Consider the following 56,506-nt stretch of genomic DNA (forward strand, 5'->3'; position numbering starts at 1 on the left):
TAATCTACGCTTTACTTCTTCAGGAGTTAATGCCGTAAATACTTTTAATGCATTTTTTGCATCTTTACTCATCTGCGATAAAGAGATTACTTTTACATCTTGTATGTGAAATTTCATTGGTGCTACTTCAAATGTTTGATTTACAGATTGAATCTGTTCTAACTTAAAAGTACCCCACCCTGTTTCTTTCACTTTTTGTCCTACTTTTTTCAGCTCACGCCCACCATATTCTTTTGTTTCAGGAATAGATTCTTTCTTCTTCGGTTCAACTTTCTTTTCTTCTTGATGGAAGCAACCACTTAACATAAGAAGAAAACTACATAAAACAAAAATATTTTTCCATGCTTTCATCATATAATTTCTCCTAACACTATCATTCATTAATCTAAATTAGTCCTTTGCTTTGTAGACTATAGAAACAATGAGAAGTCCACAAAACGAACTTGTCAGTCCAGATACTATTATACCCCCTATTTGAAAAATATGAAAATAGGGATCTACGAATGCGTAAACGATAAATACTAGAGCTGCGAAAATGATTGCCGAAACCCAATACTTCCTTTTTTCTGAAGCTATCATAATATCTTTCCCTGTTTCATCTTTATACTTCCATAGTACGTATAATAGTAATAAGAAACCAACACATGTACTCCCGTGTTGCATATATTTATACACCGGGATACTATGTAATCCTCTTTGTAACAATGGTATCTTCGTAACAAAATAGCCTGTATTATGAGTAAATGCATCCCAAACGACATGCGTGAGCATACCAAATAAAGCAGAATAGCAAAATACAAAGAAATCCTTCCATGTATGAAGCCCCCACCTCTCATCTACTGCATATGCAAAATAGCCAGCAAACGGTTTAGGTAAATGTGTTATAAACGGCTTTTTTAAAATGTAATGATACATATATGCGAACAGAAATACAAGTGGTAAATTCAAATATAAGAATCCAAGCCATGTATGCCCAATAACACCATACGGTCTAAAGTGTAAAAAATATTCAAAATCAGGCGCCATACTGCCTAATATAAGAGCCGTTACTGAAATATATTGAGAACGCTTTTTCACAAAAGGAAGAATTGCTGCTGGATGCGCAAATGTAAACGGCATGTTTTAACTCCTTTTCATATCTTCAATAGAATACCATCTATCATAACGAGAGAATTGATCTTGATGCAATATTTATTTTCACATTGGAATATGATAGTTTACATGTTATAATCCACATAAAATATTCAGAAAATAAGGAGAGGTTCACGTGTCATTAACACTTGCCTTTTTTCTCATTCTGCTTATCTTCTTTGTACTTACATACATCGGCTTTTTTCTGTGGAAGCACTTAAAAATTATAAAATATATGCCTGCTCTCGTTGGTTTTATAAGCGTTCTTTTTATTTTCATATGGAAGAGAATGACTTTAGGCTGGGAAGGTCTTGGCTTTGGCGCACTTCAATATACAATACTATTTGCAAGCTGTCTTACCCTTGTATTTGCTGCTTTTTTAGAATCAAAATCCGTTATGAATTGAGGTTTATATATTGATTGACGTACCCTTTTTAAAAAATGTCACATTAAAAAAAGAAAATATCCCTAGTTTTTCCGCATATCCTTACTGTCTACCCGCTATCCGAACTTTACAATCACTTGCCTTCCATCCAAATGTAACATTCATTATTGGAGAAAACGGAACGGGAAAATCAACATTACTCGAAGCAATCGCAATCGCTTTAGGATTTAATGCAGAAGGTGGAACGAAGAATTTCCACTTTAGCACAAACGATTCACATTCATCTTTATATGAATACCTTCGAATTTCTAAAAGTTTCAATACACCAAACGACGGTTTCTTTCTTCGTGCTGAATCATTTTATAACGTTGCTTCTTATATTGATGAGATGGATGCTGATCTAGAAGCACGCGGGAATCCAGTTATTGACTCATATGGTGGTATCTCACTACACAAACAATCACACGGCGAATCATTCTTTTCCTTATTTATGAACCGTTTTTCAGGACAAGGTTTATACATTTTAGATGAGCCTGAGGCCGCTCTATCACCAATGAGGCAACTTTCCATGCTTATTCGAATGCACGAACTAGCGGAACAAGGTTCACAATTTGTTATCGCGACGCACTCTCCTATTTTAATGGCTTATCCTGAATCCACTATATATTCTTTAACACAAGAAGGGATTCATGAATCCACATTAGAAGAAACAGAGCATTACCAAACGACAAAACTTTTCTTTGAAAATCGTGATCGATTATTTCATCATTTATTTGATTCTTAATAAAAAAGAAGCAGCGATTGCTGCTTCTTTTTTATAGTGCTTCTATAAATAATGCTACCCCAATACCGCCACCGACGCATAGAGAGGCAATTCCTTTTTCTAAACCGCGTCTCTTCAATTCATGAATTAAACTTACAGTAATACGAGCTCCTGTACAACCGATTGGATGTCCAAGTCCTACACCGCTACCGTTTACATTCACTTTTTCACGGTCTAAACCTAATTCTTTCTCTACAGCTAGGTATTGAGCCGCGAAAGCTTCATTAATTTCCAGTAAATCAGCATCTTCTAATGACCAATCTACTTTTTCTAACCCTTTACGAATTGCTGGTGCTGGTCCAATACCCATAATTTTCGGATCTACTCCAGCTACTGAATATCCAACAATTCTAGCTAACGGTTGTAAGCCTTTTTCTTTCGCTTTTTCTTCGCTCATTAATACTAGAACCGCACTTCCATCATTAAGGCCAGATGCATTCCCTGCCGTTACAGATCCATCTTTACGGAAAGCTGGTTTTAATCCTGCTAATTTTTCCGCTGTAATATCTGCACGTGGATGTTCATCCTTCGAAAATACTATTTCTTTTCTACGTTCTTTTATCGTAATAGGAACAATTTGCTCGTCAAAATATCCAGACTCGATTGCTTGCAGTGCCAATGTATGACTACGAAGCGCAACTTCATCTTGTTCCTCTCTTGTAATTTCATATTGGTCAACTAAATTTTCAGCCGTTTCACCCATCATAATATGGTGAATCGGATCTTCTAGTACTTCCCACACCGTATCACGAATTTCTCCGTGCTGTAGACGTTGTCCCCAGCGGTGCTGTTTTAATGCATAAGGGCTTGAGCTCATTGCTTCTACTCCACCTGCAATTACAACATCACTTACACCTAATTGAATTTGCATTGCAGCTGACATAATTGCTTGCATACCTGAAGAACATTGACGTTGGATTGTATAACCCGTAACTGTGTCAGGAAATCCTGCCGCTAATGCAGCTGTTCTTGCAGTATTTGCTTCATCAGTTCTTTGAATACAATGACCTAAAATTACTTCATCAACTTCGTGTGGTTCTACCCCGCCTCGTTTTACAGCTTCCTGAAGTACAGGAACCGCTAATTCTACTGGCGTTACATTTTTTAGCGCTCCTCCAAAAGTTCCAATTGGCGAACGAACTGCAGCTGTAATAACAACATTATGCATTTTGCACTTGCCCCTCTCTTATGTACCCTAGTCAGTTTTTAGGTGAAATTCCATAAGATGTATGTCTACATCTATCATACTATAAACATACTAAAAAATCAAAATATTTAATATAATAAAAATAGAAGGAATTAACCTTCTATTCTGTTAATGCATATAGAAATTTTTGTAAAATTTTCTCTGTCGTTTCATTCAATTTTGGTAACTTATCTACCGGAAAATATTGAAGCTTCAATCCCTCATGATCAAGCCTTAATTCTCCACTCACATGATGCCCCTGATACAGATGAATAACATTAAAAATTTCATCCCCATTAGGATAACGGAAATATACTTCCTTTCCTGATAAGACACCTAGAAATTGCATGATTTTTGCAGTTAATCCCGTCTCCTCGAATAATTCTCGGCGAGCAGTTTCTTCCGTCGTTTCTCCTAGTTCCATCGCGCCGCCAGGTACACCCCAATCATATGTATCTGACCGATATTGAAGCAATACTTCTTGATTATCATTTAGTATAATTATTGCTGATCCAACAAGAATAAGTGGTCTTGTCCCAACGACTTTGCGTAACTCTTCAATATACCCCAATATGTAAACTCTCCTTTCCTCACCCTTCCTTATCATAACAAAATTTTTCTCCTTTTGTTGATGTAATTTCAAAGAAAAAAAAGGAAGCTTTCGCTTCCTTTTTTCCAATTTTATTTCTTAAAACTTTCATATTTTACAGCTTCAAAAGCTTCTTCAATTTCATCATTACGATAATGAACGTATGTAAAACGCCCTAATTCTACTAATCTTGCTATTTCTTGTAACGCTTTATGTTGCTCATATGTTTCCTCCAGCTTAATATGTACATAAAACTTCATTAATGGATGTTCATATAAAGGTTCTCCCACCTCTACATATACATCTTCAACCCCTTGTACAACTCTTACATAACTCGCAAATTGATAAAGTGCTTCTCTGTCTGAAACGATTTTTAATGTATACATATATTCTCCCCCTTTTCTTTACTATATCAAAAAGATGACCACACCATGTTATAGAACTATGAAATTTTTTCGACTTGTAATAAACAAGGCTTTTATCCATACATAGGGTCTTTTCCCAACATATATTATAGAAAGAATTTTTTCAGTTGAGGTGTTCCTTATGGATCCATACGTCAATATATGTATTTGCATTACTCCAGGCGCCGATATTTCTGATGACCGTATCGCAAAAGATTTAGCAGTTGCAGAATCAATTTGGCACCCCATTACATTTCAAATTAAAGACGTAATTATTTTAAATGAACTTTTTCGTTTTTCTGATCGTGAAATTAGTTATAAAAATTCTATTCAAAGTCAGGAAAAATTAGCATCCTTTTTCCAAACATGTGTAAATGAAGCTCCTGAATGTGACCTTTACATTTGTTATATTGGCAGTGATTATTTCAAAGAAACAGCCGTAATTGCCTGCGCGTACTCTTTAGCCAAACAACAGCAACTTACTGGTTATATCGTTTTAACAAATTCGGCTGCTCCCATGAAAAATATATATACGCTCGCTCACGAAGTCGGTCATATTTTATTTACAAGACGTGTTCACGGAAAACTTACTCACGCAGATCCTCATTCCCTAACTGGCTCGGAGCACCATCCTTCTCCAACAAATCTTATGTACCCTATCGTACCTCGTCCTGAAAACGTCCATATTCATTCCTTATTAACGAACGAACAAAAAGAGCTCTCTTTACAAAGTTCTTTATTACAAAGAAAAAAACAGTAACTGTCATGTTACTGTTTAAAACAATTTATTCCAATTAATAAACGATATACCGGCTGCAAAGGATACACTATACACCTAAAACGAATCCCTCTAAAAATCAAAATATAGTATTTCTTTGGAAATAATTTTTTGTATATCCAGAGCAGCCGCTTTTTTTGAAATACTAGTTTACACTTTTTCTCTCTTCAATTTTTAAAGACCATCTCATTAACCCATATATACTTCCATACATAAGTAATATCTTTGCAATTCCCCAAAATACATTTTTTTCTTCTAATCCTTTAAATATAAACATAATCCCTAAAGGAACAATTAGCACCAAAACACCCATCCAACCAAGGACATACACTTCTCCAACGAAAAGTAATAAAAAGATACTTGCTGCTAATATATATGTTTGCATTGTCGATAATTGCAAAATAGGTGTACCGTACCATTTATCAACAAACATCAATAATACTAATAATAAAATGGGAACCATTACTATTATGTAAATAATCCCGAACTCTACAAATTTATTTTTAAAAGAAGACATTCTAAACGCAACAATGGTTCCAATAATCGTAATGATTAAGACGATAGGATAGCCAATTAACTGTATATTCGTTAGTGTAAATTGCTGATTCGGATTATTAAATAAAATATGAGTTAATATCCAATACCCGCCAATACCAATTATCATCGCAAGAATACTCTTTATACTCCCACCTTTATCCTTCTCCATCTCTTTCGCCAATTCTTCCGCATACTCTTTTGGTGAATCACCGAATATATCCGTTACCGTCTTTCCCTCTTTCTCGCCTTCTATTAAATGAAGTTCTGCATCTTCTAGAAAAGCGTCCACATCTTCTTCTTTCATTCCTTTTGTTATTAAATACACTTTCGTATCGATTAAAAACTTTTCTCCTTCTTTAGAAATCTGCATGATAACCCCTCCCTTATTTAACCGTTTCTCTTCTATTCGTCTTCATCATAATTTCAAGGAAAATTAAAATAAACAAACTTCCGTATAAACATATAATTTGAAATAACATTGGCACGAGATCTTCTGATGTAAATGTTTTAAACAGTAACATAATCGAAAGTGGAATAATTAAATATAAGTTTTTAAACCATCCTTCAAAATACATATTTATCCCTATTGTGATAATAAAAATACCTCCAACTAATATATAACTTTGCATTTCGGTGAATGTGAGCATTTTTGTAGGATATATCACATCTAATATCGTAACAACTCCTATTAAAAACATTGGCGCGATCATAACTAAAACCCACATAGAAAACCACGTTTTTGTAAAACTTGTTACGAAGGTCATTTTACGAAGTAGAAAATTAGGACCTATAGCAACTAAAATCAATGACAAACTATACCCAACGCACTGAATAAGTGAGATCTGTAATAATCCGTTATTCACTATTAGGATAGAAGCAATAATCCAAAACGATACGATATTCATTACTGTAAAACCAATTTGTCTCCACGTTTCCTGTCTATCCTTTTCCATTACTTTTACAAGTTCATTTGCATATTCTTTCGGTGAGCTTCCGAAAATATCTTCTACACTTTTCCCATCACTCTCACCCTCAATTAAATGGAGTTCCGCATCTTCTATAAAATTTTCAATATCGCTTTCTTTCACACTCTTTGCCGCTAAAAATAATCTCATTTCTAATAAAAAATTTCGTGCTTCACTTGATAACATTATTTTTTTCTCCCCTTCCCCTCAAGTAGACGCTCTACACTACTTTGCATCGCTTCCCAGCGATCCATAAATTCATTAAGTGCTTCCTCGCCTTTTTCTGTTAATGTATAATATTTTCGCTTTGGGCCAGATGGAGATTCCTTCATTACACTTGTTATTAATCCTTCCTTTTGCATTCGTATTAATAACGGATAAATACTTCCCTCACTCGCCATTGTAAAGCCATACTTCGCTAGCTTTTCACTCATTTCATAACCGTATATTTCACCTTCAGAAATAATAGCAAGTAAGCATCCTTCTAAAATCCCTTTCAGCATTTGACTTGTCGACATAACTCAAATCCTCCCACTATCTTGCTTTACAAAATAGTATAGCAGGAACTATTTTGCAAAACAAGATAGCTAACAATATTTTTCCAAATCTTTGCAGGATTTTTATTATCAACTCTCTAAATAGAGCAATATGAGAACTTTATTACGAAGGGATGTTTTTCACCATGGTTACAAATCGAGTTGTCTTTTTAACAGGTGCTGCAAGCGGTATTGGTTATGAAATGGGAAACGCTTTTGCAAAAGAAGGTGCAAAAGTTGTGATTACCGATCGTCTTGAAGAACGTGCAAAAGAAGCTGCTGAACAATTACAAAAAGAAGGCTATCAAGCTATCGGTTTAAAATGTGATGTTACATCTGAAGAAGAAATTACCGCTGCAATTTCTCAAACAGTTAATCATTTCGGTTCATTACATATATTAATTAACAACGCAGGAATGCAGCACGTTTCACCAATTGAAGATTTTCCAACCGAAAAGTTCGAACTACTTATTAAAATTATGCAAATCGCTCCTTTTATCGCAATTAAGCATGCCTTCCCGATCATGAAAAAACAAAAGTATGGCCGAATTATTAATGTCGCTTCCATTAATGGCCTCGTTGGATTTGCTGGGAAATCTGCCTATAATAGCGCCAAACATGGCGTAATTGGATTAACAAAAGTTGCCGCTTTAGAAGGCGCTACTCACGGAATTACCGTTAATGCACTTTGTCCTGGTTATGTCGATACCCCTCTTGTACGTAATCAACTACAAGATTTAGCTACTACACGAAATGTTCCACTTGAAAATGTTTTAGAGGATGTCATTTATCCACTTGTACCACAAAAGCGCCTATTACAAGTACAAGAAATCTCTGATTATGCTATGTTTTTAGCGAGTGAAAAAGCAAGAGGTATAACTGGTCAAGCAGTTGTTATCGATGGTGGCTATACTGCTCAATAAAAATAAAGTTTGCTCACGAAGAGCAAACTTTATTTTACTTTCTATCGCGAGGACCTTCCTACTTTAGTAATTGTTTAGGAAGTTTCTCGATTGCAACAATTACCCCATCTAATTTACTTTCAATACGATGGAGTAAATATAATGTTACAACAATCGGAAACCCTACATTACCTATCATCCTGATCCACTCTTCCATCTTTTCCGCCTCCTTCCATTATATAAATAAGAGAAAAGAAAACATTTAGGCATAAAGTGAAACTTTAATCAGTGGGGGTTTTCTTCATCCCCCACTGATTATTAGTTGAACCAATCGGGCTTTTACGGGCAGTTGACCCCCACCTAACTTCTTTGCTTCCGCTGAATTTTGAGGTGGGGGTCTTACTGCCCGTTAATGCGGGATTAAAAAAACAAGCTATTATGTATTAGCTTGTCTTTCAAATAACGATGCAATTTCCCGTTTATAATCTCTGTGTATGATGCCTTTTTCAGTAATAATACCTGTAATTAATTCATTCGGTGTTACGTCAAATGCAGGATTATAAACATCAGTACCAATTGGCGCCACTTGTTTTCCAAAAATTTTCGTAACTTCGGTTTCATCTCTTTCTTCAATAACAATTTCTGTACCTGTTTGTTTCGTAATATCAAACGTAGATAACGGAGCTGCAACGTAAAATGGAATATCGAAATACTTTGCTAATATAGCTAAATTCATTGTTCCGATTTTATTTGCTGTATCTCCATTTGCAACAATCCGGTCCGCTCCTACAATAATCGCGTTTATTTCTTTCGTTTGAATAGCATGCGCTGCCGTATTATCTGTAATAAGTGTTACATCAATATTTGCCTGTTTTAATTCCCAGGTCGTTAAACGCCCTCCTTGTAAAACCGGTCTCGTTTCACACGCATACGCATGTAAACGTACACCTTTTTCTTTCCCAATATAAAACGGTGCTAATGCAGTACCATATCTAGCAGTTGCAATACTTCCAGCGTTACAAATTGTTAAAATGTTATCACCGTCTTTAAAGCATGTTAATGCATGTTCTCCAATACTCCGGCATACCGCTTCATCTTCTTGCTGAATGAGAAGCGCTTCTTCTTCTAATTTTTTTTGTGCTTCTTTTATTGTAGTAATTTCTCGAATGGATTCTCTCATACGATCGATTGCCCAAAATAAATTGACTGCTGTCGGGCGTGACGTTCCTAAATAATTACAATCTCTATTAAACTTCTTTTGAAATTCTTCCTTATGTACAGTATTATATTTTTTTGATGCAAGCGCCAAGCCAAATGCAGCTACAATTCCAATTGCAGGTGCTCCTCGTACTTCTAGCATGACAATACTTTTCCATACCTCTTCAATCGTCGTTAATGTTTTGTATTCTGTACTATGCGGCAACTTTGTTTGATTTAATACTGCAATGGCATCACCTTTCCAACTGACAGATCTCGGAACAGTAACAATTGTACTCATGCTTTTATCCCTCCAAAAACTGTCTGTTGAAATAATGTTCGGAACAGTTGAATATCAGCACTCTTAGATTCATATTTTATTAGTTCTTTACCTAAGGATAACGCTTGTTTCTTAGCTTGAATTCTCGTTTCTTTATTTGCTATTCCATCTAAATCAGCTACATGCGCTAAGCCAATTGTTCTACGGATAAGCTCACATCCGGCAAATCCAACGGCATCCGTAAAAATATTTTGCAAAATAATTGGCAACCATTGTTTCTCTTTCGTATATGCTTCTACACCTTCTCCAATCCATAACTTCGTAAAAGCTTCTACAAAATAACTCCATGTTTTCTCAATATGGAAAAATAGCACACTTCTTTTTTCCTCTTCACGGGATAGTGCATTTAATAATAAATTTGCAATAAATTGGCCAAGATCAAATCCAAATGGACCATATGTTGCAAATTCGGGATCGATTACTTTCGTTTCAGCAGGTGATGAAAAAATACTACCAGTATGTAAATCACCATGAATAAGCGCTTCTTTTCTTGTTAAGAACTTATATTTATACTGTGCTACTTTTAATTTTAAATTTTTGTCACTCCACAGTTCATCCACCGCTAGTTGTAACTCTGGTTCATAATCATTCGTATCATAATGACTAAACGGATCTGTAAACACTAAATCTTCTGTAATTTTGCAAAGGTCTGGGTTTACAAATGCACCTTCTAGTACCCTTTTCTCTTCTGACTCTAACCCGAAATCTGAAGTATAAAACAAAACATGTGCTAGAAAACGACCAATATGTTGGGATAAAAGCGGGTACTCCTCTCCATCTATTAATCCTTTTCTTGTAATTGTTAGCCTTGATAAGTCTTCTATGACCGTTACTGCTAACTCTTCATCATGACTGTACACTACCGGCACATATTCCGGCACATACTTCGCAAAAATTTGTAATGCTTTACTTTCAATCGTCGCTCTTTTTATAGACAGTGGCCAGCTCTCACCAACTACTTTCGCATATGGCAGTGCTTGTTTGATTATAATAGACTTCTCTCCATCATCTAATTTGAACACGTAATTTAAATTTCCATCTCCAATTTCATGACAAACTACATTTGCTTTCTTTTCAAAATAACCATGTTCTTTCGCATATTGTATAGCTGTCGTTTCAGTTAATGAATAATATCCCATCGTCTTCTCCCCCTTTTTTAATTCAGAGGTTTTTCTGACGTAGAAAAACCTCTTTCCACAAAGAAAGAGGTTTGAAGTTTATCTTCTCCCCTCTTATCTGCCAGAAAGGTTTACTTTCTGCTGGAATTAGCACCGTGCCTTTTGGCGTAAATAAACGCCCCATTTCACAATGGTATTACGGTCGGTTGCTGGGCTTCATCGGGCCAAATCCCTCCACCTGCTCTTGATAAGAGTTGTATAATTTTTCGAATTTTTAACTTTATGTTGAAGACTATACCAAGAATAAAAATCACTTGTCAACATTTTATTTGTATAATTCTGGACGACGATCTGCAAAAACTGGAATTCCTTTGCGTACTTCTTTAATTTTCTCAAAATGAAGCTCTCCAAATAAAATTGATTCTTCTTCATTCGCTTCTACAACAACTTCGCCCCAAGGATCGACAATTAAAGAATGACCGGCAAACTCATTATTCGGATCCTTTCCTGCCCTATTACATGCAACAACATAACACTGATTTTCAACTGCTCTTGCTTGCAGTAACAAACGCCAATGCGCTAAACGAACCAATGGCCATTCTGCTACAACAAATAAAACTTTTGCACCTTTAGCAGTATGAATGCGCATCCACTCTGGAAAACGAATATCATAACAAATTGTGCCGGCGCACTCTACATCATCTAGCCTAAATTCACCTGTACTATTTCCAGCGATTAAATATTTATGTTCATCCATAAGCTGAAATAAGTGCACTTTACTATATTCATTGACTAGTTCTCCTTCCTTGTTTACCACATACATTGTATTTGTAACACCTTGCTCTGTTTGCTTCGCTATAGAACCACCGACAATATGTACACCATATTGCTTCGACCATTCTTTCAGCTTTTCTTTCGTTTGCAATCCATCCCTATCTGCAATTTCAGTAAGCCTCGTTAAATCATATCCCGTTGTCCATAGTTCTGGTAAGACAATCACATCTGGTCTTTCCTTCATCGCTTCGCTTATTTTATTTTTAGCATTCTCAATATTTTTTTCTACATCTCCAAAGACAATATCCATTTGAATACATGCGACTTTCATTTTGTCAGCCCCATTCTTAATTTTTTCTTTACAAAATACTGGAAAGATTATATCATTTGTCACTAGAATTGTAACAACTTTCAAAAGAGGTGGAAAGTATGAAATTATTTCAACCTTCTGAGATAGTAACATCATTGCCTACACAATTTTTTGCTTCACTTGTTGCAAAAGTTAACAAAGTCGTTGCAGCTGGTCATGATGTTATTAATCTAGGTCAAGGTAATCCAGATCAACCAACACCGCAGCATATCGTAAAAGCCTTACAAGATGCTGCTGAAAAGACCATTCATCATAAATATCCGCCATTTCGCGGACACGAAAGTTTAAAAGAAGCCGTGGCAACATTCTATCAACGCGAATATGATGTAGTAGTAAATCCGAAAACTGAAGTTGCTATTTTGTTTGGTGGAAAAGCTGGATTAGTAGAATTACCACTTTGTTTTACAAACCCTGGTGATACTATTCTCGTTCCAGATCCAGGCTATCCAGATTATTTATCAGGAGTTGCTTTAGCAAAAGCACAATTTGTAACAATGCCGCTTATTGCAGAAAATAATTTTTTACCAGATTATACAAAAATTGATGCCACTACCGCTAAGCGTGCAAAGTTAATGTTTTTAAACTATCCAAATAATCCTACTGGTGCTACTGCATCAAAAGATTTCTTTGATGAAACCATTCATTTTGCTAATAAACATAATATATTAGTCGTTCATGATTTTGCTTACGGTGCTATTGGATTCGATGGTCAAAAACCTGTTAGTTTCTTGCAAGCAGACGGTGCTAAAAATACAGGTATTGAAATTTACACTCTATCGAAAACTTTCAATATGGCTGGATGGCGCATCGCTTTTGCTGTGGGGAATGAAAGTGTGATTGAGACAATTAACTTATTACAAGATCATATGTATGTTAGTATTTTTGGTGCAGTTCAAGATGCTGCCCGCGAAGCACTATTAAGTTCACAGTCTTGCGTAATAGACCTTGTAAATAGTTACGAATCTCGAAGAAACGCTCTTGTTTCAGCTTGTCACTCAATAGGTTGGAATGTAGATATTCCAACAGGCTCATTCTTTGCATGGCTTCCTGTTCCGAAAGGATATACATCTGAGCAATTTTCTGATATTTTACTAGAAAAAGCACACGTTGCAGTTGCTCCTGGTGTTGGATTTGGTGAACATGGCGAAGGATATGTCCGTGTTGGTCTCTTGCATACAGAAGATAGATTACGAGAAGCCATTAATCGAATTGATAAATTAAATTTTTTCAAAAAGTAATTGACAACATGAAAAATATCTGACAAAATTCAGTTATCTTAAAAATTTAAACATTTCTAAATACTTCTTATCAAGAGCAGGTGGAGGGACGAGCCCGACGAAACCCGGCAACCGATCTACAATTGTAGACACGGTGCTAATTCTCGCAGCATTATGCTGACAGATAAGGAGCTGGTTGTAAAAAAACCTCTCCTTAGCTGAGAGGTTTTTTTATTTAACTAGGAGGTTTTAACAATGAGCGGAATTATAGCAACGTATTTAATCCATGATGATTCACATAACTTAGAAAAAAAAGCCGAGCAAATTGCACTCGGTTTAACAATTGGCTCTTGGACTCATTTGCCACACTTATTGCAAGAACAATTAAAACAGCATAAAGGCAACGTCATTCATGTTGAGGAACTAGCTGAACAAGAACATACCAATTCGTATTTACGTAAAAAAGTTAAACGCGGGATTATTAAAATTGAATATCCGTTATTAAACTTTAGTCCGGACTTACCAGCAATTTTAACAACTACATTCGGAAAGCTATCACTTGATGGCGAAGTGAAATTAATCGACTTAACATTTTCAGACGAGTTAAAACAATATTTCCCTGGTCCAAAATTCGGGATAGATGGTATTCGAAATCTTTTACAAGTGCATGAGCGTCCCCTTTTAATGAGTATTTTTAAAGGAATGATTGGACGAAATATTGGGTATTTAAAAACGCAATTACGCGATCAAGCAATTGGTGGTGTAGATATAGTAAAAGATGATGAAATATTATTTGAGAATACATTAACACCACTTACGAAACGCATTGTATCTGGAAAAGAAGTTTTAGAATCCGTATATGAAACATACGGACATAAAACGTTATATGCCGTAAATTTAACAGGACGAACTTTTGATTTAAAAGAAAATGCGAAACGCGCAGTGCAAGCTGGGGCAGATATTCTATTATTTAATGTATTTGCTTACGGACTAGATGTACTACAATCACTTGCAGAAGATGATGAAATCCCAGTTCCTATTATGGCACACCCTGCTGTAAGTGGTGCTTATTCAGCATCCAAGTTATATGGAGTTTCCTCTCCATTATTACTAGGAAAGCTACTACGTTATGCTGGGGCTGACTTTTCATTATTCCCATCTCCATACGGAAGTGTTGCACTAGAAAAAGAGGAGGCTCTTGCCATCTCAAAACATTTAACTGAAGACGATGCATTTTTCAAGAAGAGTTTTTCTGTTCCGTCTGCTGGTATTCACCCTGGTTTCGTTCCCTTTATCTTGCGAGATTTCGGTAAAGATGTTGTTATTAATGCTGGCGGCGGGATACATGGACATCCGAGTGGGGCGCAAGGGGGCGGTAAAGCTTTCCGTAATGCAATTAATGCTACTTTGCAAAATACACCACTCCATGAAGTAGATGACATAAATTTGCATAGCGCACTACAAATATGGGGAAATCCCTCTCATGGGGTGAAATTATGAGTATTCAAGTATTTTGTGATTTCGATGGCACGATTACAAATAATGATAACATTATGTCCATTATGGAAAAATTCGCACCACCAGAAGCCGAAGAAGTAAAGAATAGAATTTTATCACAAGAGCTGTCTATTCAAGAAGGTGTTTCTCAATTATTTCAATTAATACCTACTAGTCTACACGATGATATGATTCAATTTTTAATAAAAACTGCTGAAATCCGTAGTGGTTTTCATGAATTTATACAATTTGTAAATAAAAATAACATTTCTTTTTACGTTATATCAGGTGGAATGGATTTCTTCGTCTATCCACTCTTACAAGGAATCATTCCAAAAGAGCAAATTTACTGTAATGAAACAGACTTTTCAAGTGAATTCATTACAGTTAAGTGGCCGCATCCTTGTGATCATCATTGTCAAAATCATTGTGGATTATGCAAATCATCTTTAATCCGTAAATTAAGTGATACGAATGACTTCCATATTGTGATTGGAGATTCAATTACTGATTTACAAGCTGCGAAACAAGCAGATAAAGTATTTGCTCGCGACTTCCTTATTACAAAGTGTGAAGAGAATTATATTGCTTATACACCGTTTGAAACATTTCACGATGTTCAAACCCAATTAAAACATTTGTTGGAGGTGAAATCATGAAACAACTTTTTCGTCAATGGTATGACTTAAGCGAGATAAAAAAAGAATTAACAACACGAAATTGGTTTCCAGCAACGAGTGGTAATATTTCTATAAAGGTTAGTCATGAGCCACTTACTTTTCTTATTACAGCAAGTGGTAAAGATAAAACAAAAACTACTCCAGATGATTTTCTATTAGTAGATCATCTAGGGCTTCCCGTATTAGAGACTGAATTACGCCCTTCAGCAGAAACAATATTGCATACACATATTTATAACAATACGAATGCTGGGTGCGTACTTCATGTTCATACAACTGATAATAACGTCATCACAAATTTATATAGTGATGCAGTCACCCTTCAAAATCAAGAAATTATTAAAGCTCTCGATATTTGGGAAGAAGGTGCAACAATTCACATTCCTATTATCGAAAACCATGCCCATATCCCAACGCTTGGAGAAAACTTCCGAAAGCATATACAAGGCGATTCGGGAGCAGTATTAATCCGTAACCACGGTATTACCGTATGGGGCCGAGATAGCTTTGATGCAAAGAAAAGATTAGAAGCTTATGAGTTTTTATTCCAATTTCATATAAAACTATTATCAATTCAAGGAGGCGTTTCTAATGGCGCAAATTCGTATTCATGAAGTAAATACTCGCATCGCAAATGAAGTGGAAGTATCTAAATTTCTACAAGAGGAAGGCGTTTTATATGAGAAATGGAATATTTCTAAGCTTCCTACTCATTTAAATGAAAATTATTCGTTAACAGATGAAAACAAGGCTGAAATATTAGCTGTGTTTTCAAAAGAAATCGCTGATGTTTCAGCGCGCCGAGGTTATAAAGCACATGATGTAATTTCACTTTCAAATAGCACACCTAACCTTGAAGAATTATTAATTAATTTCCAAAAAGAACACCATCATACTGATGATGAAGTTCGCTTTATTGTTAGTGGTCATGGCATCTTTGCTATTGAAGGAAAAGATGGGAAATTCTTTGACGTTGAACTTGAGCCAGGCGATCTCATATCTGTTCCTGAAAATGCAAGACATTATTTTACCTTGCAAGATGATCGTCAAGTTGTAGCTATTCGTATTTTTGTTACAACTGAAGGCTGGGTTCCAATTTATTAAGGTAGTTAGTTGAATAAAAGGACTTGGATCCCCTTTTCCAACCTTTTATTCACTCTACATATATACATCCTCCTATGGAACAGGCTTATTTCAAAAAATGAAATAAGCCTGATTTTTTATTTTCTCAAACATATGAGTCCTTCTATTCCAAAACAATCTCCCCTTCTATTTTTTAAGCAAATTTTTTAACACTTTTTGAACATTTATTGAACTTTTTTTGAATTTTTTCTGAAAATTCTGTTTTGTGTATGATATACTACAATTAAATAAAAAGGAAAAGAATATCGCAAACAGAGGGGGATAATCATGAGTTTACTTATCGCACTTATACTAGGGGTTACGTGTGGAGCACTTCCTGTTATTCTAGGAGCTATTATGGAAGAGTTAGAAGTTGGTGTTTTAGGTTTTGTCGCATCTTGTGTAAGCGCTTTATTTTTCGGCTTATTCGGTGCTATTCCTGTTTCAATTCTGTGTGCATTTTATATAGTACGCCATGCTCGTGCAAAACAATTCGGTCCTAATCACATCGCGCAAGTTATTCCATTCCCAATCGAACGATGCCGCAGAGCTTCTAGCTTATAATTATAAAAATTATATATACCTAAATAAATAAAAGTCCTCAAATGAGGACTTTTATTTATTTTCTTCTAGAAATTGAAACAATTCTTGTAAGTGCAAGGCGTCTTCACTATAGCTAACAGATACGTGACATATACCGTCAATCTCTGCTTGCATATAAAGATCAACCCCATCTCGATCATATTTCAATGCCAAATAAAACTCCATTTCTTCTAACATCTTTTTTGAAGTTCGAATAACATAATGCCCCTTCTCATCTCTTCCATATTCGAATTCCGGCCCAAAATCATATTTTTGTTTAAAAGCTTCTTTTTGTTTTTCACTAATTTGTATACAAGTTGCTCGTTGTACAGTATCAATCATCTCATCAAATCTTTGTAGATCCATCTCATTTACCCCTTTATGTATTTTTTATATAACACTTGTGTTCCGCTATTCTCTTCCCCATCTTTTATTAACTCTTCATACAATTGCTTCGCCAAACTTAAACCTGGTACTGGTAATTGCAATTTTTCAGCCTCATCTAAAGCTATCTTCATATCTTTCATAAAGTGCTTTACATAAAACCCTGGTTCAAAATCTCCCTTTAACATTCGAGGAGCTAAGTTACTCAATGACCAACTACCTGCTGCTCCCGTTGAAATACTCTCTAATACTTTATCCGGATCTAGTCCAGCTTTTTTTGCATAAGCAACAGCTTCACATACTCCAATCATGTTAGAAGCAATCGCAATTTGATTGCACATTTTTGTATGTTGTCCACTTCCAGCTGGTCCTTGCAACTGAATGTTTGTTCCTAGTTTTTCAAATAACGGTAAACATTTTTCATATATTTCTTTTTCACCACCGACCATAATTGCGAGCCTTGCTTCTTTCGCACCAACGTCTCCTCCAGATACAGGCGCATCTAACGTATATACATTCTTACTTTTACCGGTTTCATTAATACGTTTTGCCAATGTTGGTGTAGATGTCGTGAAATCAATTGCTATCGTACCTTCATTTGCATTCTCCAAAATTCCATCTATCCCAAAGTACACTTCTTCTACATCATGTGGATATCCAACCATAGTCATTACAACATCAACTTGCTTCACTAACTCTTTCGGTGTATCACACCAATTTGCACCATCTTGCACTAAAGAGTCTGTCTTCGTTTTCGTTCTATTATATACATATACTTGATAGCCGTCTTGCATTAAATGACGCACCATACTTTTTCCCATTACACCAATACCGATGAAACCTATTGATACATTTTTACGTTCCATTTTCTCATCCCCTTTGTTCTAATAAATCACTTACCATCTTTCGAAACTCATTATTAAAATCATCATCTATACTATTTTTCACATTTGAAAATAATATAACAAAAGTGCCTTTTTCTTTATTAAAATTATTGAAAGTGTTCCAACCAGATAGTACACCATGATTATGAAAATAATCTGGATATATGTAAAAACTATATGCATATTTTCGTTCTGTTGAAGGTGAAAACATCGCTTGTCTACTTTGTTCAGAAAGAAGTTTCCCATTTATAATCGCTTCGTCTAACTTCTTCATATCGCCAACTGTCGTATACATCTCACCGCATCCGTATAACCACTCCATTAACAATTTTTGTGCAGGTTCAAGTACATTCTCTTTCTTTACATATCCTTTAGTAAAATGCTGATCTCCCTGAGCCATATTTCCCATACCAGATTCATGCATTTCTGCTTTAGTAAATATATTTTCTTTTATGTAATCTCCTACAGGTTTTTTTGATATGCTTTCTATAATATAGGCAAGCACCATATAATTATAATCTGTATATCTCCAACCTGTGCCTGGTGGAAATTCTAATTTTTGACTTCCAATCCAATTTACTAAATTTATACGAGAAGCTGCATTCACTTTCCCTTTTCCGCTTTCTGGTAAACCTGATGTGTGTGTTAACAAATGATATAAGGTGATATTTTTATTTACCGGAAAAGAGGGAATATATTTATTTACATTATCTTGAATATTTAACTTTCCTTGTTCCTGCAGCTGTAAAATAGATGTGGCCACGACTGTTTTCGTAATAGAACCGACACGATATTTTGTTTGAGGCGTATTTTCTATCTTATTTTGAACATCAGCATATCCATACCCTTTATTCAATATAACATGCTCTTTATCTGTTACTAAAACTGTTCCATTAAATTGCTTTCCTATTAAATATTGATCTAACTTTTGAGATATACTAGCATAATCAATTTGTTGTTCTTCTTTTTCTTCTATATTCTCTTGTACTTCTGATTCAATAGTAGGATTCACCTTAGTTGTTAATACAGTGCTTTCCTTTATATTGGGATTACAGAGAAAATAGTATACTCCACCACAAACTACAGCAGACAGCGAAGCCATCGTCATTATTTTTTTTATCATGTTGTTCGTCCAAAATCCCCCCCACATTCTATTATCAAACAATAAAAAAAAATCGCAACAATTTGTTGCGAAAAATCACTTTTTTTCTTTTCTATATACACACACTTGATTTTTCCCATTTTTTTTCGCTTCATATAATGCAATATCCGCTCGTTGCATTAATTCTTCTCTTGTAATCCCTTGTTCATATAACGCGACTCCAAAACTCGCTGTTAATTTCGAAATTCCGGAGAAATGCTTTGTTTCAATGAAAAATCGTAATGATTCCGCAACCTGAAATGCTTCTTTTTCTACTGTATTAGTTACTAATATGATAAATTCTTCTCCTCCCCACCTTGCAAATACATGTTGCTGCTCCACTTTAGATTTCATAAGCTCTGCAAGCTGAATTAATGCTAAGTCACCAAAATCATGGCCATACGTGTCATTTACTGTTTTAAAATTATCTATGTCAAATAAAATAAGTGCTATTTTTTCATCGTTACGCATTGCATTATCCCATTCTGCCTCTAGTATTTGTTGGAACTTCAAACGATTATAAATCTCTGTTAACGAATCTATCATAGCAAGCCTTTCTTGTTCTTGATAAATTTCATCTAATTCTGTAATCTCTGTACACTTCACAATAAATCTTGATAAGTCTTCTGGCAGTGGTGTCGCACGCAATAAAAAAGTTGACACTTCCCCTTCATAATTGGACATCTTAATTCTTCTATCATATGATAATGTATCATCTAACCATGTTATATCATGGGTTGTTGAATAGTATCCGTTTTCTCTAATAAAATGTTCAGCAAATACTAAATGTTGCTCACGATAGGCAAATAAATTTTCATATCCGAAAAACTCTAAAAAATTTGTATTACAATCAACAATCTCATCGTCTTCTACTATAAATAATAGATCATTTTGAAAATCAAACATCGTTTGAAGTAGTTCTTGTTGCAAACTTACTTGCCGCACTAAAGAAAGCTGATACAAACTCTTATTCACTTCCTCTAACACCATTTGTGGGGTCACAGGGGCTATCACAATATTACGTATTCCTAACGTAAGCACCTCTGCAAACTCGCTTGTTATCTGTTGATCCCAAATGACAATAAATGTACTCTGTGGATTATACATATTCTTTATATATTTTATTTGAGAAAAATCTGTTACATACATAATTACAATATGTGGTTTAGTCCTCTGATACAATAATTCTCCTTCTTCAAAACTATTTGCTATAAACATACATTTTGGATGAATATTTTCTATCGTTTGTTGATGTGTGCATCCATTTTCTATATAAAGGACATTTAACTGAAGATCTTGTAATACATTTTGGAAAACCGTATTCTCTAATAAAAAATGTAGTATGTTCATCACTAGTCTTCACTCACTTCATATATCTTGTTCTACTGCATTCCTCACAAACATTTTATAAAAAGACTGTTCTCTAAATACTTTAATGAGTGAGGGATACATATTAACAAGCTAATTGAGAATGCTCTCTTCGCTTTTTCTCTATAAATTCCTTTTTTAGTGTATGATTATAGGAATTGTATCGTTTGTATGAATGCCCTAGCTTCCTCTTTAAAACTTGACAATTAAAATAAAGATATTATATTCTTAAATTCGACAACTTACAAAATGTAAGTAGAATATATTACATGTATTTTTTTATAATTTGATATGTTACTTGGAGGATATATAATGACAAACGACAACTTTTTTAATGTTCTATACGAACGCACATCTACACGTGCATTCAACCCAGAGAAAGAAATTTCATCTACAGAGTTACACGAGATTTTAAAGGGAGCTGCTCAAGCACCTTCTGCTTGGAACTTGCAGCACTGGAAATTCCTTGTATTCCAAGGTGAAGATGTACAGAAACGATTGCATCCAATTGCTTATAACCAGCAACAAATACTTGATGCTTCTGCTGTAGTCGCTATTTTAGGTGATTTAGAAGCTTATAAAAACGTTGAACCAGTTTATGGTCCAATTGTAGAACAAGGATTTATGAAAGAAGAAGCAAAAGAGCGCTTAGCTAAAAATATTGAGTCTGCATATGCTCGTGAGCAATTCCCAAGAGATGCAGCCTTTTCAAATGCATCTTTAGCAGCAATGCAACTTATGCTTGCGGCTAAAGCAACTGGCTGGGATACTTGTGCTATTGGTGGTTTCAACCCACAAGCACTTACAGAAGAATTCAATGTTTCATCTCGTTACGTACCAATTATGCTTATTACAATTGGTGAATCAACTTTAAAAGGTCATCCTGCACCACGAATGAGTGTAGAACAAGTGAGTGAATGGGCAAAATAATAAAGTGAACCTTTAATCAATGTGAGGGGCTTACTGCCTGTTAACACGGGATAAAAAAGAAACGAAGGTAATTTCATTACCTTCGTTTCTTTTTCTTCTGTCACACATCCGTAATATTACAATGTATTATTCGACATCTATACATAAAAAAATAGTAAATTTCATGCTATTCCCATACACATAAATGGCGTTTTGTGTCGAATTTTGTTAAAGCATCGAAATATAACCGTGTGTTTTTGTTACAATTATGATACAATGATAACAAATAGATAACAAGAGAGGGATTTTCATTGAGTTCATACGGAAGCTTTATCGCACTTTTAAGTTACATAGTAACTGTACTGCTGTTATATTTTATTGGTGATGCTACAAACATATCAGTGTTACAATTCCCAAAAGAAGAAACGTTCCAATTAGACGCAGAAAAACATACTGCAAGATCCATTGCACCACTACTCTTAGCTCTCCCTGTATATATCATCGTTTTATATAAAAGTAAAAAAGTGTAAAGCCTACCTATTTCATTCATTTCGGTGGTCTTTACACTTTTTTGTGATATTTCCCCTATTTTAAACATCATTCCGTACTAAATACCCAGCTAGTCTTTTAAAATGAGAAAATCCCCCAGAAAAAATTCCACTCTCTGTCCAGTCACTCATTACCAAACTTACATAGATTATAAGTGTGAAGGGGGTGATGAGGATTATGTTTGGATCATTTGGATGCTGTGATAACTTTAGAGACTGTCATCATCGTGAAAGAGAGTGCGACCATCGTGACCATCGCGAGAAAGAGAGAGAGGTAAAACCACAACAACCAGCTGTATGTAACGTACTTGCTAGCATTTCAGTTGGAACAGAGCTTTCTCTTTTAAGCATTAAAGGTATCGGATCTTTCAACAATGTAATTTTTGAAGGTTTCGCTAACGGTGTTGCTCTTTTCTCTGCTTTAGCTCGTAATAATAATGACAAAGATAATAAAGACGACGACAAAGATGATAAGAACCGTCAACGTAATACTTTTAATGGTATTTTACGTGTATGCCCAACTGATATCGTTGCTATCGCTATCTAATTCTGTTCCTTATCCTCTATAGTAAGAAAATAAGATTTACTTTTCTCATAGAAAAAACCTGAGACCGATTTCAAATCGACTCAGGTTTTTTTATTGATTATATGCTTTTAACTAGTTCAACAACTTCTTCAGCAGTTGACATCATTAATGCTTTTTCTGCTAATGTTTCCATTTCTGCTTTTGACAACTTGCTTAGTTGTGTTCTTGCAGGAAGAATAGATGTTGCACTCATACTGAACTCATCTAAACCTAATCCTAATAATAATGGGATAGCAAGTGAATCTCCCGCCATCTCACCACACATACCAGCCCATTTGCCTTCTTTATGAGCCGCATCGATAACCATTTTTACAAGACGTAAAATAGATGGGTTATATGGTTGGTATAAGTAAGCTACTTGTTCGTTCATACGGTCTGCAGCCATTGTGTATTGGATTAAGTCATTTGTTCCGATAGAGAAGAAATCAACTTCTTTTGCGAATTGATCTGCTAATACTGCTGAAGCTGGGATTTCAACCATCATACCCACTTCAATAGAATCAGAAACAGTTGTACCCGCTTCTACAAGTTTCGCTTTCTCTTCTAATAAGATTGCTTTCGCTTGACGGAACTCATCAAGAGTTGCAATCATTGGGAACATAATTTTTAAGTTACCGTATACGCTAGCACGAAGTAATGCACGAAGTTGTGTACGGAACACATCTTGCTCATCAAGACATAAGCGAATTGCACGGTATCCTAAGAATGGGTTCATTTCTTTTGGTAAATGTAAGTATGGAAGCTCTTTATCTCCACCGATGTCAAGTGTACGAACAACAACAGGTTGACCTTCTTTTACACCTTCAAGAACTGCTTTATACGCTTCGAACTGCTCTTCTTCTGTTGGAAGATTGTCACGGCCCATGTATAAGAATTCTGTACGGTATAAACCAACGCCTTCTCCGCCATTATCGATAATACCTTGTACATCATTTGGTGTTCCGATATTTGCAACAAGCTCAACGTGATGTCCATCACTTGTTACAGTAGCTTGGTCTTTTAATTTTGCCCATTCAGTTTTTTGCTCTTCAAATTTCGCTTTCTTTTCTTCAAAAGAACGAAGAGTTTTTTCTGATGGATTTACAATTACTTCTCCATCTAAACCGTCGATGATTACGATATCGCCGTTTTGGATTTTCTCCATAACAACTTTCGTACCAACAACTGCAGGAATTTCCATAGAACGAGCCATAATTGCAGAGTGAGATGTACGTCCACCGATATCAGTTGTAAAACCTTTTGCATACTTACGGTTTAACTGAGCTGTATCAGATGGTGTTAAATCTTCAGCAATGATGATTACTTCTTCAGAAATTGTACCAGGGTTTGAGAAGTTAATTCCTAGTAAATGTGCAAGAACTCGTTTTGTTACGTCACGAATGTCCGCAGCACGTTCTTTCATATATTCGTTATCCATGTTTTCAAACATAGAAATAAACATTGATGCAACTTCATCCATTGCAAATTCAGCATTTACTTTTTCACTATTTACTTTATCTTTTACTGGGTTTACTAGTTCTGGATCATTTAACACTAATAAATGTGCTTCAAAGATCGCAGCTTTATCAGCACCCAGCTCAGCAAAAGCATGGTCCTTAATTGCTTCTAATTCAGTTTTTGCTTTCTCAAGCGCAGCGTCTAAGCGTGCAATTTCAGCAGCTTCGTTTGTAATTGATTTCTTTTCGATGTTAAATTCAGGATTCTCAAGTCTGAAAGCCTTTGCAATAGCAATCCCACTTGATGCAGCGATCCCTTGAATGTTAAGAGTCATTATTCTCCTAATCCTTCGTTTTTCATAGTTTCTTCGATAGCTGCTAGTGCTTGAGCTGCATCATCACCATTTGCAGTGATTTTAATTTCTGCGTTTTGTTGAATGCCTAAAGACATAACGCCCATGATTGATTTTAAGTTAACGTTTTTTCCATTATACTCTAAGTTAATGTCAGAACCAAATTTGCTTGCAGTGTTTACAAGTAGAGTTGCTGGACGAGCATGAATTCCTGAGTCGCTAGTTACTTTAAAGATTTTTTCCATGATAATTTATCTCCTTTAAATTACAGTATTTTTTAGTTGTATAGACGTGAGTACTACATCATCTATTGTATATAATAGGCGATGTTCGGTCAACCACATCGCCTATTATAATTATAAACATTTTGCGTCAAATTCCTACTGAATGTCAATAATAGCGTTTTCGCCCTTCTTAACATTTCCATCTTTTTTCAATTCGACTTGTTGTCCTTGTTGTAAATTCGTAAAGACAATTGGTGTAATGATAGATGGTGCATTTTCTTTTACAAATGCAAGATCTACTTTTAATAATGGTTGTCCTTGTTTCACTTTGTCGCCTTGTGCTACAAGTGCTTCAAAACCTTCACCATTTAATTTTACAGTATCAATACCAAAGTGGATTAAAATTTCTTTTCCACCTTCAGATTGAATACCAATCGCATGCTTTGTAGGGAATACGTTGACGATCTCACCGTTAACTGGAGAAACTACTGTTCCTTCTGTTGGCTCGATTGCAAATCCGTCTCCCATCATTTTTCCTGAGAATACTTGATCAGGTACTTCTGTAATCGGTAAGATTTTCCCTTCAATTGGTGATACGATTGTTTCGTTTTCATCAACTTGTTTAGGAGTTTCTTCTACCTTTACAGGCTCTTCTTTTTCAACATGAGGTGTACGACCTGACATAATATCATGAATTTGTGATTTTAATGTGTCAGATTTCGGTCCAAAAATAGCTTGAATGTTATTTCCAACTTCAAGTACACCAGCTGCTCCAAGCTCTTTTAAGCGATCTTTGTTTACATTCTTTTGTTCGTTAACTTGAACACGTAAACGAGTAATACAAGCGTCTAAAGAAGCAATGTTTTCTTTACCACCAAGTGCTACTAATACTTCACGTGGAAGTTCTCCTGCTTCTGTTTTACCTGCGCCGTCATTCGCATTTGCTACTTCACGACCAGGTGTTTTTAAATCCCATTTACGGATTGCAAAGCGGAATCCGAAGTAGTAAATAACTGCCAGTACAAGACCAACAATAATTACCCACCACCATGCTGTACGGCCTGGTAGTACACCGAATAACATAAAGTCGATTAAACCACCAGAGAATGTCATACCAATTTTAACACCTAAAATTTGCATTGTCATAAATGATAGACCAGCGAATACTGCGTGAATTCCGAATAGTACTGGTGCTACGAATAAGAATGAAAATTCAAGTGGTTCTGTAATACCTGTTAAGAAAGATGTTAATGCAGCAGAGCCTAAAATACCAGCTGCTAATTTTTTATTTTCAGGACGTGCTTCATGGTACATTGCTAATGCTGCTGCTGGAAGACCGAACATCATGAACGGATACTTACCAGTTGTAAATGTACCTGCTGTTAATTCTACACCGTCTTTTAACTGTGCCATAAAGATTTTTTGGTCACCACGGATTAATTCGCCAGCTGCATTTGTATACTGACCGAATTCGAACCAGAACGGTGAATAGAAAATGTGATGTAATCCAAATGGAATTAATGAACGTTCAATTAAACCGAATATGAATGCTGCTAATGTTCTATTTGCATCAATCATTTGATGTGAGAACGTATTTAAGCCACCTTGAATGTATGGCCAAATGAAACACATGATTATACCTACTACTAAAGAGAATGTTGCAGTTGCGATCGGTACGAAACGCTTACCTGCAAAGAAGCCTAAGTATGATGGTAATTCAATGTTGAAGTATTTATTGTAGCAATATGCTGCTACTATACCGACGATAATACCACCAAACACTCCCGTTTGTAGCGTTGGAATTCCTAATACGTTTGCATATGCTGGATCTGTAAATCCAATTTTTACTGGGTCTGCTCCAGAACTTGTTACTTTCACTAGCTTATCTACTTCTAAGAACACACTCATCGTTTTATTCATAATTAAGTAACCGACGAACGCTGCTAATCCAGCTACTCCGTCTCCACCAGCTAAACCAATTGCTACCCCAACTGCGAATAATAATGCAAGGTTAGCGAAAATAATATCACCAGATTGTTCCATAATTTTTGCTACCATTACGAACCAATCTGCTTTTAAAGCAGGAATAACATTTGTTAACTGTGGATTTTGAAATGCATTACCAAATCCAAGTAAAATACCTGCTGCCGGTAAAATCGCTACTGGAAGCATTAACGCTTTTCCGACTTTTTGAAGAACACCAAAGATCTTCTTAAACATGGAAACCCTTCCTCTCTTATCTATATTGATACCTTCCGACAAACGCCAAAAAGACATGAGGAAAAAAAGATAGAACGATAGCTATACAAAGGGTAGTATATCCCTTTCTCTAGCTTACATTCCTTACTTTTCTCCACTCATGCCTGATCGAATCAGTAACACGTGTCAAAAATAGGTTTACGTATAAGTTCACTATAATTAAGGCAAACGTTTTCGTTACTTACCTTAATGTGTTTGTCGAAATTTGTATAACTTTGCAATAGTTATTATACATAACTATTGTAAGCGATTCAATGATTTTTTTTAACGTTTTCATTTTAGACAAAAATATATGTCTTTTTACGCATGCTCTGCTTTCACTAAGCGCTGCAGGTGCATCGTTAAATATATGCTCTCTGCTTCATACACAGGAAGTTGCAATTCTTTTTGCATGACCTTAACTAGCTTCCAAGCTAAATTATAACAGACAGGATATTCTGCCTTTAATAAATCAGCAAAACTTTGTGATTCCTCTACTTTTTCCCCTTTTTTTACCCGTTCAATTGCGTATTGTAAATGACGGATAAGGCGTAAATAGTGGATACTTTCTTGGTCTAATGTAATTTGTAAGTTTGTCTCAATTAAAGATACGAGCTGTGCAATGAGACGGGAGTTTTGATTAACTGAAGATAAATCTGAATTTGTAAGCGAACTGTAAATATGGAGTGCAATAAAACCAATTTCTCCTTCTGGTAATGTAATTTGTAAACGAGAATTTAAAAGGTCTACAACACCTTCAGCAATTTCATATTCCTCTGGATAGAGCATTTTCGTTTCAACTAAAAAAGGATTATCAATTGTAAGTCCTTGTTTTAACCGCTTAATCGCAAAAGAAATATGATCTGTTAAAGCGATATGAATATGTTCATTCAATGGTGATTTTGCTTTTTCTTGAATGTAGAACATAATATCATTCATTAATTCAATTAGTTTTTCACTCACATGCGGCACTAACAGTTTGTATTGTTCACGATCACGTTCATTTTTTAAAACAAACATTTTTTCAATTTGTTCTTGCTCCAATACATCTTTCGCTTTTTTCCCAAATCCAATTCCTTTACCAATCACTACTACTTCCTCATGTTCAGGATGGCTAGCAATGATGACATTATTATTTAAAACTTTTTTAATTTCTAGATAATTATTCATATAACACCACCCTCGTACTTAAATAGCCTGCTTTTATGTTACAGAACATTCTTCTTTGTCGTCAATGTAAAACATCTACCATTTCATAAAAATTCATTTTTTAGACATGTTTATATATGATGCGTATAATGTAAGAGCAACTGTACATAGAAAGGAGATAACAACATGATTAAAATGTTTGTAAGTGATATCGATGGTACAATGATGCAACACGGAGGGTTAATTGACGAACAAGATATTGTAGCACTTCGTAGTCTTGCTGAGCAAAATGTTATTCTTTGTTTCGCTTCTGGCCGATTGGATAATGAAATTGCAGACTTAATGAAAGCTGTAAATACAAATTTCCATCGTATTAGTGTAAATGGTGTTTTCGTGTACACACATGAAAACAAGCAACTATTATCCGCAACATTCGATTCGAGTATTCTACCTGATCTGTTAGCAATGACAAATGAAGATCCTTATTTTCGTTATGTAAGTGATGAGCATAATTATTACATTGAAGAGAAAACACCGTTCATTCATGAGCTTGAACAACAAGTAACGATGACTTCTGTTGAAGAACCGCATCTATTACAGAAAATTGATGATACAATTTTCCCAAATAAAATCTCTGTCGGTGGAACAAAGGAAAGCTTACAACTCCTTCAGAAAAAAATTGATGAAAAATTCCACGGAAAAGTTAGTACATTCATTTCAGCAGAACAATGTTTAGATGTAATGCCACCTAATATTAGTAAAGGGGCTGCTATTTCTGTTTTATTAAAAGAGTTTCAACTACAACCAGAGGAAATTGCTTGTATAGGGGATTCTTATAATGATATTCCAATGTTTTCTTTAACTCCCCACAGTTTTGCTATGTCTCAAGCAGATGACGCAGTAAAAGAACACGCTCACTATGTAGTAAATACAGTTAAAGATGCTGTTAACCACGTAATTGCTCATAATAAAAATACGACTCACTCCTTATAAGGATGAGTCGTATTTTTTCTTTACATGTTAAACAATTTGACATTAACTGTACTTCACAAACTGAAATATATTATTTGTTACGTGCGATGTTTGTAATAAACTTATAACGATCCCCACGATAAATACATTTCACATACTCTAACGGTACTTCACCTTCTGAATATGACCATTGACGCATTACAAGCACTGGCGCCTTTTTAGGAATATGCAGATGTTCAGCTTCATTATCCGTTGCAATTGAAGCTTCAATTGATTGAGTAGCGCTAACAAGTTTAAAGCCCAGTTTTTTCTCTAAATGTTCATATAAAGATTGTTGCAATATTTCTTCGTTAATATCTTTTACAAGAGCTGGCGACAAATATGTCGTCTCAAAAGCAATCGGTTCATCATCAGCTAAGCGTATACGCCTCACTTCATAAACCGACTCTCCCTCCTGTATTCTCAACCGGTCTGCTATTTTCGCAGTAGCTGGAACTAGGCGGAAACTTAGTAATTGACTACTTGGGTTCATCCCACGAGAAATCATATCTTCTGTGAATCCCGTCATTCCTTGCAATTTTTGTTCCACTTTCGGAAGTTGGACAAACGTACCGATTCCACGTTTCCGATATAAATAACCTTGTTCCACTAAATTATTAATCGCCTGTCTGATTGTCATACGACTCACTTCGAACTTATCGCAAAGTTCATTCTCAGATGGGATTTTATCTCCCGGCTTCCATTCGCCGTCCTCAATTAGCTGTTTCACCCACTCTTGAATCTGATAATAGATCGGAAATGGTGAATACTTGTCGATGTTCATCAGCAATCGCCTCACTGCATAAAGATAGAGCTTCTTGATCAGCGATTACGGTTACATTCGGATGACGTTGTAAAACTGTAGCAGGACACGCTTCGCTATATTCACCTTGCAATAATTCTTTCACAGCTTCTGCCTTTTTAGAACCCATAGCAACAAGTAGAATTTGTTTCGCTTTCATAATGCTTCCAATTCCCATTGTAATCGCATGCGTTGGCACATCTTCTTCTTTTTCGAAGAAGCGAAGGTTTGCTTGGCGTGTAGATTCTGTTAATTCAACAATGTTTGTTGGAGAATTAAACAGTGTTCCTGGTTCGTTAAATCCGATGTGACCGTTTTCACCGATTCCAAGAATCTGTAGGTCAACTGGGTTAGCAGCTAGAATGCCCTCGTAACGTTTGCACTCTTCCTCTAAATCACTTGCCATCCCGTTTGGTACATAAGTTTGTTTAAATGGAAGATGATCAAACAACTGTTCTTGCATGAAATAGTGATAGCTGTTTTTATCTTCATGTGGTAAATTTACGTACTCATCTAAGTTTACAGTGGTTACACGGCTTGTATCAAGTTTATTTTTTCGCATTTCTGCATAAATACCTAATGGAGAGCTTCCTGTAGCCATTCCTAATGTTGGATTTTCTTTTGTTTTTACAACTTCTTCAATTAATTTATAACCTGCTTCTGCTAGTTCTTCTGGAGTTTTTACAACAAGAATATTCATTTAATTACTTCCCTTCCTTCATATGAATTCCTAAACGAACCGTATCATATACATGTAAATCTTCATTCATCACAACAAAGTCTGCATCTTTTCCTACCGCTAATGCACCTTTATGATTTAATCCAAACTCTTCTGCTTGGTTAACTGATGTCATCAGTACTGCATCTTCGATTGAACAACCTGTAAATTCAATTACATTTCGGAAAGCTTGATCCATTTTTAGAATACTACCAGCTAACGTTCCATCTTCTAATCGAGCACTACCATCTTTTACATGTACTGGCTGTCCGCCAAGCTCATATAATCCATCTTCAAGACCTTTTGCACGCATTGCGTCAGTAATAACACTTACTTTTTTCGATCCTTTTAATTTATATGCTAATTTCACCATATCAGGGTGAATATGAATACCATCTGTAATTACTTCAACCATTACATCTGGATTTAATAACACATGACCAACAACTCCTGGTTCTCGGTGATGTAATCCACGCATTTGATTGTATAAATGCGTTGCATGTGTAATGTTTCTATTTTTTAGTTGCGCATCAATTGCATCTGTATGCCCCATTGTGCCAACAACACCAGTTTCAGCAAGATACTGTTCAAACTCTAACGCACCTTCTTCTTCAGGTGCATATGTTACTAATTTAATTAGATTCCCGCTTGCTTCCTGCCATTGTTTAAATTGTTCAATATTGGCAGGAACAATATGTTCAAGTGGTTGTGCACCTGCACGTTTTTTTGAAACATACGGTCCTTCTAAGTGAATATATTCGAAATGTGCTCCTTTTTCTTTCGCTTCCTTCGCAGCATGTAGTGCCGCTTCAATTGCTTCTGGAGCTTGTGTCATTGTTGTTGGAAAGTAAGTTGTAACTCCTTCTTTTAACATTTCTTTACCTAGAGTTACTAATCCATCGCTATTTGCATCCATCGCATCAATATCGTATCCACCATGAATATGAACATCAATCATACCTGGAATCACAATCTTCCCTGCTGCATCTAAAACCGCTTCATTTTCTTGTGATACATATTGAGCCATCAAACCAATTTCTTTAATTGTTTCTGCGTAACGAATAAATCCGTTTTCCACTACTTCTTGACCTGTATAAATTTTGGCATTGATGACAACTTGCGTTTTCATTTTCATCGATCCTTTCCCATGAAATACCTACTTGTTATTATTACCTTATTCGCCTAATTCCATCTTAATATATGCACGAGTAGTTGTCTAGACATTCGAATAAAATTTCCTCTTTGTTTAACAAAAAGGAAACTTAGTACGTCTCTTGCAATTATAATATATGTTATTCAGTTTTCCAAAAAGGGAGAATATCCCCTATCATATTACTCACTTAAGTAATGGCATTAATCCACTAGAGCCTATTGTAATATGCTCGCCGTCTGTTTCCATTTCTACTGTACGTTTATTTGTTCCATACATCATTATACCCTGCTGTTTTAAGCGTCTCACTACACTTTGATGCGGATGTCCATACGGATTTCTGCTTCCGTATGAAAGAATTGCAAACTGTGGTTCTACTTTCTTTATAAACATTTCACTTGTTGAAGTATAGGAGCCATGATGTCCCACCTTTAACACATCTGCATGTACATCAAATTGCTTTAATATTTCAGTTTCCGTCCGCACATCAGCATCACCCATTAGTAAAAAATCCGCTTTTCCGTATCGTACCTTTAACACAATTGAAGATTCATTATTTTCATCTTTTGATTTCCCATTGTTTAATACTTGTATGGAAACATGCGGATCTAGCGGTATGTATTGTCCCTCTTTTACTGAAACGAAAGGAATTCCTCTTTTTTTAATATGATTCCGGTATGTGTGATACGTAAAAGAACTATATGTTTTTCCACTATCTAATATAAGTGATACCGGCATTTGCTCTACAATCGGAATGAGTCCTCCAATGTGATCCATATCAGGATGCGTACTGACGATAGCATCTAAATGGTTAATCCCTTTTTCGATTAGTTTTTGAATGATAACCTCACCTGCTTCATAAGGTCCCCCGTCAATTAACATCGTTTGTCCATTTGGCAATGTAATAAGTGTCGCATCACCTTGTCCAACTTTTAAAAAACTCACTTTCATTTTACCAAAATGTTGCCGCTGCATATGTAAAGGAGACGCGGTATGAATAGACATCATATATCTTTTAGCCGATGCACTATTTAAAGAAAAGCATAACAAAACAGAAACTAACAATAAAATACCTCGCATACTTCTCATAACTCGTCTCCTTTTTTCAATTAGTATGGCACGGTATATAATTGATATACAAAAAAAGCTTAGCAAAATGCTAAGCTTTTATTTCGATATCTCCTGTAAAGAACCAAAGAATAAATCTGCTTCATTCATTTGTTCATTCTCTTCAGAAAGTACCGGTAAATCATCTAATGTTTTCAATCCAAATGTATCCAAAAATTCTTTCGTTGTTCCATATAAAATAGGACGCCCTGGCCCTTCTGCTCTTCCCATTTCTTTTATAAGTAAGTGTGAAACTAACGTTTGTAACGCCTTATCGGTTTTCACCCCTCTAATCTCTTCCATTTCAGTCCTTGTAATAGGTTGACGATATGCCACAATCGCTAACGTTTCTAAAGCAGCCTGAGAAAGTGAAGCAGCTGTTGGGATATCTATTAATTTTTGATAGTACGAAGCATGTTCTTTCTTTGTAGCAAAACGATATACTTTTGCATACTGTACAATTTGCAAACCGCGGTGTGCACCTTCACATTCTTTTTGCATTTCTTCTAAAATATCAATTACTTCATTTCCTTCAATTTCAAGCACTTTCGCTATTTGTTCTGGATAAATCCCTTCATCACCAGAAACAAATAAAAGCCCTTCAATGATTGATTTCTGTTCTTTTCTATCCATTTTACGAGCTCCTTCCTCCAATTTTCTCCATAAAAATACACATCAAAAAACCGAATCACAATCAATGCGTTCGGTTCAATATTTTTTCTCTTGTTCCAAACGATACATTCAAACCTAGCATGAGATATATTATTTCCATCCCATTTTCCATACTAAATCTATGCAGATTTAGTAGAGCTTGATACGAAAATTTCATCAAAATTATGTTCTTGTTCAATTATGATTTGTTGATTTTTCATAAGCTCAAGAACCGCTAAAAATGTTACAACCATTATTTCCCGTTCATCATCAACAAACAAATCATAAAAACTTTGACGACCACCTTGTATTTCTAACTGTTTTAAAATATCAATCATGCGCTTTTCAATTGGTATTTCTTGACGAGTAATACGTGTTGTTACAGGTTTCTTTGCTTTTTTACGGCGCATTAATTTTTGAAATGCCGCTAGCATATCATATAACGTAACATCAAGAGGCAAGTTTGTCTCCTCTTCTTGTTGTAACGATGTAAAATCAATTGGCGGACGTGTATATAGCTGTGCTCTTTCTTGTTCTCTTTCTTTTAGCTCAGTAGCAACTTGCTTATATTTCTTATATTCAATTAACCTCTCCATCAATTCTTGACGAGGATCATCTATAAAGTCATCACCGTTATCAAGTACATCTTCTTCATGTTTCGGCAACAACATTTTACTTTTAATTTGTAATAAAGTCGCAGCCATTACTAAATACTCACTTGCAACATCTAATTGTAGTTCTTTCATCGTATGAACATAAGATAAATATTGCTCTGTAATTTCCGCTACAGGAATATTATATATGTCAATTTCATAACGATGTATTAAATGTAACAATAAATCTAAAGGCCCTTCAAAAGCCTCTACTTTAAAATTATACTGCACAAAGCATCCCACCACATTTTTTCTATAACAACATAAGTATAGAGCATACTCATGTTCTATCCAACCTTTTTAAGAAATTTAATTAAAAATAGACCTATGCCTATATCATCATGCCCACCGCTTCATATGATAACAGTGTAGTAAGAACAATGTAGGAGGTCAAAAAACTATGGGTCACGTTGATTGCGGTTTTAGCGGTGGGTTCGCATTACTTGTTGTATTGTTTATTTTACTAATTATTGTAGGGGCAGCTTGCTTCTGCTAATATGAACAATAACGGCTAGGGAAAATTCCCTAGTCGTTTATTGTTTATATTTCTATGATACACTTGTATTTATAACCGTTAAACAGGGGTGAAGAAAATGTATCCTACCGAATACATCCAATTTTTAATTCATTTTCACGGAGATTATGATTATTTTGAATGCCACGAAATACTGGAAGAATATTGGAAAACAAAACCGAGAGAAAATCGTGATAATTATTTAGTCGGTCTTATTCAAATTGCAGTTTCTTTATACCATCAAAGACGCTCTAACTGGAATGGCGCAGAGAAGATGATGAAAAGCGCCATAACGATTTTAGAAAAAAACAGTGCACCTTTACTACGTTTAGGAATAAATCAGACACAACTTCTATGCTTACTCCAGGATAGATTGCAATCTATACAGAAAGAAGAGAGTTTTACACCGCTATTTTTACCGTTATCGGATACAGCATTAGAAAAGCACTGCATGGAATTATGTCAGAAACAAAACCTTCCTTGGAAAGACGTGAATGCTACTTCTAATGAATATATAATACATAAGCACACATTACGTGATCGAACAGAGGTCATCGCTGAACGAAACGAACAATTACAAAAAAGAAAGCAGAGATAATAAACTACTTATCTCTGCTTTCACGAATGTATATTTTGTTCTAGCCCTTTACACTTTTTGCAAAAACTTGCTGTTTGCTCATTTCCGCAAATTGTAAACTCAAGAAATTTACTCTTTAACTCTTGAACCATCTTCGTCCCAATACCCATATGACGGTGAGACGGGTTCACACTCAAATGCTGAATTTCCAACACTTGATTCTCTTTTTTTACAATCCCCATTATCCCAACAAAATCTTCGTTTTGCTTCCACAAATACAATTGCCAATCATCTTTTGCTTCATAATCTTTCATAGTCAATTGTAATGTTTTCACATCTTTTTCAGTTGGCATAAATGAAAGAAGCCCCATTGCAATCTTTTCATAACTTTTTTTAAAACGAATTAACATAACCCTTATCCCTTCTTACAAAAGTTACAAACTATTAATCCCCTCAACCACTCTTTTCATATCACATTCATTTTACAATATTTTCAACAGAGTGAGAAGGGCTTAAAACAACTTGATAATCATACAAAGCGAAAAGAAGAAAGTCAAATATATGTTTCAGTACTATTTTTTCTAAGTAGATAGAAGGAGAAACGTTGTTATATGAAAGCGAAAAGAAACATCCATCTCTCATTATCACTGCAATATTCATCACCCGAGAGCAAATGAATTCTAGCAAAATTAATGTAATAAAAATATTTATTGAAACATGTAATCTAATGTATCCTATGTGATTTGTTAAAATTTTGTTCTTATAAGCGCCATATTTTCGCTACAATTACAGTACTACTTGTATCATGTACTGTAACCGAAATACCCATTCCTATTAAAAAAACAAAAAAGAGAGCAATAGCTCTCTTTTCTCATTAACTTATTCTTCCCAAACTTTAACTTCTTTCATTACATCGCCTTGACGCATGTTTAATACTGTTTCAATACCGCTTGTTGCTTTACCGAATACAGTATGTACACCATCTAAATGCGGTTGTGGCTCATGAACAACAAAGAATTGGCTACCGCCTGTATTACGGCCAGCATGAGCCATAGAAAGTGAACCTACAAGGTGTCTATGAGGATTTCCATCAGTTTCACATGGGATAGAGTAACCTGGGCCACCTGCACCTGTTCCTGTTGGATCTCCACCTTGGCTTACGAAGCCAGGAATAACGCGGTGGAATGTCACACCATCATAAAATCCTTGCTCTGCTAGTTTTTTAAAGTTTTCTACTGTTTTTGGTGCCTCTTCTGGGAAAAATTCTAAATCGATTTTTTCACCATTTTCCATTAATATGTATCCTAAAGTTTTCATACGTATATGTCTCCTTTCAACTATCTCAGCACTATATTACCACATTCATGACTAGAAACAAAAAGAATCCGACAATCTAGATACTTCTTTTTCGAAATGTGGAAAAAGCTAGGTGACAAATAATAAATATATACTATAATAACTGTGTTGCCCGAAAATTTTAGAAAGAGAAAGGGAGCGATTTTTCGTGAAAACGAAATTACTAGCTCTGCTATTGGCTGTAACGGTATTTATGATGCCAACAGCTTCGTTTGCAGACATCATCGAAGGAGAATCAATTGTTACACTAGGAGAAAACTTGTCTGAACAACAAAAACAAGATCTGTTAAAAGAAATGAAAGCACCAAAAGATGCTACAATCATTACTGTGTCTAATGCGGAAGAACATAAATTTCTAGAAGGGGTTGTTCCAAAAGCGCAAATTGGTACGAGAGCAATTTCCTCTTCTATGATTACATACACAAAGCCAGGGTCTGGTCTCATTGTACGTTCAAAAAACATTAATTCGATAACAGATGCAATGTACACAAACGCACTTATTACAGCAGGTGTGAAAGATGCAGAAATTCAAATTACTGCACCATTTAAAGTTTCAGGAACTGCTGCTTTAACCGGTTTAATGAAAGCCTATGAAACAGCATCGAACAAAGCAATTCCTGAAGAAGTAAAAAAAGTAGCCAATGAAGAAATGGTGCAAACAGCCCAGCTCGGCGATAAAATTGGTGAAGAAAAAGCAGTTCAACTTGTTGCAAAAATTAAAGAAGAAATTGCCAAAGAACAACCAAAAACGACTGAAGATTTACGTTCATTGATTAAAAAAATTGCGGATCAACTTGGTATTACATTAACGGATGAACAGTTAGATAACTTAGTTGCGCTATTTGATAAAATGAAAAATCTTAATATCGATTGGAATCAAGTTGGCAGTCAGTTAAATAAAGCAAAAGAACACGTCTCTGCCTTTTTAGGATCTGAAGAAGGGCAAGGTTTCCTAGATAAAGTTAAAGATTTCTTCTCAAGTATCATTGATTTTGTTAAATCGTTATTCAAGTAAAAAGAAGCTCGTCAATGACGAGCTTCTTTTTTTATACAAGTAATGGCAATTTCATAACAGCTTCTTCGACCGAACGAACAATATGATTTGCCTTCTCCTTCACATATGGATGAGCATGATGTAGAGTAAATGAATGCGGAGTTACTTCAAACATAGAAATATCATTGAAAGAATCTCCAATGCATGCAACTTCATTTGCTTCAATTTGTAAATGTTCCATTAGTCGCCTTAAAGCACTCCCTTTACTTACTCCCCTTGGCATAATGTCAACATAGCGTTTACCAGACATAAAAACTTCCGCTTCGCTCTGAAATGTATCTCGTAACTCTTGATCTAATGCTGCAATTGTCTCTTCTTCTCCAAAAACAAATAATTTCGCAGGATGTACAGTCTTACCAAATTCCTTTTCTAATGCTTCTATCTCAGCAATATGCACGCCCATATACGTTTCAAAAGTATGATGATGTTCATTCTTTCTTTTTGTATACCGTTGCTCATTTGCACAAACAATATCTGCTAGTCCCTTTTTATGGATATATCGATATATTTCCTGGGCAATCCCATCTTCAAAACTTGATTCATGAAATATTTTTCCATCCGGCAGTAACATCGTTGCTCCATTTAAACTAGTTGTGTAATACGGGAATGTAAACCTATTTACGACTTCATCAATTCGATGAGTAAAGCGGCCAGAGGCAAAACAAATATTTGTCCCTTTTTCAGCTAACCAACAAAGTGCACGTTCATCTTCTTTTTGCATATGATTCACATTGTAAACGAGCGTATCATCTAAATCACTTACAAATAATTTAATCATGTCCTCTTCCCCTTCCATACACAATATCTACTCTAAGTGTACACAAAAAATGTTTGATTTTTGTTAAAAAACAATAAATTTTAGATAAAAAAATAAGCAGGAGATTCATCCTGCTTATTTTTGCCTTCTTACATTTTGAGGTTTTACAATACTTGGGCGCACTTTTAAACTAGACATCGTTGGACGGAGTAGAATTTTTGTTAACGCTCCCCAATCAAATGGTAAAAACGGCCATAAATACGGTGTTTGTAAACTTTTTATAGACGTTAAAAATAAAATCAATATCGTCATTCCAACTACAAATCCCATTTCATGAAATATACCTGTCAAAATAATGACAAATAGCTTTCCGACTTTATTCCCAAGCCCTAGTTCATAACTCGGTGTTGCATATGCTCCGATCATGGAAACTGCTACGTATAAAATTACTTCTGGTACAAACAAACCTACATCAATGGCAATTTGACCAATTAATATGGCAGAAATTAATCCTGCTGCAGACGACAATGATGTCGGTGTATGAATGGCAGCCATCCTTAAAAATTCGAGTCCGATTTCGGCCATCAAAATTTGTAATAAAATTGGTAAATGTGTCATCTTATTCGGTCCAATGAAAGCAAGACTTTCCGGTAAAAGAGTTGGATCAAAAACAAACACTAACCAAAATGGCAATAAGAACAGTGAAAATATAACACCTAAAAAACGTACCCAACGTAAAAATGTACCTACAGCTGGATTTTGCCTAAACTCTTCTGCATGCTGTAAATGATGAAAATATGTTGTCGGTGTAATCATAGCACTTGGTGATGTGTCAACGAGTACTAACACATGTCCTTCTAGTAGATGATTTGCTGCTACATCTGGTCTTTCTGTGTATCGAATAAGTGGGAAGGGATTATAGCCTTGTTTAACTACAAATTCCTCTATCGTTTTATCCGCCATCGTAATCCCGTCTACTTCAATGTTATTTAATTCTTGTTTTATAATCTTTACTAAATCTGGATTTGCAACATCTTGAACATATGTAATACAAATATCCGTTTGGGATCTATCTCCTACTCGAATCATTTCATTTCGAAGACGTGGGTCACGTATCCTTCTACGAATTAACGCTGTATTTACAACGATATTTTCAACAAATCCATCCCTTGCACCACGTACTACCTTTTCTGTATCTGGTTCTGTCGGCGTCCGGCCCGGATAACTACGAACATCTATTGCGAACGCTTCCGTTTCACCTTCCACAAATATAACGATAAGTCCTGATAATACTTGGAGCATTACCTCATCCATCGTTTTCACTTTGCTTACTTGTTGATGGATTAAACGATTCTCTAAAAGCTTCACTGTATCTTCTTCTACATCCCTTATCTCATTTGTATCCACCGCTTCTTCTAAAATAGGGATAATATAATTTGTATCACAAAGTCCGTTTACAAATAACACACCAATTTCTTTATTTAAAATTTGAAATTTACGAATGCCAACGTCGTATGTAACACCCAGTCCAGCTGTTTGCTTTAAGTAATTTTCATTATCACTTATGAAAGATGAAATAGGGATATCCACTTTTTTAGGCTTCGTCATAAAAACCACTCCTTTCCAAAATTAATTGAATCGCTTTTCTAGTAATAGGTGATCCTCTCTCCCATTCATCGTTTCCACACATCTTACCAATATCACCAACTCCCACAATGACAGGAACATTCAGATCATCTAAACAATAAATTGTATCTCCGCTAATTCTGCCAATTTCACCATCTGGAAGTCCAAATTTATCAACACCGTATTCGGTTAAATTCCCGTTTCGATCTACACTGACATCTACACGTGCCCATTCCCAATGATGTGTATTAGACGCTACTGCCAAAATCCCCAGTACATCAATTTGTTTATGTGTGGCTACATATTTTAAAGCCTTTTCACCAGATCCTTCTCCAATAAATCCACTGTCATCAAACATGACAAATACAGGGTCATATGGCGTTTGCATAATAAGCTCAACAACTTTCTTCCCTGTCAATTTGGTTGGATTACTTTGTGATGCTGAAATACACCTTCCCCCAAATTCCTTCGTTAAAAGCTCAATTGTTCGCTTTGCATATTCATCTCCATCTGTGACCAAAACAACCCTTCGTCTCATTTGATTTATCCTTTCGGTTTACATATAAGTGCTACAAAAAATGAAAATAATATCGCTGCAGAAATGCCTGCAGACGTTAAACTAAACATACCCATACCAATCCCAATATATCCGTGTTTTTCTGCCGCATGCATTGCCCCATGTAATAGTGAATGTCCAAAACTTGTAATAGGAACTGTCGCCCCAGCACCAGCAAACTTTATAAGCTTATCGTACAATCCGAATCCATCTAAAACTGCTCCTATAACTACAAAGGTAGCCATTAAATGGGCTGGTGTTAACTTTGCGAAATCTAACAATACTTGTCCAATTACACAAATGGCGCCTCCTACAAGAAATGCATATATAAAATCCACAATTCACTCTCCCTTCACTCTCTCAAATACGACACCATGTGCAATTGTTGGAATGGTTTCTTTCTGCTGCATCATCATCGGACTTAATAACGCACCAGTAGCAACGACAAAAATTCGTTGTAAATTCCCTTTTTGCATCTCGCTTAATAAATGACCATATGTGACAACAGCTGAACAAGCACAACCACTACCACCGGCAAATACTTCTTCTTGACCGGGATCATAAATCATTAATCCGCAATCATTATATATATGCCCAAGATCATAACCTTCTTCCAATAACAGTTGTTTTGCTATTGGTGTCCCAATAGCTGATAAATCACCGGTAACAATCAAATCATAATCTGCTGCACTTCTCTTCAAATCTTCAAAGTGTTGTTGAATTGTATGAGCAGCAGCAGGTGCCATCGCCGATCCCATATCTAAAGGATTTGCAATCCCTAAATCTTGCACTTTCCCAATCGTAGCTGCCGTAATTTTAATAGCACTTTTTTCTTTACTAATTAATATGGATCCCGCACCTGAAACAGTGGAATTTGCTGTTCCTGGTTTTTGTCCTCCATACTCTGTTGGATAACGGAACTGTCTTTCAGCCGTCGCATTATGACTACTTACTGTCGCTAAAATACGATTTGCGAATCCACCATCTATAAAGGCTGACCCAACCGCTAAAGTCTCCATCGAGGTTGCACAAGCGCTAAACATCCCTAAAAAGGGAATCCCCCACTTACGCGCAACATAATTTGCTGTCACTGTTTGATTTAATAAATCACCCGCTAAAAAGAAATCAATTTGTGATGTTTTTACATTTCCTTTTTGCAAGACTTGTTGAATTGAATCTGACATTAATCTTCGTTCAGCAAGTTCCCAGTTTTCCTCTCCGCAATGTAAATCATCGTATGAAATATCAAAATCCTTTCCAAGAGGGCCTTCAGCTTCTTTTGGACCGACAGCAGTACCGGTTGCATTCACATAAATATCATTTTGAAATACCCACGTTTGTTTTCCAGTCAACCTCATACTAGCCCCTCCTTTACGACATAAAAATGTTAAAAGTATATCTTATTAACCCAATAACGTATGCACCAACGACCCCAAAAACGATAACACTTCCCGCTAGCTTAAACATATTTGTAGCAACCCCAAGCACAATTCCTTCACTCTTATGTTCTAGCGCAGCGCTCGCCATAGAATTCGCAAATCCCGTAACAGGTACGGCCGAACCCGCTCCAGCAAATTGACCGATTTTATCATATACACCACAACCTGTTAAAATCGCCGATAATAATACAAGCGTTGCAACTGTCGGATTTCCTGCCTCTTGTTCACTGAAATGAAAATAATGTATATAAAATTTCATCAATACTTCTCCGACAGTACAAATGAATCCACCTACAAGAAATGCCTTGACACAATTTAGGAAATAGTTTGGTTTTGGATGGTACTCCTTCACTTTATTTATGTAATCATCCTTTAGTTTTCGCCCTGTCATTTATATACTGCCTCCTACTTTACGAAATAAATCCAGTGAAACAATGAGCCTATTACTTTGCCAAGTACAAGAGCAACGAGTAAAACAACGATTTTCCCTTCTACCCCTACTCGTTTCGCTAAAATAGGTAAAACATTTAACACTTCTGTTAATGCGGCTGCAAGCATTCCAATGAATGTGCCACAAAATATTCCTAATATAACAAGCCAATATTGCGACGTTTGAAATGTAATGTTTTTCAAACTACACCAAGCTCCTGTTAACGTACCTGCAATAACTGCCCACTCAAAATATTGAATGTGCTTTCCACTTCTCGTTAATTGAGCTAGACGGGGGATTATACCAAGTACAGCTAAAAATGCGACATATCCGCTACCTACTGCAATCCCTCCCGCTAAACCAATTAAAATAACAAGCCCAGACTCAATCATCGGCAAGTTGTTTCATATTGTCCTTGTTTTCATGAACAATTACATATTGGTCAAGTGACTGCTGGTATTGGAACATCTCCACTTCTAACGGACTCGGCTCTTCATTAATTCGCTTTTGAAATACATGATTAAAAAATAAGATCATACCTAACCCAAGACCTACTGAATAAGGAATTTGAAATAGAAGTGGTTGTGCCTTAAATTCTCCCGTAATCATGTAATATAACCGCTGGTGCACTTGTTGCATGCTTACATCTTCATGGAAATAAATGATCGCAAGAGCCGCTCCAATAAAAAGTAACAACCATACAAGTCCGAAGAAAATCGGATGTATTTTCTTTTTTTCATATATAATTTCAACAAGAGTTTGTCCAGAACCGAGTAAATTAATTTGTATATGAGCCGCTTTTTGTTGAATAATCTCAATAATTTTCATAACATCAATTACGACATGCGTCTTATCATGCGCTGTTATTTTGTAAACTACCTCATCTTGTAACGACTGAACTACCAGAGCATCTCCCGCAAGTTGAGCAACATCACCCAGTTTCACTTCATACGTAGGAGAAACTTTTAATCGATTACGCATTTTAATATAAATTGTTTTTTCCAATTTCCATTCACCTCTTCACTCTTCCTCGTAGTTGTAGTATGGTTATTGAATTTTTTTCTAATACAATTTTTTCATAAAAAAACATCTGTACCGTTTCGGTACAGATGTTTTTTAGTTTATGCCTTTTTCTTAAATAAATTTGCAATACTTAATGCGAGTCCTCCCCAAATGACTACCATACCAATCACCATCATCATAATCGCTGATCCGCTCATTATGAAACACCCCGATCTTTCCATTCTTTTTCAAGCTTAGCAGAATCTGAATGTATTTGTGCATTCCATTTCTTTATACTAATGATTAGTGCAACGATAAGGAAGGCTGCTGCAATTGACCAACCATATGTTACGACAAACTCCGTTGGATAATCTCCGTAGTTCTTTTTAATATTTTGGATTGTGCCATCAATTAACATGTACCCTAACATAAGCGGGGTAATAACGAGTAAACTTACTCTCCAAAACGTCCCTAACTTAATATCAGATACGAAGTTTGCATGATTTTGGTAAACTGGTAAACGGCGTAGAATGAGCCCTATCGTAACCACTTCCGCTAATGCAATTGAAATTAATCCGAAGTTATTAGCGAAATAATCAACAACATCTAGGAACATAAGCCCGCCACGTGTTGCAAAAACAAGAGAAACTAGTACGAGAAGCGTCCCCATAATTCCAATTGTTTTTTGGCGGCTTAAGCTGAACTTTTCAGATACGGCAGCAAAACATACTTCCGCAAGCGAGATGAGAGATGTAATTCCGGCAACCGTTAATGATAAGAAAAATAATACGCCAAATAACGGTGACATCGGTAATTCATTAATAATTTGCGGGAATACTACGAATGCAAGTCCTACACCAGCACTTGCTACTTTATCAACTGGCACTCCCATATTGTTTGCCATAAATCCAAGAGCTGCAAAGACCCCAATCCCTGCTAATAATTCAAATCCTGAGTTTGCAAACCCAGTAATAAAGGCATTATTTGTTGTATCTGAGTTTTTCGGTAAATAACTAGAATACGTAATCATAATTCCAAATGCTAAAGATAAGCTAAAGAAAATTTGACCATAAGCTGCAAGCCATACCTTTCCATCAAAAATACGACTCCAATCTGGTTTGAAGAATGCATCTAATCCTTGCATCGCACCTTCCATCGTCACTGCACGAACTACGATAATAAGGAACATAACAACTAGTAAAGGGATGAAAATGCGGTTAACCACTTCAATTCCTTTTTTAACTCCTTTGAATGCAACACCAAGCACAATAATCCAAACGAGAGCTAATGGAATTAATACTTCCGGTACGAGCCCTCCAAACTGTCCAGGCTTATCTGCAACATGCAAATACTCTTTAAATAAAAATGATTGCGTATCTTTCCCCCATGCTCCAGTAATTGCAAAGTACGTATACGAAATAGACCAAGCAATAATTACTGCATAATATGTTGAAACGATAAACGTTACACACATTTGCCACCATCCGATAAATTCAGCACGCGGACTAATACGGAAGAACGTAAGTGGCGCGGAACCACGGTGACGATGCCCAAGAGCAAATTCAAACGCCAATAATGAAATACCAGTCGTTAATAATGCGAATAAGTACGGTAAAAAGAATGCGCCTCCCCCATTTTCATACGCTGTATAAGGAAAACGCCATATGTTTCCTAATCCAACGGCAGAGCCGACCGCTGCGAAAATAAATCCAGCCCTCGTTCCCCATTGTTGCCTCGTTTCCATATTTTCTTCCCCCTTTGTGACAAGTTCATACTTGGATTATATTTTAAATTTACTAAATTATCAATAAATTCTGTTAATTTTTACGAAAGTTTACAATCTCCTCCTATTTAAAATCAAAAAAAAATCGAATAGATAGCTATTCATCTATTCGATCTTTCATCTGTTTTAATATTTTCTTTTCAAGTCTTGAAACTTGTACTTGCGAAATACCTATGCGCTCCGCTACTTCTGATTGGGTTTGGTCTTTATAGTAGCGTAAATATACAATTAAACGTTCTCGATCATCTAATTCTCTAATTGCTTCTTTTAAAGCAATTTTATCGAACCATTTCGTTTCAGATTGATCGGCAATTTGATCTAAAATAGTGATTGGATCTCCGTCGTTTTCATACACGGTTTCATGTATGGATGAAGGAGCACGACTCGCTTCTTGCGCCAGAACCACTTCCTCTGGCGTTAGCTCTAACGCTTCGGCTACTTCATTAATCGTTGGGGCTCTTCCAAATTCTTTCGAAAGCTCGTCTCTCATCTTTCGAATTTTATTTCCTGTTTCTTTTAAAGATCTACTTACTTTCACTGATCCATCATCACGTAAAAATCGTTGTATTTCTCCAATAATCATTGGAACTGCATATGTTGAAAATTTCACGTCGAAAGATAAATCAAATTTATCTACCGATTTTAAGAGCCCAATACATCCAATTTGAAATAAATCGTCTGGTTCGTATCCGCGATTAAGAAAACGCTGCACAACCGACCATACGAGACGCATATTACTTTGAACGATTGTATCTCTCGCTTGTTGATCTCCATCTTGACTTTGTTGAATTAACGCTTTTAGCTCGTGGTCCTTTAACTGAGGTTTCTTCTTCTCATTTTTGACCTCTATGTCCATAGGCTATTCTCCTTAATTGCATAGAGCGTTACTATTTGATAAGTATTTTGTCAAATGGATTGTTGTCCCGAAAGATTCGTTTGAAATAACTTCTACTTCATCCATAAAATTTTCCATGATAGTAAATCCCATTCCGGAACGCTCTAATTCAGGTTTAGTTGTAAACAGGGGTTGTCTTGCTTCATCTAAATCAAAGATGCCAATCCCTTCATCTCGAATCGTGAGTTTCACCATTGCTTCTTCCAAAATTACAGAAATATAAACAACACCTTCCGCATTTCCTTCGTACCCATGAATAATTGCATTCGTAACTGCTTCTGACACAACTGTTTTAATCTCCGTAAGTTCTTCCATCGTTGGATCTAGTTGCGCAATGAAAGCAGCTACTGTAACGCGAGCGAATGATTCATTTTGACTTAATGCTGAAAATTGAAGGTTCATTTCATTTCTCATTTATGCCACCCCCAACGTCGCGAGCGCATGCGCTTCACTTTCTTCTAAGCGAACAATTTTAAATAAGCCCGACATTTCAAATAAACGCTTAACAGGCGGTGAAATTGCACAAACAACCATTTCTCCACCTAATCCCTTTACATGCTTATATCGGCCTAATATAACACCTAAACCAGAACTATCCATAAACGATAAGTTCTCTAGGCTCAAAACAATATGATGAACACCATGTGTCTCAATCATATCTGTTACTTTCGTTCGCAACTCTTCAGCAGTATGATGATCTAATTCACCCGCTAGTCTCACACATAGGACGTCACGCTTTACTTCTAATTGCATGGAAAGACTCACACGATTTCCTCCTTATGCTCAAACTTTACTCATTTACATACATAAAGATTTTCGTGATACAACATAAGAATCCTTCCTGCTGACAAAAGAAGAACTATTTCGCCATAAAGTGAAAACATTCGGCAATTATTTACTTTCATACGAATAGAAAAGCGGCAAAATGTTTGCCGCTATTTTGATGTTGAAAACATCCCAAAACTTCTTTTAAATAACTCCCACCAGCTCGCTGCAGCAACATCTTCTTTTGCTACAATTGTTTGTTTTAATAAAACATCTTTATCTTTTTTAATAACAAGTGTACCAAGCGCGTCACCTTTTTTAATCGGCGCTTTCACTTTCTTTTCAGCAATTACTTCTTGCTTTACTTTATCCATATTTTCGCCTTTCTTCATAAGAAGAGACACATTGTCTGACGCAACTAAATCTACTTTTTCTTTTTTACCTTTTCCTACTTGTACAGTCTTAATTTTTTCGCCTCGTGTATACAATTTCTTTGTCATATATTGACCAAATGCGTAGTCAAGAAGCTTCGTTACTTGATTGTTCCGTTCTTTTGATGTAGGTGCTCCCATAACAACTGAAATAACACGCATCCCATTCTTTTCAGCCGATGCTGTTAAACAATATTTTGCTTCTGTCGTAAAGCCCGTTTTCACACCATCTACTCCAGGATAAAAACGTACTAACTTATTCGTATTCACGAGCCAAAACTTCTTATCCGTATCTTCTCGCAAATAGTCTTCGTATTTACCTGTATATTTGCGAATAAGTGGGTACTTCATCAATTCTTTTGCCATTATAGCCATATCATTTGCTGTGGAATAATGGTCTTTAGCCGGAAGACCTGTTGGATTTTGAAAATGAGTATTTTTCAGTCCTAAATCTTTCGCTTTTTTGTTCATCATATTTACAAAACCTTCTTCTGAACCCGCGATATGCTCCGCTACTGCAACAGACGCATCATTTCCAGATGCAATAGCAATACCTTTTAGCATTTCATTTACAGTCATCTCTTCTCCAGGCTCTAAAAAGATTTGTGATCCACCCATTGAAGCTGCATGCTCACTTGCTCTAACTTTATCGGTCAGTTTTAGTTTTCCTTTTTCAACTTGTTCCATAATTAATAGCATTGTCATAATCTTCGTCATACTAGCAGGTGGTAACTTCTCATTTGGATTTTTATCAAACAAAACTTTACCTGTATCTTGTTCAATTACAATTGCTGATGACGCTTGTTCCGCTAACTTCGGCGTTGTTTCTTCTGTTTTTTCCTGCTTCGTCTTCTCAGATTGTGCGAAACTAACTGAAGTACCAGAAAGCAATAACATGAAACAAACAAGTATTCCAAAAACTCGCTTCATGACTAACCCTCCATTCTATATCAAACCTATTTTTTCCAATTTATTATTTTTTAATACCATATTTTTCTAATATTTTCAGTTGACAAATACATTCATCACCTATATTGTATTAAGTGTATTACATGCAGTAGTACACTTAATACAAGTCAGAAAGGAGACATTGCTCTTGCATATTCAACTTGATCCAAGAAGCAACACTCCGATATGGGAACAAATTGTTCAAAATATAAAAGAACTCGTATTGAAAAACATGTTAGCTCCAAGTGATAAACTTCCTTCTGTACGCGAACTCGCTTCTTTACTCGTTATAAATCCAAATACAGTAAGTAAAGCGTATCAAGAGTTAGAGCGACAAGGAATTATTGAAACATTACGAGGAAAAGGAACATTTGTATCCCAATCGATTACCCCAACATTAGACGAAAGGAAAATCGCTATGGTTGAAAAGCAATTTCATCAATTACTATTAGAAGCCTCTTATCTTGGTGTTACGAAAGATAAAATTCATGATTGGATAGATTCATACTATAAAGAGATTGGAGGAAATGCGGATGCTGAGAGTGAAAAACTTGAAGAAGACAATTGATAATCAAACAATTTTAGATGATGTTTCTTTCACATTACAAAGAGGAAGTATTATTGGATTACTCGGAAGAAACGGCGCGGGGAAAACAACTTTATTACGAACGATGGTCGGTATTTTAGACCCTGATGCAGGGACTGTTACATATGAAGATACAAACATTCATCAGTGTCCTGAAATAAAGCAAAAAATCGTATATGTTCCGGATTCTACTAACATATTGAACGGATATACGGTAAAAGAAATTGTAAAGTTTTATAAAGAAGTTTATAACGCATTTGATGAAGCATATTTCTATGAACTGTTGGAGCGTTTTAGCTTACCAAACAAACGAATTCGTAGTTATTCAAAAGGAATGAAAGCACTGCTTGCCATCATTTTAGCCGTTTCTACAAAGGCAGAATATATCATTTTAGATGAACCGACAAATGGACTTGACCCTATCGTTAAACGGCAGATCCTCCAATTTCTCGTTGGAGAAGTTGCAGATAAAGAGATTACCATTTTCATCTCAACGCACCATTTAGATGAAGTGGAACAAATCGCAGATACAATTATTATATTAAAAGGCCATACTATCTCGTCTATTACATCACTAGACGATGCAAAATCACGATTTGCTAAAATACAAGTTGCTTATGAACGTTCATTACCTCAAAAACTAGAAAACTTAAGCAATATTAAAATATTAAATCAAACAGGAAAAGTATTTACAATCTTAATTGAGGGAAATGTGGCTACAACACTGGAGAAGTTTTATAAAGAACAACCTATACTCATTGAAGAATTAACAATGTCACTTGAAGATGTCTTCGTTACGACACTAGAGGAGGATGGGTATGTTTCATAAGGCGTTGTGGATGTGGAATTGGAAGCGCGGGAAATATGCTGTACTACTGTTCTTCTTTTATACACTTTATCTTCTATCTTTCGGATACTATAAAGCAGCTCAGATGGAACTCGATAAATATTACGAATTACAAGAAAAAGGGAAACAGTATTATTATTTTTATACCTTTTCTTCAGGAGAAGGTAATAGTTTTTTGTTAACTGTTCTTATCATTGCTTTAGCCTGCTTATTGATAGGATGGGAACGTAGCAACCAATCGAATACACAACTTATGACAATGCCGTTTAAAAGAAAAGATGTTTTCTTATCTAAATGGACTTTCGGTTCACTTTGTATTGTGAGCTCGTTACTTATAAACTGGATCCTTATGTATGTTATTTATAGAACAACTATTCATTTTGATTATCAATCATTTAGTCCGTTTCATCGATACTTTCTTTATGCGATTGTTTCTTATGTTGCAGTCTATACAGCTGCTCTATGTATCGGTACTTTTACTGGAAGCATTGTTTCGCAGGTCATTTTTTGCATTCCATGGCTACTAATGGGGCTTACATTTATTCCACTAGTGTACACTTTTACGCTAAACCATTTAGAGGCTACCAATACTAAAAGTAATAAATTAGATCAACAACTTTATGAATTCAATCAAAAAACAAATATAGTTGCACCAATTTATCGCTTTTCTATTGATTATAACTATCATCCAGAACACCTTGAGAAGGAAAACGATCCAGCTACTTTAAGAAATCCAGTATCTCATAAATATTATTCAGCCAAATCTATGTTTGTCCCTATTCTCTATACGATTTTTTACTTACTACTTGGAACATATTTATATATGCGATCACCAAATGAAAACAGTCAAAAGATATTTATTTTCCAAAGGCATTTACGAATATGGATATGGGGGACAACCATTTACTTTGCATTACTAGGTGGCTATAAAATCAATCAATTTAATTTCTTACTTAACTACTATATTTGTTTGTTTCTCGCTGGAATCATTACTTATGTTATATTATCACGCCTAACAAATTATAAAGTTTCTTAAAGGAGAGATCCTATGTTTCAAAAAGCACTGTGGCTAAGAACGTATCAACAAAGTAAATATGTTGTATGGTTATTTTGGCTCATCAGCTTCTATACTTTGTCATATAACTACTATATGACTTCTATTCAACAGCAACAATTTCTAAATGACAACAAAAAGTGGAACTATATATATCATTACAACTTTAATTTAACACTTCTAGATTCTGTCCTACTGTTAGGTGGTGTACTTATCGTTCTAGCTTGTATTTTAATTGGATGGGAAAGACAAAATAACGCTAGCGACTTGTTATGGTCTATGCCATTTAAACGTTCGCACATTTATATAACGAAATGGTTGTTTGGAATTTGTAATATCGCCGCTGTTGTCGTTTTAAACTGGGGACTATTTGCTATTATGAAAAAGTTGACTTTTCATAATAAATATCAATTATTCTCCCCCTTTCATCGTTACTTTATATACATGTTAATTGTATTAATTGCTATTTATACACTTGCCTTATGTATAGGAACAATCGCTGGAAATGTAATATCGCAAGGATTTCTTACTGCCGCTATATTAATCTTCCCAGCGTTACTTCCATCTCTAATATCAGGAGTCATTGCTGTGCACTCGAATGCCGACTTTCATGAGAACAATGGCAATATACATGATGTTATGGAAAACATACGTATTTCTGGTCCAGCAGAAGAGTTTACTATTAGCTTTAATTACGATCCTCAAAACGCTTATACTGATAAGGATGGAGTACGTCATAATGAACCAAACTTTACAACAATCCCTTCGGCAAAATTATTGATTGCACCTATTACACATATCATTATTTTGTTACCACTCGGGATGTATTTATATGCCCGTTCAGTCAATGAGCGAAATGGTAACTACTTATTATATCCAAAACTACAAAAAGTAGTTTTAGCTTGTGCGATTTTCTTTGGTGGGATCGTTGGAGGTTTAATGCTAAGTCGCGCGCACTCATTGTCCAGCTTTTACATCGGATTTTTAGTGACTAGTTTAATTACGTATTTCTTCCTACCTAAAATATTAAAATGGAAAGTCTCTTGGAATTTTAAATGAAATAACCTCCTCTTATTGAGGAGGTTATTTCACATTCTCTCTTCTTTTCCCATACTCTTTTTCTTGCTTCGTTCCAAACCCGTCACCATTTGCGACGATTTGATCTGTTGGAGCAACTATGCTTTCAGCAATTCTCCATTCTCCTCCTTGTTGAATAAACACTTGCATAAAATAATTCATTCCATTTAACTGATACGGATTTTCTTTTTTCACTTCATAACGAGCTGCAACATAATACACTTGCACATTCTCAGCTTCAAACTTAGAAATATATTGCGATAATCTCGGGATGTACTGTGATGCTTTCTGAAGTGGAAGTTGTTTTACTTTTATAAGAGAAGACTTTGTCACATTGCTTATCGTATCTTCCTGCCGAATGTTATCACTATGATGAAATAAAATAGCATTCTGCATAGAACGAATCCATAGTTTTGAATATAAAACAGGTTGCTTATTTGAAATATGTTGTAATTCTTTCTGAACGACTTGAAGAGGCGTAGCCGCATCCGCGAACTGATTAAAGCAGAAAAAACTTCCAATCATAATGAAAAGCATACAAATACGTTTCATAATTTTTCACTCCGATTCTTTTTAATTAAAGTATTGGAGTTTCAAAATGTTTTTATTCAAAAGAAAAAGGATAGGAAAGCTTTCGCTTCCTATCCTCATTTATTATAATACGCGGCCAAATAGCTCTAACACCATTTCGATTTCTTGGTCGCTCCAACCTTTAAATTTCTCTTTATAATATTCTTTACGCACAGCTTCAAGTTTTTCAGTTACTTCTCTTCCGTGTTCTGTAATTTCTAGGTACACGATACGACGGTCTGAATTTGAACGCTTTCTTTCTACAAACCCTTTTCGTACGAGACGATCAGTAACAGCTGTAATATGACTAGAGGTTACGTTTACTTCACTCGCAATTTGCGAAGCCATCTGTGGACTCTTTAAAAATAACGCGCGTAATACAGAAAATTCATTGTATGGCATATGTTCTGCAAAACGTGTATTAATATCATTTTGTAATAAACGTATCATCTTTCGAAATGATCCGGATAACTCTAAAATCAGTGTTTCTCTTTTTTCGTTCACTAGCCTCGTCCCTTTTTTATCATATTTACACATATTATAATCTATAAATACCCTTATTGTATATGCTTTCTTTCTTTAACATTCTCATTTATGTAACTTTTTCATACAAATTTCTTTTTTGTTCACACATATACATATAAATAAGGATGGTGATGGAAGATGCAAGGTGGAATGAATCCTTATTTACACAACGTACGTACAGCTAATACTGGTAGAGAAGCGACTATTACTGTACAAGGTGAAGGTGTTGTCAAAGCAAAACCAAATGTTGTTATATTAACACTTGGCATTCGAACTGATAGTAAAAATGTGAAACAAGCGCAAGAAGAAAATGCAGTGCAATCAAAACAATTGCTTGATGCACTTAAACAGCTTGGTATTGCTGATAAAGACATAGAAACGATTTCTTATACGATCACTCCCCAATACGAGTATGTAAATGATAAAGCATTACTACAAGGATATCGTGTGGAACATTTGTATGAAATTACCGTTTTAAATGTACAAAAAGCAGGGGAAGTATATGATATAGCCGTTTCAAATGGAGCAAACTTAGCAAAAGGTTTACGTTTTCGGATATCTCATCCAAATAAATATTATGAGCAAGCTCTCATTCAAGCTCTGCAACAAGCGGTAGAAAAAGCTCGTGCTATTGCGAGTACATACAATTTAAACATTAATCCTGTTCCACTCTCATTCGTTGAAGAATCCGCCCAATTACCACGGGAAGTGACGTCCTATGCTACTTTACATGCACAAGCAGCTCCGCCCATTCAATCGGGAGAATTAGAAATCATTTCAACAATACGAGCGATTTTTACGTATTTATAAATAATTTCATTTATAAGTAAACGTTATCATTTTCCTTGTTGTAAAAACATGATGTTCTGATATAATAAAGGACGGTGAGCTCTTACGAAAGAGATATCACGGGTGGGAGAGGGATATGAAAAAGAAGGTTTAACATGAAAGGAATACTTGAAAGAACATTTAAATTAGGTTTACACGAAACATCACCAAAACAAGAAGTTTTAGCTGGAGTTACGTCATTTTTCACGATCGTATATATTATGATTGTAAATGCATCCATTTTATCCGATGCTGGCATTCCTCTTGAAGCTGGAATTTTAGCAACTGTTTTCAGTTCATTTATCGGATGTCTGCTCATGGCATTTTGGGCAAATGCACCTGCTATTCTTGTCCCTGGTATGGGTGTAAATGCATTCTTCACGTACACTGCTGTGCATACGCTCGGATTAACTTGGCAGGAAGCATTAGCAGCTGTCTTCATCTCTGGTATTATTTTTGCAATTGCTGCGTTTACACCAATCGCTCGCGTGCTTTCAGTATCGATTCCAAAATCATTAAAGGAAGCTATTACTGTCGGTATCGGATTATTTTTAGCATTTATCGGATTGCAAAAAGGTGGTTTAGTCGTTTCGAATCCAAATACTGCTGTTGCAATGGGGAAATTAAGTAACCCTGTCGTTCTTGCGACCGTGCTTACTCTTATCGTTGCACTTGTACTATTTATTCGTAACGTACGTGGAAGCTTTTTATGGACGATTGCAATAGGAACTGGTATTGCATGGCTATTTGGTCTTGTTGATACAAGTCAAATCGGAAATAGTTCATTCTCATTCGCTAATTACGGCGATGTGTTTGGAGCTATGTCATTTGGCAAACTTTCTTCCTTACCGTTTTGGATTGCAACATTCTCCTTAAGCATGGTGCTTATTTTTGAGAACATGGGACTTCTGCACGGTTTATTAGAAGATGACCGTAAATTCCCACGTGCTTACCAAGCCAATGCAATTTCAGCAATGACATGTGGTCTATTTGGCACAAGCCCTACCGTATCAACAGTAGAGAGTGCCGCAGGTATTACTGCAGGCGGAAAGACAGGTCTGACGTCTATCGTTACAGGGTTGCTATTCTTTGCATCACTGTTTGCACTTCCGTTTGTCAAACTAATTCCTGATAGTGCCATTGCACCAATCTTAATTATTATTGGCGGCCTGATGATTACAAGCATTCAGCAAATTCCTCTGAACGATTTTTCAGAAGGATTTCCAGCGTTCTTAATTATCGTCATGATCCCGCTCACATATAGTATCGCTGATGGCATTGCGTTCGGATTTATTGCTTATCCTATCTTAAAAGTTGCTCTTGGAAAGCGTAAAGAAGTCGCACCGTCTATGTATATCGTTACATGCTTATTCTTAGCCATGTTTGTATTACATGCTATTGGTTAAGTAAAAACACCGAGGAATTTTCCTCGGTGTTTTTTTACTTAAACCATCCTTTTTTATAAAACCAAGCCATCATGCCACCGCCAATTAGTGCCATTAGAAGTAGACAAATAAAATAACTATATTGTCCACCAAGCTCTGGCATATGCGTAAAGTTCATTCCGTATACTCCCGCAATAAATGTTAATGGCATGAAAATAGTCGAGAATACAGTTAATGTTTTCATAATGTTATTCATATGATGTGAGTTTAATGAAAAATAGCTATCTCGAATATCTGCCGTTAACTCCCGGCTTGCCTCAATCATTTCTGTCAGTTTAAGTAAATGATCATGTATATCTTTAAAGTAAATTTCATGATCACTTATACCGTAAAAACGAGTCGAATTTAAAATACGATACAATAAATCACGCATCGGAATGATTGTACGCCTTAGTTTTGATAAATCTGCACGTATATCAAATACTTCTTCTAGCACACTTCCTGCTGTCTCACCCGTTAAATTATCATCAATGGCATTTAAATGATCCTCAATGTAATATACAGGCGCAAAATAGTCGTCCACAATTTGGTCGATAATGGTATGCGCTACGTGCAGGGGACTATTTTTAATACGCTTCTTTTCTCCAAGTGTTTTCCATACTCTTTCGATTGCATTATTATGAGAAAAGTGGAAAGAAACAATAAAACGATCACTTATAAATAAATCGATCTCGTGCGGTTCTAATCCATCCTCACCAAATGCATGAAGAACTAAAAAGTTATATCCATCATAAAAATCAACTTTTGGCCTCTGTACATATTCTATACAGTCTTCAATTGCAAGGGGATGGAACTTAAAATGATCTTGCAAAATGTATGTATACTCTTCTTTCGTTGGCTTATATAAATCTAGCCAATACCATACAATATGGTCTTTCGTTGTTTCTTCTAGCGAAACATCATATAATACTTCATCTGTTTTTGTTATTGCACAAATTCTAATCATAATTTCACCCATTATTATTATAAACAAAAAATAGCAAAAAAAGCCAAGGA

69 protein-coding genes, 1 pseudogene and 2 riboswitches (1 of these 72 running past the window's edge) are annotated in these 56,506 nt (G+C 35.6%); of the genes and pseudogenes, 23 read left to right on the plus strand and 47 right to left on the minus strand.

What is annotated here, in order from left to right; all coding sequences use genetic code 11:
• Window positions 1–354, minus strand: the 5' end (the start) of a protein-coding gene (locus tag JDS82_RS01710) for a CREC-EF hand family protein (protein ID WP_000973879.1). 411 nt of this gene lie to the left of the window's left edge; the window shows 354 of its 765 coding nt (coding positions 1–354); it begins with the start codon at window positions 352–354; its stop codon lies off the left edge, out of view.
• Window positions 355–390: 36 nt separating this feature from the next.
• The gene (locus JDS82_RS01715; protein ID WP_048565665.1) at window positions 391–1,119 is read right to left on the minus strand and encodes a DUF4184 family protein; all 729 of its coding nucleotides are present in this window, start codon (window positions 1,117–1,119) and stop codon (window positions 391–393) included.
• A 148-nt stretch (window positions 1,120–1,267) separates the two neighbouring features.
• Between JDS82_RS01715 and JDS82_RS01720 the strand changes: the two genes are divergently transcribed.
• Together JDS82_RS01720 and JDS82_RS01725 are read left to right on the plus strand one after the other, a co-directional pair.
• Entirely contained in the window at window positions 1,268–1,537 is a 270-nt protein-coding gene (locus JDS82_RS01720) for a hypothetical protein (RefSeq protein ID WP_000059857.1), read from the plus strand.
• A 10-nt stretch (window positions 1,538–1,547) separates the two neighbouring features.
• Complete coding sequence (locus JDS82_RS01725; RefSeq protein ID WP_199712521.1) at window positions 1,548–2,300, plus strand: AAA family ATPase; 753 nt, start codon at window positions 1,548–1,550, stop codon at window positions 2,298–2,300.
• A gap of 31 nt (window positions 2,301–2,331) precedes the next feature.
• On the opposite strand, the gene JDS82_RS01730 is transcribed toward JDS82_RS01725, so the two are convergent.
• From JDS82_RS01730 to JDS82_RS01740, 3 genes are all read right to left on the minus strand, one after another.
• On the minus strand, window positions 2,332–3,507 hold the full coding sequence (locus tag JDS82_RS01730; protein WP_000552069.1) for an acetyl-CoA C-acetyltransferase: 1,176 nt from the start codon (window positions 3,505–3,507) through the stop codon (window positions 2,332–2,334).
• Window positions 3,508–3,646: 139 nt separating this feature from the next.
• The gene (locus JDS82_RS01735; RefSeq protein ID WP_000540530.1) at window positions 3,647–4,096 is read right to left on the minus strand and encodes an NUDIX hydrolase; all 450 of its coding nucleotides are present in this window, start codon (window positions 4,094–4,096) and stop codon (window positions 3,647–3,649) included.
• A 110-nt stretch (window positions 4,097–4,206) separates the two neighbouring features.
• The gene (locus JDS82_RS01740; RefSeq protein WP_000288327.1) at window positions 4,207–4,500 is read right to left on the minus strand and encodes a DUF3928 family protein; all 294 of its coding nucleotides are present in this window, start codon (window positions 4,498–4,500) and stop codon (window positions 4,207–4,209) included.
• 160 nt (window positions 4,501–4,660) lie between these two features.
• On the opposite strand from JDS82_RS01740, the gene JDS82_RS01745 reads away from it, so the two are divergent.
• Entirely contained in the window at window positions 4,661–5,278 is a 618-nt protein-coding gene (locus JDS82_RS01745; protein WP_000371600.1) for a hypothetical protein, read from the plus strand.
• A gap of 15 nt (window positions 5,279–5,293) precedes the next feature.
• Here the strand turns inward: JDS82_RS01745 and JDS82_RS30150 are convergent.
• From JDS82_RS30150 to JDS82_RS01760, 4 genes and pseudogenes are all read right to left on the minus strand, one after another.
• A pseudogene (locus JDS82_RS30150) lies at window positions 5,294–5,430 on the minus strand (DNA-binding protein); the annotation flags it as partial.
• A gap of 11 nt (window positions 5,431–5,441) precedes the next feature.
• On the minus strand, window positions 5,442–6,203 hold the full coding sequence (locus JDS82_RS01750; protein WP_001167276.1) for a DUF1129 domain-containing protein: 762 nt from the start codon (window positions 6,201–6,203) through the stop codon (window positions 5,442–5,444).
• 13 nt (window positions 6,204–6,216) lie between these two features.
• Entirely contained in the window at window positions 6,217–6,984 is a 768-nt protein-coding gene (locus tag JDS82_RS01755; RefSeq protein ID WP_199712522.1) for a DUF1129 domain-containing protein, read from the minus strand.
• Complete coding sequence (locus tag JDS82_RS01760) at window positions 6,984–7,316, minus strand: PadR family transcriptional regulator (protein ID WP_000107987.1); 333 nt, start codon at window positions 7,314–7,316, stop codon at window positions 6,984–6,986. The genes JDS82_RS01755 and JDS82_RS01760 overlap by 1 nt, the downstream gene beginning before the upstream one ends.
• A gap of 164 nt (window positions 7,317–7,480) precedes the next feature.
• Here JDS82_RS01760 and JDS82_RS01765 point away from each other — a divergent pair, with 164 nt between their 5' ends.
• The gene (locus JDS82_RS01765; RefSeq protein WP_000258442.1) at window positions 7,481–8,257 is read left to right on the plus strand and encodes a 3-hydroxybutyrate dehydrogenase; all 777 of its coding nucleotides are present in this window, start codon (window positions 7,481–7,483) and stop codon (window positions 8,255–8,257) included.
• 58 nt (window positions 8,258–8,315) lie between these two features.
• Here the strand turns inward: JDS82_RS01765 and JDS82_RS01770 are convergent, their stop codons facing one another.
• The 4 genes from JDS82_RS01770 to JDS82_RS01785 all read right to left on the minus strand — a co-directional run bounded on the left by JDS82_RS01770 (window position 8,316) and on the right by JDS82_RS01785 (window position 12,080).
• A complete protein-coding gene (locus JDS82_RS01770; protein ID WP_000393342.1) occupies window positions 8,316–8,453 on the minus strand; it encodes a YvrJ family protein in 138 nt (45 codons plus the stop codon).
• 219 nt (window positions 8,454–8,672) lie between these two features.
• Entirely contained in the window at window positions 8,673–9,734 is a 1,062-nt protein-coding gene (gene mtnA / locus JDS82_RS01775; protein ID WP_000104619.1) for an S-methyl-5-thioribose-1-phosphate isomerase, read from the minus strand.
• Window positions 9,731–10,912: an S-methyl-5-thioribose kinase gene (gene mtnK, locus JDS82_RS01780; RefSeq protein ID WP_048565667.1), complete on the minus strand. Its 1,182-nt coding sequence runs from the start codon at window positions 10,910–10,912 to the stop codon at window positions 9,731–9,733. The genes mtnA and mtnK overlap by 4 nt, the downstream gene beginning before the upstream one ends.
• Before the next feature lie 90 nt (window positions 10,913–11,002).
• Window positions 11,003–11,145: riboswitch (SAM riboswitch) on the minus strand.
• Between the two features lie 71 nt (window positions 11,146–11,216).
• Window positions 11,217–12,080, minus strand: coding sequence for a carbon-nitrogen family hydrolase (locus JDS82_RS01785; RefSeq protein ID WP_199712649.1), 864 nt, complete (start codon window positions 12,078–12,080; stop codon window positions 11,217–11,219).
• 14 nt (window positions 12,081–12,094) lie between these two features.
• Here JDS82_RS01785 and JDS82_RS01790 point away from each other — a divergent pair, with 14 nt between their 5' ends.
• From JDS82_RS01790 to JDS82_RS01815, 6 genes are all read left to right on the plus strand, one after another.
• Window positions 12,095–13,273: a pyridoxal phosphate-dependent aminotransferase gene (locus tag JDS82_RS01790; protein ID WP_000765523.1), complete on the plus strand. Its 1,179-nt coding sequence runs from the start codon at window positions 12,095–12,097 to the stop codon at window positions 13,271–13,273.
• A gap of 64 nt (window positions 13,274–13,337) precedes the next feature.
• A riboswitch (SAM riboswitch) is annotated at window positions 13,338–13,443 on the plus strand.
• Window positions 13,444–13,507: 64 nt separating this feature from the next.
• On the plus strand, window positions 13,508–14,752 hold the full coding sequence (gene mtnW, locus JDS82_RS01795) for a 2,3-diketo-5-methylthiopentyl-1-phosphate enolase (protein ID WP_199712523.1): 1,245 nt from the start codon (window positions 13,508–13,510) through the stop codon (window positions 14,750–14,752).
• Complete coding sequence (locus JDS82_RS01800) at window positions 14,749–15,408, plus strand: 2-hydroxy-3-keto-5-methylthiopentenyl-1-phosphate phosphatase (RefSeq protein ID WP_000027485.1); 660 nt, start codon at window positions 14,749–14,751, stop codon at window positions 15,406–15,408. The genes mtnW and JDS82_RS01800 overlap by 4 nt, the downstream gene beginning before the upstream one ends.
• Window positions 15,405–16,043, plus strand: a complete 639-nt coding sequence (locus JDS82_RS01805; protein ID WP_000811321.1) for a methylthioribulose 1-phosphate dehydratase — start codon at window positions 15,405–15,407, stop codon at window positions 16,041–16,043. The genes JDS82_RS01800 and JDS82_RS01805 overlap by 4 nt, the downstream gene beginning before the upstream one ends.
• Complete coding sequence (locus tag JDS82_RS01810; protein WP_199712524.1) at window positions 16,021–16,533, plus strand: 1,2-dihydroxy-3-keto-5-methylthiopentene dioxygenase; 513 nt, start codon at window positions 16,021–16,023, stop codon at window positions 16,531–16,533. The genes JDS82_RS01805 and JDS82_RS01810 overlap by 23 nt, the downstream gene beginning before the upstream one ends.
• 306 nt (window positions 16,534–16,839) lie before the next feature.
• Window positions 16,840–17,115, plus strand: a complete 276-nt coding sequence (locus JDS82_RS01815) for a hypothetical protein (RefSeq protein ID WP_000054671.1) — start codon at window positions 16,840–16,842, stop codon at window positions 17,113–17,115.
• 51 nt (window positions 17,116–17,166) lie between these two features.
• Here the strand turns inward: JDS82_RS01815 and JDS82_RS01820 are convergent, their stop codons facing one another.
• The 4 genes from JDS82_RS01820 to JDS82_RS01835 form a co-directional block, all read right to left on the minus strand.
• Entirely contained in the window at window positions 17,167–17,499 is a 333-nt protein-coding gene (locus tag JDS82_RS01820) for a DUF3909 family protein (RefSeq protein WP_000365719.1), read from the minus strand.
• A gap of 5 nt (window positions 17,500–17,504) precedes the next feature.
• The gene (locus JDS82_RS01825; RefSeq protein ID WP_000440181.1) at window positions 17,505–18,383 is read right to left on the minus strand and encodes an NAD(P)-dependent oxidoreductase; all 879 of its coding nucleotides are present in this window, start codon (window positions 18,381–18,383) and stop codon (window positions 17,505–17,507) included.
• Between the two features lie 4 nt (window positions 18,384–18,387).
• A complete protein-coding gene (locus JDS82_RS01830) occupies window positions 18,388–19,524 on the minus strand; it encodes a serine hydrolase domain-containing protein (RefSeq protein ID WP_199712525.1) in 1,137 nt (378 codons plus the stop codon).
• Window positions 19,525–19,599: 75 nt separating this feature from the next.
• The gene (locus JDS82_RS01835) at window positions 19,600–20,892 is read right to left on the minus strand and encodes a GGDEF domain-containing protein (RefSeq protein ID WP_048562406.1); all 1,293 of its coding nucleotides are present in this window, start codon (window positions 20,890–20,892) and stop codon (window positions 19,600–19,602) included.
• A gap of 330 nt (window positions 20,893–21,222) precedes the next feature.
• Between JDS82_RS01835 and JDS82_RS01840 the strand changes: the two genes are divergently transcribed.
• The 3 genes from JDS82_RS01840 (at window position 21,223) to JDS82_RS01850 (ending at window position 22,914) form a co-directional block, all read left to right on the plus strand.
• On the plus strand, window positions 21,223–21,840 hold the full coding sequence (locus tag JDS82_RS01840; RefSeq protein WP_000180385.1) for a nitroreductase family protein: 618 nt from the start codon (window positions 21,223–21,225) through the stop codon (window positions 21,838–21,840).
• 290 nt (window positions 21,841–22,130) lie between these two features.
• Complete coding sequence (locus JDS82_RS01845; RefSeq protein WP_000100492.1) at window positions 22,131–22,349, plus strand: hypothetical protein; 219 nt, start codon at window positions 22,131–22,133, stop codon at window positions 22,347–22,349.
• A 196-nt stretch (window positions 22,350–22,545) separates the two neighbouring features.
• Window positions 22,546–22,914 (plus strand): DUF3915 domain-containing protein, encoded by a 369-nt coding sequence (locus tag JDS82_RS01850; RefSeq protein ID WP_048562405.1) that lies wholly within the window; start codon window positions 22,546–22,548, stop codon window positions 22,912–22,914.
• A 97-nt stretch (window positions 22,915–23,011) separates the two neighbouring features.
• Here JDS82_RS01850 and ptsP read toward each other — a convergent pair whose 3' ends face one another.
• From ptsP to glcT, 4 genes are all read right to left on the minus strand, one after another.
• Window positions 23,012–24,724, minus strand: a complete 1,713-nt coding sequence (gene ptsP / locus JDS82_RS01855; RefSeq protein WP_088059565.1) for a phosphoenolpyruvate--protein phosphotransferase — start codon at window positions 24,722–24,724, stop codon at window positions 23,012–23,014.
• The gene (gene ptsH / locus JDS82_RS01860; protein WP_000411080.1) at window positions 24,724–24,987 is read right to left on the minus strand and encodes a phosphocarrier protein HPr; all 264 of its coding nucleotides are present in this window, start codon (window positions 24,985–24,987) and stop codon (window positions 24,724–24,726) included. The genes ptsP and ptsH overlap by 1 nt, the downstream gene beginning before the upstream one ends.
• A gap of 135 nt (window positions 24,988–25,122) precedes the next feature.
• Window positions 25,123–27,186 (minus strand): PTS glucose transporter subunit IIABC, encoded by a 2,064-nt coding sequence (gene ptsG, locus JDS82_RS01865; RefSeq protein ID WP_000473194.1) that lies wholly within the window; start codon window positions 27,184–27,186, stop codon window positions 25,123–25,125.
• Between the two features lie 339 nt (window positions 27,187–27,525).
• Window positions 27,526–28,374 carry a glucose PTS transporter transcription antiterminator GlcT gene (gene glcT / locus JDS82_RS01870; RefSeq protein WP_064449209.1) on the minus strand — a complete coding sequence of 283 codons (849 nt, stop codon included), beginning with the start codon at window positions 28,372–28,374 and terminating at the stop codon, window positions 27,526–27,528.
• Between the two features lie 165 nt (window positions 28,375–28,539).
• Between glcT and JDS82_RS01875 the strand changes: the two genes are divergently transcribed.
• Entirely contained in the window at window positions 28,540–29,346 is an 807-nt protein-coding gene (locus JDS82_RS01875; RefSeq protein WP_199712526.1) for an HAD family hydrolase, read from the plus strand.
• A 70-nt stretch (window positions 29,347–29,416) separates the two neighbouring features.
• On the opposite strand, the gene phnF is transcribed toward JDS82_RS01875, so the two are convergent.
• From phnF to scpA, 6 genes are all read right to left on the minus strand, one after another.
• Window positions 29,417–30,148, minus strand: coding sequence for a phosphonate metabolism transcriptional regulator PhnF (gene phnF, locus JDS82_RS01880; protein WP_002194085.1), 732 nt, complete (start codon window positions 30,146–30,148; stop codon window positions 29,417–29,419).
• Entirely contained in the window at window positions 30,078–30,866 is a 789-nt protein-coding gene (gene nagB / locus JDS82_RS01885; RefSeq protein ID WP_001024205.1) for a glucosamine-6-phosphate deaminase, read from the minus strand. Before nagB ends, phnF begins: the two co-directional genes overlap by 71 nt.
• Window positions 30,867–30,870: 4 nt before the next feature.
• Window positions 30,871–32,013 (minus strand): N-acetylglucosamine-6-phosphate deacetylase, encoded by a 1,143-nt coding sequence (gene nagA, locus JDS82_RS01890; RefSeq protein ID WP_098058232.1) that lies wholly within the window; start codon window positions 32,011–32,013, stop codon window positions 30,871–30,873.
• Between the two features lie 207 nt (window positions 32,014–32,220).
• A complete protein-coding gene (locus tag JDS82_RS01895; RefSeq protein ID WP_199712527.1) occupies window positions 32,221–33,123 on the minus strand; it encodes a ComEC/Rec2 family competence protein in 903 nt (300 codons plus the stop codon).
• Between the two features lie 78 nt (window positions 33,124–33,201).
• Complete coding sequence (gene scpB, locus JDS82_RS01900; RefSeq protein WP_000375163.1) at window positions 33,202–33,774, minus strand: segregation/condensation protein ScpB; 573 nt, start codon at window positions 33,772–33,774, stop codon at window positions 33,202–33,204.
• A gap of 158 nt (window positions 33,775–33,932) precedes the next feature.
• Window positions 33,933–34,676: a segregation/condensation protein A gene (scpA, locus tag JDS82_RS01905; RefSeq protein ID WP_001199757.1), complete on the minus strand. Its 744-nt coding sequence runs from the start codon at window positions 34,674–34,676 to the stop codon at window positions 33,933–33,935.
• A gap of 169 nt (window positions 34,677–34,845) precedes the next feature.
• Between scpA and JDS82_RS01910 the strand changes: the two genes are divergently transcribed.
• Together JDS82_RS01910 and JDS82_RS01915 are read left to right on the plus strand one after the other, a co-directional pair.
• A complete protein-coding gene (locus JDS82_RS01910) occupies window positions 34,846–34,941 on the plus strand; it encodes a YjcZ family sporulation protein (protein ID WP_000510194.1) in 96 nt (31 codons plus the stop codon).
• Between the two features lie 97 nt (window positions 34,942–35,038).
• Window positions 35,039–35,557: a DUF309 domain-containing protein gene (locus tag JDS82_RS01915; protein ID WP_048565669.1), complete on the plus strand. Its 519-nt coding sequence runs from the start codon at window positions 35,039–35,041 to the stop codon at window positions 35,555–35,557.
• Between the two features lie 20 nt (window positions 35,558–35,577).
• Here JDS82_RS01915 and ribT read toward each other — a convergent pair whose 3' ends face one another.
• From ribT to JDS82_RS01925, 3 genes are all read right to left on the minus strand, one after another.
• A complete protein-coding gene (gene ribT / locus JDS82_RS01920) occupies window positions 35,578–35,946 on the minus strand; it encodes a GNAT family N-acetyltransferase RibT (protein ID WP_000908397.1) in 369 nt (122 codons plus the stop codon).
• Window positions 35,947–36,013: 67 nt separating this feature from the next.
• Window positions 36,014–36,196 (minus strand): hypothetical protein, encoded by a 183-nt coding sequence (locus JDS82_RS29640; RefSeq protein WP_048565670.1) that lies wholly within the window; start codon window positions 36,194–36,196, stop codon window positions 36,014–36,016.
• 219 nt (window positions 36,197–36,415) lie between these two features.
• On the minus strand, window positions 36,416–36,853 hold the full coding sequence (locus JDS82_RS01925) for a peptidylprolyl isomerase (protein WP_000853785.1): 438 nt from the start codon (window positions 36,851–36,853) through the stop codon (window positions 36,416–36,418).
• Between the two features lie 187 nt (window positions 36,854–37,040).
• Here JDS82_RS01925 and JDS82_RS01930 point away from each other — a divergent pair, with 187 nt between their 5' ends.
• On the plus strand, window positions 37,041–37,907 hold the full coding sequence (locus JDS82_RS01930; RefSeq protein ID WP_000850517.1) for a DUF1002 domain-containing protein: 867 nt from the start codon (window positions 37,041–37,043) through the stop codon (window positions 37,905–37,907).
• A gap of 31 nt (window positions 37,908–37,938) precedes the next feature.
• Here the strand turns inward: JDS82_RS01930 and JDS82_RS01935 are convergent, their stop codons facing one another.
• From JDS82_RS01935 to dacF, 14 genes are all read right to left on the minus strand, one after another.
• A complete protein-coding gene (locus JDS82_RS01935) occupies window positions 37,939–38,742 on the minus strand; it encodes a Cof-type HAD-IIB family hydrolase (RefSeq protein WP_048565671.1) in 804 nt (267 codons plus the stop codon).
• A 96-nt stretch (window positions 38,743–38,838) separates the two neighbouring features.
• Window positions 38,839–40,311, minus strand: coding sequence for a spore germination protein SpoVAF (gene spoVAF / locus JDS82_RS01940; protein WP_000165591.1), 1,473 nt, complete (start codon window positions 40,309–40,311; stop codon window positions 38,839–38,841).
• Window positions 40,298–40,867, minus strand: a complete 570-nt coding sequence (spoVAEA, locus tag JDS82_RS01945) for a stage V sporulation protein SpoVABEA (protein ID WP_001254416.1) — start codon at window positions 40,865–40,867, stop codon at window positions 40,298–40,300. The genes spoVAF and spoVAEA overlap by 14 nt, the downstream gene beginning before the upstream one ends.
• Before the next feature lie 5 nt (window positions 40,868–40,872).
• Window positions 40,873–41,223, minus strand: coding sequence for a stage V sporulation protein AE (spoVAE, locus tag JDS82_RS01950; protein WP_000345909.1), 351 nt, complete (start codon window positions 41,221–41,223; stop codon window positions 40,873–40,875).
• Between the two features lie 3 nt (window positions 41,224–41,226).
• Window positions 41,227–42,243, minus strand: a complete 1,017-nt coding sequence (spoVAD, locus tag JDS82_RS01955; RefSeq protein WP_001241141.1) for a stage V sporulation protein AD — start codon at window positions 42,241–42,243, stop codon at window positions 41,227–41,229.
• Between the two features lie 13 nt (window positions 42,244–42,256).
• Window positions 42,257–42,715 carry a stage V sporulation protein AC gene (gene spoVAC / locus JDS82_RS01960; protein ID WP_000147730.1) on the minus strand — a complete coding sequence of 153 codons (459 nt, stop codon included), beginning with the start codon at window positions 42,713–42,715 and terminating at the stop codon, window positions 42,257–42,259.
• A gap of 14 nt (window positions 42,716–42,729) precedes the next feature.
• Window positions 42,730–43,146 carry a stage V sporulation protein SpoVAB gene (spoVAB, locus tag JDS82_RS01965; RefSeq protein ID WP_000572948.1) on the minus strand — a complete coding sequence of 139 codons (417 nt, stop codon included), beginning with the start codon at window positions 43,144–43,146 and terminating at the stop codon, window positions 42,730–42,732.
• A complete protein-coding gene (gene spoVAA / locus JDS82_RS01970) occupies window positions 43,139–43,759 on the minus strand; it encodes a stage V sporulation protein SpoVAA (protein WP_199712528.1) in 621 nt (206 codons plus the stop codon). The genes spoVAB and spoVAA overlap by 8 nt, the downstream gene beginning before the upstream one ends.
• 116 nt (window positions 43,760–43,875) lie before the next feature.
• The gene (locus JDS82_RS01975) at window positions 43,876–43,974 is read right to left on the minus strand and encodes a methionine/alanine import family NSS transporter small subunit (RefSeq protein ID WP_000016829.1); all 99 of its coding nucleotides are present in this window, start codon (window positions 43,972–43,974) and stop codon (window positions 43,876–43,878) included.
• The gene (locus tag JDS82_RS01980; RefSeq protein ID WP_000450092.1) at window positions 43,974–45,500 is read right to left on the minus strand and encodes a sodium-dependent transporter; all 1,527 of its coding nucleotides are present in this window, start codon (window positions 45,498–45,500) and stop codon (window positions 43,974–43,976) included. Before JDS82_RS01980 ends, JDS82_RS01975 begins: the two co-directional genes overlap by 1 nt.
• Window positions 45,501–45,636: 136 nt before the next feature.
• On the minus strand, window positions 45,637–46,395 hold the full coding sequence (gene sigF, locus JDS82_RS01985; protein ID WP_000350733.1) for an RNA polymerase sporulation sigma factor SigF: 759 nt from the start codon (window positions 46,393–46,395) through the stop codon (window positions 45,637–45,639).
• Window positions 46,396–46,407: 12 nt separating this feature from the next.
• Complete coding sequence (gene spoIIAB, locus JDS82_RS01990; RefSeq protein WP_001243399.1) at window positions 46,408–46,848, minus strand: anti-sigma F factor; 441 nt, start codon at window positions 46,846–46,848, stop codon at window positions 46,408–46,410.
• The gene (spoIIAA, locus tag JDS82_RS01995) at window positions 46,849–47,199 is read right to left on the minus strand and encodes an anti-sigma F factor antagonist (protein ID WP_000059133.1); all 351 of its coding nucleotides are present in this window, start codon (window positions 47,197–47,199) and stop codon (window positions 46,849–46,851) included.
• Between the two features lie 170 nt (window positions 47,200–47,369).
• Window positions 47,370–48,560 carry a serine-type D-Ala-D-Ala carboxypeptidase DacF gene (gene dacF / locus JDS82_RS02000; RefSeq protein WP_000831992.1) on the minus strand — a complete coding sequence of 397 codons (1,191 nt, stop codon included), beginning with the start codon at window positions 48,558–48,560 and terminating at the stop codon, window positions 47,370–47,372.
• A 166-nt stretch (window positions 48,561–48,726) separates the two neighbouring features.
• Between dacF and JDS82_RS02005 the strand changes: the two genes are divergently transcribed.
• Genes JDS82_RS02005 through JDS82_RS02020 form a run of 4 tightly spaced genes read left to right on the plus strand, consistent with a single transcriptional unit; the run spans window position 48,727 to window position 52,124 of the window.
• A complete protein-coding gene (locus tag JDS82_RS02005) occupies window positions 48,727–49,146 on the plus strand; it encodes a GntR family transcriptional regulator (protein WP_048565674.1) in 420 nt (139 codons plus the stop codon).
• On the plus strand, window positions 49,112–49,993 hold the full coding sequence (locus JDS82_RS02010; protein ID WP_000946666.1) for an ABC transporter ATP-binding protein: 882 nt from the start codon (window positions 49,112–49,114) through the stop codon (window positions 49,991–49,993). Before JDS82_RS02005 ends, JDS82_RS02010 begins: the two co-directional genes overlap by 35 nt.
• A complete protein-coding gene (locus JDS82_RS02015) occupies window positions 49,983–51,047 on the plus strand; it encodes an ABC transporter permease (RefSeq protein ID WP_199712529.1) in 1,065 nt (354 codons plus the stop codon). Before JDS82_RS02010 ends, JDS82_RS02015 begins: the two co-directional genes overlap by 11 nt.
• A gap of 12 nt (window positions 51,048–51,059) precedes the next feature.
• Window positions 51,060–52,124, plus strand: coding sequence for an ABC transporter permease subunit (locus tag JDS82_RS02020; RefSeq protein WP_199712530.1), 1,065 nt, complete (start codon window positions 51,060–51,062; stop codon window positions 52,122–52,124).
• 24 nt (window positions 52,125–52,148) lie between these two features.
• Here the strand turns inward: JDS82_RS02020 and JDS82_RS02025 are convergent, their stop codons facing one another.
• Window positions 52,149–52,694 (minus strand): hypothetical protein, encoded by a 546-nt coding sequence (locus tag JDS82_RS02025; RefSeq protein ID WP_061672334.1) that lies wholly within the window; start codon window positions 52,692–52,694, stop codon window positions 52,149–52,151.
• 102 nt (window positions 52,695–52,796) lie between these two features.
• Window positions 52,797–53,216, minus strand: coding sequence for a MarR family winged helix-turn-helix transcriptional regulator (locus tag JDS82_RS02030; protein WP_001003308.1), 420 nt, complete (start codon window positions 53,214–53,216; stop codon window positions 52,797–52,799).
• 159 nt (window positions 53,217–53,375) lie between these two features.
• On the opposite strand from JDS82_RS02030, the gene JDS82_RS02035 reads away from it, so the two are divergent.
• Together JDS82_RS02035 and JDS82_RS02040 are read left to right on the plus strand one after the other, a co-directional pair.
• Entirely contained in the window at window positions 53,376–54,047 is a 672-nt protein-coding gene (locus JDS82_RS02035) for an SIMPL domain-containing protein (RefSeq protein WP_061672335.1), read from the plus strand.
• A 134-nt stretch (window positions 54,048–54,181) separates the two neighbouring features.
• Entirely contained in the window at window positions 54,182–55,471 is a 1,290-nt protein-coding gene (locus tag JDS82_RS02040) for an NCS2 family permease (RefSeq protein ID WP_000676233.1), read from the plus strand.
• A gap of 34 nt (window positions 55,472–55,505) precedes the next feature.
• Here JDS82_RS02040 and corA read toward each other — a convergent pair whose 3' ends face one another.
• Window positions 55,506–56,468, minus strand: coding sequence for a magnesium/cobalt transporter CorA (gene corA / locus JDS82_RS02045; protein ID WP_002008459.1), 963 nt, complete (start codon window positions 56,466–56,468; stop codon window positions 55,506–55,508).
• Between the last annotated feature and the right edge of the window lie 38 nt (window positions 56,469–56,506).

It is taken from the genome of Bacillus cereus group sp. N14 (genome assembly GCF_016483555.1).
In the GTDB taxonomy this organism is placed as follows: Bacteria; Bacillota; Bacilli; order Bacillales; family Bacillaceae_G; genus Bacillus_A; species Bacillus_A wiedmannii.

Bases quoted from the DNA above. Each gene is read 5' to 3' on its own strand.
- JDS82_RS02010 (WP_000946666.1), top strand. From the start codon at position 49,112: ATGCTGAGAGTGAAAAACTTGAAGAAGACAATTGATAATCAAACAATT.
- scpB (WP_000375163.1), bottom strand. From the start codon at position 33,774: ATGGATAGAAAAGAACAGAAATCAATCATTGAAGGGCTTTTATTTGTT.
- JDS82_RS01790 (WP_000765523.1), top strand. From the start codon at position 12,095: ATGAAATTATTTCAACCTTCTGAGATAGTAACATCATTGCCTACACAA.
- JDS82_RS01820 (WP_000365719.1), bottom strand. From the start codon at position 17,499: ATGGATCTACAAAGATTTGATGAGATGATTGATACTGTACAACGAGCA.
- mtnK (WP_048565667.1), bottom strand. From the start codon at position 10,912: ATGGGATATTATTCATTAACTGAAACGACAGCTATACAATATGCGAAA.
- JDS82_RS01925 (WP_000853785.1), bottom strand. From the start codon at position 36,853: ATGAAAACTTTAGGATACATATTAATGGAAAATGGTGAAAAAATCGAT.
- ptsP (WP_088059565.1), bottom strand. From the start codon at position 24,724: ATGACTCTTAACATTCAAGGGATCGCTGCATCAAGTGGGATTGCTATT.
- mtnA (WP_000104619.1), bottom strand. From the start codon at position 9,734: ATGAGTACAATTGTTACTGTTCCGAGATCTGTCAGTTGGAAAGGTGAT.
- JDS82_RS01750 (WP_001167276.1), bottom strand. From the start codon at position 6,203: ATGCAGATTTCTAAAGAAGGAGAAAAGTTTTTAATCGATACGAAAGTG.
- JDS82_RS01830 (WP_199712525.1), bottom strand. From the start codon at position 19,524: ATGATAAAAAAAATAATGACGATGGCTTCGCTGTCTGCTGTAGTTTGT.
- nagA (WP_098058232.1), bottom strand. From the start codon at position 32,013: ATGAAAACGCAAGTTGTCATCAATGCCAAAATTTATACAGGTCAAGAA.
- JDS82_RS01875 (WP_199712526.1), top strand. From the start codon at position 28,540: ATGATTAAAATGTTTGTAAGTGATATCGATGGTACAATGATGCAACAC.
- dacF (WP_000831992.1), bottom strand. From the start codon at position 48,560: ATGAAGCGAGTTTTTGGAATACTTGTTTGTTTCATGTTATTGCTTTCT.
- glcT (WP_064449209.1), bottom strand. From the start codon at position 28,374: ATGAATAATTATCTAGAAATTAAAAAAGTTTTAAATAATAATGTCATC.
- JDS82_RS01895 (WP_199712527.1), bottom strand. From the start codon at position 33,123: ATGAGAAGTATGCGAGGTATTTTATTGTTAGTTTCTGTTTTGTTATGC.
- JDS82_RS01760 (WP_000107987.1), bottom strand. From the start codon at position 7,316: ATGTCGACAAGTCAAATGCTGAAAGGGATTTTAGAAGGATGCTTACTT.
- JDS82_RS01800 (WP_000027485.1), top strand. From the start codon at position 14,749: ATGAGTATTCAAGTATTTTGTGATTTCGATGGCACGATTACAAATAAT.
- JDS82_RS01765 (WP_000258442.1), top strand. From the start codon at position 7,481: ATGGTTACAAATCGAGTTGTCTTTTTAACAGGTGCTGCAAGCGGTATT.
- JDS82_RS01755 (WP_199712522.1), bottom strand. From the start codon at position 6,984: ATGTTATCAAGTGAAGCACGAAATTTTTTATTAGAAATGAGATTATTT.
- JDS82_RS01805 (WP_000811321.1), top strand. From the start codon at position 15,405: ATGAAACAACTTTTTCGTCAATGGTATGACTTAAGCGAGATAAAAAAA.
- JDS82_RS01910 (WP_000510194.1), top strand. From the start codon at position 34,846: ATGGGTCACGTTGATTGCGGTTTTAGCGGTGGGTTCGCATTACTTGTT.
- JDS82_RS01850 (WP_048562405.1), top strand. From the start codon at position 22,546: ATGTTTGGATCATTTGGATGCTGTGATAACTTTAGAGACTGTCATCAT.
- JDS82_RS01715 (WP_048565665.1), bottom strand. From the start codon at position 1,119: ATGCCGTTTACATTTGCGCATCCAGCAGCAATTCTTCCTTTTGTGAAA.
- JDS82_RS02015 (WP_199712529.1), top strand. From the start codon at position 49,983: ATGTTTCATAAGGCGTTGTGGATGTGGAATTGGAAGCGCGGGAAATAT.
- spoVAB (WP_000572948.1), bottom strand. From the start codon at position 43,146: ATGATTGAGTCTGGGCTTGTTATTTTAATTGGTTTAGCGGGAGGGATT.
- phnF (WP_002194085.1), bottom strand. From the start codon at position 30,148: ATGAACATCGACAAGTATTCACCATTTCCGATCTATTATCAGATTCAA.
- JDS82_RS01915 (WP_048565669.1), top strand. From the start codon at position 35,039: ATGTATCCTACCGAATACATCCAATTTTTAATTCATTTTCACGGAGAT.
- sigF (WP_000350733.1), bottom strand. From the start codon at position 46,395: ATGGACATAGAGGTCAAAAATGAGAAGAAGAAACCTCAGTTAAAGGAC.
- JDS82_RS01835 (WP_048562406.1), bottom strand. From the start codon at position 20,892: ATGAACATACTACATTTTTTATTAGAGAATACGGTTTTCCAAAATGTA.
- JDS82_RS01975 (WP_000016829.1), bottom strand. From the start codon at position 43,974: ATGAGCGGATCAGCGATTATGATGATGGTGATTGGTATGGTAGTCATT.
- ptsH (WP_000411080.1), bottom strand. From the start codon at position 24,987: ATGGAAAAAATCTTTAAAGTAACTAGCGACTCAGGAATTCATGCTCGT.
- JDS82_RS01810 (WP_199712524.1), top strand. From the start codon at position 16,021: ATGGCGCAAATTCGTATTCATGAAGTAAATACTCGCATCGCAAATGAA.
- JDS82_RS01980 (WP_000450092.1), bottom strand. From the start codon at position 45,500: ATGGAAACGAGGCAACAATGGGGAACGAGGGCTGGATTTATTTTCGCA.
- spoVAF (WP_000165591.1), bottom strand. From the start codon at position 40,311: ATGACGAAGCCTAAAAAAGTGGATATCCCTATTTCATCTTTCATAAGT.
- JDS82_RS01730 (WP_000552069.1), bottom strand. From the start codon at position 3,507: ATGCATAATGTTGTTATTACAGCTGCAGTTCGTTCGCCAATTGGAACT.
- ribT (WP_000908397.1), bottom strand. From the start codon at position 35,946: ATGTTAATTCGTTTTAAAAAAAGTTATGAAAAGATTGCAATGGGGCTT.
- JDS82_RS02035 (WP_061672335.1), top strand. From the start codon at position 53,376: ATGCAAGGTGGAATGAATCCTTATTTACACAACGTACGTACAGCTAAT.
- spoVAEA (WP_001254416.1), bottom strand. From the start codon at position 40,867: ATGAGACGAAGGGTTGTTTTGGTCACAGATGGAGATGAATATGCAAAG.
- JDS82_RS01740 (WP_000288327.1), bottom strand. From the start codon at position 4,500: ATGTATACATTAAAAATCGTTTCAGACAGAGAAGCACTTTATCAATTT.
- corA (WP_002008459.1), bottom strand. From the start codon at position 56,468: ATGGGTGAAATTATGATTAGAATTTGTGCAATAACAAAAACAGATGAA.
- ptsG (WP_000473194.1), bottom strand. From the start codon at position 27,186: ATGTTTAAGAAGATCTTTGGTGTTCTTCAAAAAGTCGGAAAAGCGTTA.
- JDS82_RS02025 (WP_061672334.1), bottom strand. From the start codon at position 52,694: ATGAAACGTATTTGTATGCTTTTCATTATGATTGGAAGTTTTTTCTGC.
- JDS82_RS01745 (WP_000371600.1), top strand. From the start codon at position 4,661: ATGGATCCATACGTCAATATATGTATTTGCATTACTCCAGGCGCCGAT.
- JDS82_RS01825 (WP_000440181.1), bottom strand. From the start codon at position 18,383: ATGGAACGTAAAAATGTATCAATAGGTTTCATCGGTATTGGTGTAATG.
- JDS82_RS29640 (WP_048565670.1), bottom strand. From the start codon at position 36,196: ATGAATATTGCAGTGATAATGAGAGATGGATGTTTCTTTTCGCTTTCA.
- nagB (WP_001024205.1), bottom strand. From the start codon at position 30,866: ATGAATATTCTTGTTGTAAAAACTCCAGAAGAACTAGCAGAAGCAGGT.
- JDS82_RS01770 (WP_000393342.1), bottom strand. From the start codon at position 8,453: ATGGAAGAGTGGATCAGGATGATAGGTAATGTAGGGTTTCCGATTGTT.
- JDS82_RS01815 (WP_000054671.1), top strand. From the start codon at position 16,840: ATGAGTTTACTTATCGCACTTATACTAGGGGTTACGTGTGGAGCACTT.
- JDS82_RS02040 (WP_000676233.1), top strand. From the start codon at position 54,182: ATGAAAGGAATACTTGAAAGAACATTTAAATTAGGTTTACACGAAACA.
- JDS82_RS01935 (WP_048565671.1), bottom strand. From the start codon at position 38,742: ATGGAAGGGGAAGAGGACATGATTAAATTATTTGTAAGTGATTTAGAT.
- JDS82_RS02020 (WP_199712530.1), top strand. From the start codon at position 51,060: ATGTTTCAAAAAGCACTGTGGCTAAGAACGTATCAACAAAGTAAATAT.
- spoVAD (WP_001241141.1), bottom strand. From the start codon at position 42,243: ATGAGGTTGACTGGAAAACAAACGTGGGTATTTCAAAATGATATTTAT.
- JDS82_RS01840 (WP_000180385.1), top strand. From the start codon at position 21,223: ATGACAAACGACAACTTTTTTAATGTTCTATACGAACGCACATCTACA.
- mtnW (WP_199712523.1), top strand. From the start codon at position 13,508: ATGAGCGGAATTATAGCAACGTATTTAATCCATGATGATTCACATAAC.
- spoIIAB (WP_001243399.1), bottom strand. From the start codon at position 46,848: ATGAGAAATGAAATGAACCTTCAATTTTCAGCATTAAGTCAAAATGAA.
- spoVAC (WP_000147730.1), bottom strand. From the start codon at position 42,715: ATGACAGGGCGAAAACTAAAGGATGATTACATAAATAAAGTGAAGGAG.